This is a genomic window from Lentzea sp. NEAU-D7, from assembly GCF_026242055.1.
In the GTDB taxonomy this organism is placed as follows: Bacteria; Actinomycetota; Actinomycetes; order Mycobacteriales; family Pseudonocardiaceae; genus Lentzea.
Genome location: NZ_JAPJDL010000010.1, coordinates 56,783 through 112,686, shown reverse-complemented (window position 1 = coordinate 112,686; position 55,904 = coordinate 56,783). Strand labels below are relative to the sequence as shown.

Here is a 55,904-nt window from a genome sequence, read left to right as displayed (position 1 = left end):
CGTCAAGGAGGACGAGCGCACCGGGTTCCAGAACCTCATCGCGTGCGTCGAGCTGAACCCCAAGGAAGCCGCCCTGATGGACCAGGGCAACGCGGGGTCGCACCACCAGTCGAAGTCCAGCCGCCTGCAGGTGCGCGCGCAGCTGTCGAACCCCGGCGTGCGCGACGACCTCGCCGGCCGGCAGAGCTTCGAGCTGCCCGGCGAGGAAGCCTCGTGCCTGCAGCGCAAGGTCGTCTTCTCGCGCAAGTCCTACCGCTTCTACGAGGGCGGCCAGGTCACCGACGCCGACCTGGCGCGGTTGCTGGAACGCAAGCCGATCGGTGCCGGCTCCAAGGACCCGAAGTCCGTCCACGTGTCCGAGCTGGGCGAGATCCTGCGCTACTTCGGCGCGCACTTCAGCGACCAGCGGCTGCTGCCGAAGTACGGCTACGCGTCACCGGGTTCGCTCTACGCGACCCAGCTCCACCTGGAACTGCACCACGTCGCGGGGCTGCCGGCCGGGTTGTACTACTACCACCCGCTGCGCCACCAGCTCGTGCTGATCAGGCCGCTCGAGGAGAGCTTCGAGGTGCAGGCGAAGCTGCACTTCATCGGGCACAAGGCCGCGATCGAGGCGGTGTACCTCAACAACATCCAGGAGGTCCTGGAGATCGAGACGGGCCACATGGTCGGGCTCTTCGAGGAGGTCCTGCCCGGCTACGGCCTCGACATCAAGGCGTCCGCGTACACGCCGGAGACCAAGGACCTGCTCGACGTCGCCAGCGAGGACTACTACCTCGGCACGTTCGAGCTGTGCGCCTACACCGGCGTCCGCGAGGACGAGGTCGACATCTACGTCCAGACGCACCCCGGCCGCGTCGCGAACCTGCCCGGTGGTCAGTACCGCTACGCCGGCGGCGAGTTCGAGCGGGTGTCCGACGAACTGGTGCTGCGCAAGCACGTCATCGCGATCAACCAGGCGGTGTACGAGCGCGCGAGCTTCGGCGTCAGCGCGATCGGCCGGTCCACCGAGCTGTGGCGGCGCTACATCGACCTCGGCCGGACCATGCACCGGTTGTCCGCCAACGACGTCGACCTCGGCTTCATGTCCTCGGGCTACAGCTCGAAGTCGAACAACGACCTCCCGTCGGCCAAGCGCATCTGCGACATCCTGAAGGCCGCCGGTGAGCAGGACGGCCCGTCGTACTTCTTCCTGGGCGGCAAGGTCTCCTACGACCAGCGCCGCAGCCCCGGCATGAAGGAGGACGTCGTCCACATGAAGGGCCCGGCCGAGCTGATCCGCGACGACCTGGTCAACTTCCTGCCGGACTACATGATCCCGAACAAGGTCGTGGTCCTCGACGCGCTGCCGGTCACCGCGAACGGCAAGATCGACGTCAGGGCCCTGGAGATGTCGGACAAGACCAACGTCGACGACCAGGACCGGCCGTTCGTCGCGCCGCGCACCACCACCGAGCGCCGCATCAGCGAGATGTGGAAGAAGCTGATGAAGCGCGAGACGGTCTCGACGCACGACGACTTCTTCGAGACCGGCGGCAACTCGCTGATCGCGGTCGGCCTCGTGAACCGCATCAACAAGGACTTCGGCACCAGCCTGCCGCTGCAGGTGCTCTTCGAGTCGCCCACCGTCGAGCAGCTCTCCCGGCGCGTCGACGGCCTGCACGAGGGACCGATCTCGCGGCTGGTCCCGTTGCAGCCCAACGGTGACGGCGCTCCCGTCTTCTGCTGGCCGGGCCTCGGCGGCTACCCGATGAACCTGCGCACGCTCGCAAGTCGTTCGGAGCGCCCGTTCTACGGCGTGCAGGCGAACGGCATCAACGAGGGTGAGACGCCGTACGGCACGATCCGCGAGATGGCCGCCGCCGACATCGAGGCGATCAAGAAGGTCCAGCCGGAGGGCCCGTACACGTTGTGGGGCTACTCCTTCGGCGCGCGGGTCGCGTTCGAGACGGCCTACCAGCTCGAGCAGGCGGGCGAGGAGGTCGAGAACCTGTTCCTGATCGCGCCGGGATCGCCGAAGGTGCGCTCGGAACGGGACAGCGACGAGGCCTCCTACGACAACAGCGCGTTCGTGACGATCCTCTTCTCGGTGTTCGCGGGCAGCATCACCGACGCCCGCCTCGCCCGGTGCCTGGAGGTCGCGCGGGACGAGGACAGCTTCGCGGCGTTCGTCAGCGGCGAGTTCCGCGACCTCGACAGCGAGCTCGTGCGGCGGATCATCAGGATCGTCACCGAGACGTTCTCCTTCAAGTACACCTTCGGCGAGCTGGCCGAGCGCACGATCACCGCGCCGCTCACCATCTTCAAGGCCCAGGGCGACGACTACTCGTTCATCGAGGGCAGCGAGGGCTTCTCGGTCACCGACCCGGTGGTGGTCGAGCTGGAGGCGGACCACTACAGCCTGCTGCGCGAGCCCGACATCGACGAGCTGCTGGCGTCCATGCGGCAGACCACGACCGTGCAGGACGAGGTCGCGCGGGTGCCGGTGCTGCTGTCCGACGAGCAGATGGCCGAGCTGATCGCGGCCGTCACCAAGGCCGTCACCCTCGCCATCGCGGGAGGCCGGTCGTGAGGAGGCTCGGATGCCGCACGTGAACATCAAGCACTTCCCTGCACCGCTCAACGACGAGCAGGCGTCCGAGCTGGTCTCGGCCATCACCGAGGCGGTGACCCGGGCCTTCGGCTGTGCCGAGGGCGTCGTGTCGATCGCCCTGGAACCGGTCGAGCAGCGGGCGTGGCAGGACCAGGTCTACGCGCCGGAGATCGTGGAACGGAACCACCTCCTGCGCAAGACCCCGAGCTACTGAGGTGCCGATGCGCATTCCCCTGGTGTACAGCGAGGAAGTGGCCGAGGCGATCACGGCGGGCCAGCCCGTCGTAGCGCTGGCGTCGGGCGTGCTCAGGTCCGGACGGGACCACGCCGAGACCGCGCGTCTGGTCGAGGACGCGGTGCGCGCGAGCGGGTCGGTCCCCGCCACGATCGGCGTCGACAAGGGCCGGATCCTCGTCGGACTCTCCGAGACCGACATCGAGAGGTTCGCCGCCACACCAGGGATTCCCGTCCTGGACAACCGGGACCTGCCGGTCGTCCTGGCCCGCGGGACGACCGGGACCACGGCGGTCTCGGCGGCGATGGCCGCGGCCGGGCTCGCGAAGCTGAAGTTCCTGTCCAGCGCGGAGATCGGCGGCGTGCACCCCGGTGCCCGGCGGCTGTCCCCCGACCTCGTGCAACTCACCCGTTCCCAGGTCGCGGTGGTCTGCGCGGGAGCCCGCCCCACCCTCGACCTCGGGCTCACGCTGGAGTTCCTGGAAACGCACTGCGTTCCGGTCGTCGCCTACCGGTCGGACGACTTCCCCGCGTTCTACTTCGGGACCTCCGGTCTGCCCAGTCCGCACCGCGTCGACGATCCGCGGGTGATGGCCCGTGCGATCGAGAGCCACTGGGCACTCGGCAACCCCGGCTCGTTCCTCGTGACCACACCGACGAAGCCCGCGGACGCGATCGACGACGACGAGATCGAGTCCGTGAAGGCGACCACGGCGGTGATGGTCAGCACCGCCGAAGTCGCGGGGGAACTCGCCGCCGCCCACGCGAAGGAGTTCCCTTCATGAACCGGTGCGCGATCTTCGACCTCGACGGCACGCTCGTCGACTCCCCGCGCGGCATCGTCACGACGTTCGCCGCGGTGTTCGCCCAGCTCGATCTGCGCACGGCGGACTCCCAGACCATCCGCGCCACGATCGGGCTCCCGCTGCCCGCCGCGTTCGCGAAGGTGCTCGGGACGTCCGAGGACGAGCCGGTCGTCACCGCCTGCGTCGAGCTCTACCAGGCGACGTTCCGCAAGATCGTGCTGCCGATGGCGACGCAGCTGGTGTTCCCCGGCGTGTACGACGGGCTGCAGTCGTTGCGGGACGACGGTTTCCGGCTCGCCGTCGCCACGAGCAAGTACATCGGGAACGCCGAGGCGCTGCTCACCGCGGCCGGTCTGCGCGAGGAGTTCTCCGTCGTCGTCGGCGCGGACCAGGTCTCGAGGCCCAAGCCCGATCCGGAGTCCGGCCTGCTCGTGCTGCGCAGGCTCGGGGTGTCCCCGCGCAACGCGGTCATGGTCGGGGACACCACCCACGACATCAACATGGCGCACGGAGCCGGCATGGCGTCCATCGCCGTGACCTACGGCGTGCACGGCGTCGACCAGCTGCTCAGCGCCGAGCCGACCTGGCTGGTCGACTCGTTCGCCGGGGTCGTGGCCGCCGTGCGGGAGTGCACCTGATCACCACGGGAACAGGGCCTGGCCGCTGGCCGCCTGCCACGTGACGAAGGCCAGCAGTCCGGTGTAGCCGAGCGCGGCGACGGTGATCAGCCGCGCTCGCCTGGTCTCGTCCGTCCTCCGCAGTGCGAAGAACACCAGCAACAGCACCTGGACCGCGTGCAGCCCGACGAAGTGGGGCACCCGGAAGTCGCCGGCCTCGCCGACGCCGTGTCCCTGGTACAGCACGATCTCCCTGCCGTTGGCGTCGACGACCGTGCGCTGGTGGACCTCGGTGGCCAGGAAGTACACCGGCACGACCATGCCGAACGTCGCCATCGCGAGACCGGCGCGCACGGCGCGCTTCAGCCCGCGGTCGCCGTCCCGTTGCAACAGCGCCAGCGCCACGATCGCCAGCTGCACGAGGAACAGCACCGCCACGCCGTTGGTGAAGACCTGCGTGGCGAGCAGGGTGATCGAGTCGGTCGAGGTGTTGAAGTGGCTGAACGTGCCACGGGCCGCCTGCACGGTGATCGCCGCGACCTCGGCGAACGCGGCGATCGCGAACGCCGTCCCCATCCACGAGCCGAACCTGCGCGCTCTCGTGAACGTGCTCAGCAGCCACGAGAGCGTGCCGGAGTAGAGGGCGAACGCGAGGCCGAACTTCAGCGGTTTCAGCCAGACCGGCTCACCGAGCAGTTCGCGGTCGTCGAGCAGGACCCCGAACGCGGCGACCAGCGCGAGTCCGAGCATGAGCGCGGTGTTGACCAGGAGCGGGCGGTGCCAGTTCGTGAACATGACGGCAATGCTCGAAGGCTGACGCACCGTCAAGGTCAAGCCCCACAATGACGGGGTGCTGACGATCAAGCGGCTCGCCGGGTACGTCGGGGTCACGGTGCGAGCGGTGCGCCACTACCACCAGACCGGTCTGCTCCCCGAACCCGAACGCGACGCGTCGGGCTACCGGCGCTACCCCGCGCAGGCCGTGGTCGACCTGATCCGCATCAGGACCCTGACGGCGGCGGGCGTGCCGCTGACCCGCGTGCACGAGCTGATCAGGGCGACGCCCGAGCAGTTCGCCGCGGCCGTCGAGGAGATCGGCCAGGGCCTGACGCGGCAGATCGAGGAGCTGGAGCAGCGCAGGGCCGGTGTCGCCGCGCTCCGGGCGGGCGACCGGATGTTCCTGCCCGCCGAGATCACGGACTACCTGGACCAGCTGCGGGTTCTGGGCGTCAGCGAACGCGGTGTGCGCTTCGAGCGCGACGGCTGGATCGTGCTCGCGGCCGCCTACCCGGACCGGGCGCTGATGTGGATCGCGCAGAAGCGGGAGCAGCTGGCGGATCCGGACTTCCGCCAGTTCTACGTCACCTACGACCAGGCCCACGACTGGGACCCCGCCGATCCGCGCCTCGACGGTCTGGCCGACGTCATGGCGGCACGGCTGCGGCAGGAGGCGGCGCAGACCGTGCACGAGGTGCTGTCCGCCGACGAGAAGTCACTGCTCGGGGCGCACGTGCAGGACTACTCGCCGGCGTGGATCCGCCTGTCCGAACTGGTGCGTCACCGCACGACGTCGTAGACCAGCTTCTGGATGCCGTTCGAGTACGACTCGCTCTCCACGAGCTTCAGCACCTGCTTGGCCTTGTCGGTCTCGCTGAACAGCCGCTTGCCCGCGCCGAGCAGCACCGGGAACACCAGCAGGTGGTAGCGGTCGATCAGGCCCGCGTCGGAGAGGTTGCGGTTGAGCGTCGCGCTGCCGTGGACGGAGATCGGCCCGCCCTCGGTCTCCTTCAGCGCGGCCACGTCGTCCAGCGAGCGCAGGATCGTGATGTCGCCCCAGTTGTCGACCAACTGGTCGTCCTTCAGCGTGCTGGACACGACGAACTTCGGCATCACGTTGTACTTCGGGAAGTAGTCGAGCGTCGGCCACACCGGGGAGAACGCCTCGTAGCTGACCCGGCCCATCATCATCGCCGCGGCCTCGTCCTGCTCCCTGCCCTTGATCTCGTAGGCGGCCTCGTCGAACTCGATGTCCTGGAAGGTCCATCCGGAGCTGCGGTGACCGGGTTCGCCACCCGGTGCCTCGACGACGCCGTCGAGGGAGACGAAAGCGGTGGCGATCAGGGTGCGCATCTGGTTCTCCTCGGTGTTCGCGCTTGCTGTCATCAGTGCGTCGAACGGGAGACGCCGCAATCGACATCTCGCGCCAGGAGATTTTCCGCCACGCCCCGCGGCGGCGCCGGCCACCCCTCCGAGTCCAGCGCCAAGGGCTGGAACCGCATGGCGCCCGAGGGTACTAGCCCCTGAGCCAGTCCCAGCCGAACCTCCGGACCACCAGCACCAGTCCCAGCAGGACCATCACCGCGTACGCCGTGACGCGCAGCGCGTCCGGCATCTCCACGTAGTTCAGCGCGAACCAGCTCCTCGACCCACCGGCCAGGTTGTTGATCAACCCGCCGCCGCCCTGCACCAGCAGGACCAGCGCGATCAGCTCCACCACTACTCCCCCTCAGATCAATACTTACGTATTGGTTTGACTCCCGAAACGATAGCGCGGTCCCGTCTCGTGGTCAAATCAATGCGAACGTCTCGAAAAGAGGAGCCGAGTGAAGCCAGTACGAGGCAGGGGTGCCGCCCATGACGAACGGCGCGGCGCGATCCTGGAAGCGGTGTTCGAGATCATCGACACCGAGGGCGCCCACCAGGTCAGCATCCGCCGCGTCGCCGAACGCGCCGGTGTGTCCGTGGGCCGCGTCCAGCACTACTTCCCCAGCAAGGACGACCTGCTCACGGCGGCGTTCACCGCGATCAACGACCTCGGCACCGCCCGCGTCCAGGCTCGCCTCGCCGAGTCGTCCCCCGCCGAGGCGCTGCTGACGGAACTGATCCCCGGGACCGAGGAGGAACGCCGTCAGTTCCGCGTCGCGCAGGCGTTCGAGACGCACGCCCTGACGAACCCGGACCTGGTCGTGCAACTCCGCCGGGGCTACGACGAGCTGGTCGACCTGCTGACCGTGCTGATCGGTCCGGCGGCGAAGGAGCTGCTCGCGTTGGCGCTGGGACTCGCGCACCTGACCCTGACGGGCAATCTGACGCCGGAGGAGGCCCGCGCGATCGTCCGGTCAGGAATCGAGAAGCACGGCTGAGCCTCCGCTCCTACCGTTGGACCCAACAACGACCGGGAGGACCGAGAAATGGCCAGCAGCAAGGGAATCCGTCAGTTCCACCGCGTGGTGAGCATGGTCTTCATGGCCACCGTCGTGTTCACGGCGGTCGCCCTGACCGTCGACAGCTCCGTCGTGTGGGTGTCGTACGTGCCGCTGCTGCCGCTGTTCGTCCTGATGGGAACGGGCGTCTACATGTGGTTCCTGCCGCAGCTCGCCCGCCGCCGTGCCCGCCGGAGCGCGGTCTAGCCGCTGAGCCGGTCCTCCAGGTGCGTGAGGGTGGCCTCCAGCGCCACCCCGTACACCGCGATCCGGCAGGCCAGCCGCCACAGCGTCGCGTCCGTCGGTGCCACGGCCAGGCTGATCACCAGCTCCCGCACGAGCCGCCGGGTCTGCGCGACCAGCACCCCGACGCTCTCGGTGATCTCCCCGAACGCCGCCGACACCGAGCTCAGCCCCCGGATCGCCTCGATGTTGTGGCCCATCAGCCGCACGTGCTCCTCGGCGCCGGTCCACCGCGGGGTGTCCTGCTCCAGGAGGTCCTCGAGCTCGTCGGCCATGTCCTGCTGTTCGGCCGCGATGTTGTACCAGGTCATCGCGTGCGCGGCGATGACGTCCGGTAGGCCGGTGAGGTCGTCGAGCACGTCCCGCAACGGCCCGATCCGCTCCATCGCCGCCCGCGCCGAGTCCTCGACCGGCTCGACCAGCGAGGGCACGGCGGCCTCGCGCACGAGGTCGGGACCAGGTGCCCGCACGCCGTAGAGGTCGTACAGCCCGGCCACGATCAGGCGCAGGTTCTCCTCGACGTAGGAGACCAGCTCGTCCTGCCGGGCGTGCTTCTCCAGCACGGCGTGGATGATCCACCGGCACAGCCGCCCGTACACGGTCTCGTCGCCGACGACGACCGCGCTGGCCTTGTGCACGGCCGCGAACCGCACCCGCACGGCCTCGATGCGGCCGGCGTGACGGACGATCTGGCCGGTCACGCGCCTCCCTCGGCTCAACGAACGCTCCGCTGCCAACGTTAGTGGTGACAGGGGGTGGGAAGTGGACGATTCCCACCGGGGCGTGATCGGCGCATCGGTCGTCGCCGGATTCCTGCTCGTCCTCTTCTGCGCGCAGGGGGCGTGGCTGGGGGCCAGGTTCGCGCTCGACCTCGGCACGTCCGGCGGCTACGTGATCGGTGAGGGCTTCCACTGCGGCAAGCGCACCGGCTGTTCCAGCCCGCACGGCACCTTCACGAGCGACGACGGCGAGGTGGTCCGGGAGGACGTCCGGCTGGACGGCAGGCTGGAGGCGGCCCCCGGCCGGGGCGGCACCGTGCGCGCGTACGACATCGGCGAGCCCGGGACCGTCTACCGGGCCGAGGAGCGGCACGACCATCCCGGTCTCGTGTCCCTCACCCTGTGGGGTGCGGGGCTGGTCGCGGTCGTGTTCGGGACCGGGTACCTCTGGCGGACCCGGAAACGGGCTTGACCCTGCACCGCGGTGCAGGGTCCAGGGTGATCGGCATGACCCGAGATCACGTGGCCCGCTGGGGCAGAGCCGGTGCGGTGTACGACTTCGTGGCGAGCATCGCGTTCGTCACGCCCTGGACCGGCGCAGTGGCGCTGGACCTGCTCGGCACGACCCACAGCAGTCAGACGCTCCTGTTCTCCACGCTGTTCGGCACGGTCGTGGTGATGTGGTCGATCGTCCGCTGGCTGCGGCCGGAACGGTTGCTGATCGCCGCCGACACCGCCGGGCGCGCTCTGTTCAGCCTCTGGTTCGCCTGGGCGTTGTGGCAGGGGCACACCCCGGCGCTGGCGGGGTTCCTGGTGCTCGAGCTGTTCTGGGGCGCGGCCCAGCTCCGCGCGCTGCTGCGGAGGTAGTTTCCGGTGGTGCGCATATCCGAACTGGCCCGCGCCGCCGGGGTGGGCATCAGCACCGTGCGGTTCTACGAGCGTCGCGGGCTCGTCGTCCCGACGGCCCGGTCCCACGGCGGTTACCGCCACTACGACCAGGAAGCGCTGAAGCGCTTGCGGTTCATCCGCCGTGCGGCTCGGCTCGGCTTCACGCTCACCGAGGTCGAGCAGCTCCTCTCCGCCTCCACCACGCCCGACGTGGGTGAGGTGGTCACCGGCAAGGTCGCCGAGATCGAGCAGCGGATCAACGACCTGGACCGCGTGCGGCTCGCGTTGCTCGACGTCGCCGCGAACGGCGTCCGGGACCAGTGCCCGGTGGTCGCGGCGCTGAGCGACTGAGGGGTGCCGGCTCGTAAGCTGTCGGCTGGCGAACGGGAGGGCGAGCGGTGGCGGACGACACGGTGGCCGGGCTGATGGCCGAACTGGCCGCGCTCGAAGACCCGAAGGCGCGCGCTGTGAACGAGAAGCACGGCGACGACCACGGCGTGAACCTCGGCAAGCTCCGCGCGATCGCGAAGCGCCTCAAGACCCGGCAGGACCTCGCGCTCGAGCTGTGGGCGACGGGCGACACCGCGGCCCGGCTGCTGGCGTTGCTGATCTGCCGGCCCAAGGCGTTCGGACGCGACGAGCTCGACACCGTGCTGCGCGAGGCGAGGCGCCCCAAGGTGCACGACTGGCTCGTGAACTACGTCGTCAAGAAGAGCCCGCACGCCGAGGAACTGCGCGTGCTGTGGTTCTCCGACCCGGACCCGGTGGTCGCGAGCGCGGGCTGGGCGCTCACCGTCGACCGGGTGGCGAAGAAGCCGGAGGACCTGGACCTCGACGGCCTCCTGGACGTCGTCGAGAAGGACATGAAGGACGCCCCGCGACGACTCCAGTGGGCGATGAACCACTGCCTGGCGCAGATCGGGATCGAGCACCCCTCGCTGCGCGCCCGCGCGATCGAGATCGGCGAACGCCTGGAGGTCCTCAAGGACTACCCGACGCCGCCGGGCTGCACGTCGCCGTTCGCGCCGGTGTGGATCGGCGAGATGGTGCGGCGCAAGGGTTAGAGCCAGCCCCGTTCGCGCGCGGTGCCGGCCGCCTCGGACCGGTTGCGCGCGCCCAGTTTCGCCATCGCGGTCGACAGGTAGTTGCGGACCGTCCCCTCGGCCAGGTTGAGCCGGGCCGCGATGTCGGCGTTGCTCGCGCCCGTCGTGACCTCCCGCAGCAGCTCGCGTTCGCGCGGTGTCAGGGGATCGGCGCTGTCCCACGCGGCCATCGCGAGCTCGGCGGCGACGACGCGTTCGCCGGCGTGCACGCGGCGCAGTGCCGAGACGAGGTCCGCGATCGGCGCGTCCTTCAGCACGTACCCGGCGACTCCGGCGTCCATCGCGCGCCTCAGGTATCCGCTGCGGGCGAAGGTCGTGATGATCAGGACGCGGGTGGGGTCGCCGCGCTCGCTCAGCGCCTGTGCGACGTCCAGTCCCGTCCGGCCGGGCATCTCGATGTCGGTCAGCAGCACGTCGGGCCGGTGTTCCGCGACGGCCGCGAGCGCCTCGTCGCCGTCCCCCGCGGTCGCGACGACCGTGACGTCGGGCTGCAGGTCGAGCAGCTGGGCGAACGCGCCGCGCACCATCGCCTGGTCCTCCGCCAGCACGACCCTGATCACGTCGCCACCTTCAACGGCACGGCGATCGTGACGGTGGTGCCCGCCGAGACCGTCCGCGCGACGAGTCCGCCCAGTGCGGCGATCCGCTCCCGCATGCCCGTCAGCCCGTTGCCCTCCGGCGCGTGCCCGCCGACGCCGTCGTCGGCGATCACCAGCCGCAGCTCACCGTCGCGGGTCTCGACGCCGATGTGGCACGTCGTGGCGCGAGCGTGCCGGGCCACGTTGGTGACGGCCTCCCGCAACGCGAGAGCCAGTTCGTGCTCGGTCGAGCCGACGATCACCAGCCCGGGGTCCCTGCGCACGGTCACCTCGACGCCGAGGCTCGACAACGCGGCACGCGCCGCCTCCAGCTCGGTCTCCAGTGACGCGGTGCGCCACCCGGTGACGGCGTCGCGGATCTCGCCCAGCGCCGCGCGGGCCGTCCGTTCGATCTCCGCCGCCTCCTCCCGCGCCCGTGCGGGGTCGGCGGCGACGAGCTGGGCGCGCAGGACGATCGCGGTCAGCGTGTGGCCGAGCAGGTCGTGCAGGTCGCGGGCGATGCGCTCGCGTTCGGCGAGGGTGGCGAGGTGCTCGATCCGCGTGGTGCGGATGCGCAGCTCGGCGGCCTCGCGGTCCCGTTCGGACCACTCGACCTGCAGGACGCCGACCAGCCACAGGAAGATCAGCGACGGCAGCAGCCCCCACAGCCGGTACGGCATCTCGACCACGGACACCACGCCGAACAGGCAGATCAACGCGCTCAGCGCGACGAACCAGCGCATCGCCACCCGGCGCGACTCCGCGAGGCCCGCGAACGCCGCCGCGTAGACGAACAGCACGGCGGCGCCGGTGTTGAAGGGCGTCGTCAGGGAGCCGAGCACCACCGTCGGCACGAGGCACCACCAGCGGACGCGGTCCGGCCGGCGCCACGCCAGCACGTACATCGGGACGAAGACCGCGGTGACGACGGCGACGAGCGCCCAGTCCACCCAGTCCGCGGCGGGGTCGAAGATCGGGGCCCACAGCAGGTTCCCGAGGTAGATCAGGTGCGACCAGCGGGAGATCCCAGCGACGTTTTTCATGACCGCGCATGACGATACGACACGGCCGCGAGCAGCGCAGCCACCAGCGCGAAGCCCAGCAGCACGAGCACGTGCACGACCACGGGCCCCCCGGTCAGCTGGGCCCGCGCGAGCTCCGACAGGTGGTAGGTCGGCAGGAACCGCGCGACGTCGGCGAAGAACGCGGGCATGATCTCCAGCGGCATCCACAGTCCGGAAAGGACGGACGCGGGGATGAGGATCGCGTTGAGCACGGCGGCCGCGGCGCCCGCGCCGACCTGGAAGCCGATCGCGAGGCTCAGCAACGCGAACGGCAGCGAGCCGAGCACCAGCACGACGAGAAGCCGCAGCAGCGCGGGCAACGGCGCCGTCAGCGAACCGGTGACGGCCGCGGTCGCCGTCATCGCGACGAGCACCCCGGCCGCGTAGGGCAGTGCCGCCACCACCTTCGCCGCGAGCGTCACGCCGATCGGCACCGCCGACACCTGCTTCGCCCGCAGCCACCCGCGCTCCCGGTCGGACGCGACGCCGATACCGGGGTTCATCAGCACCACCGAGATCACGCCGAACGCTCCGAACGTGGCGATCATCGTGGTGCCCGCGGACACCCCTCCGGCGCTGAACTTCCCGAACAGCGACACGAAGAGCGCGAAGAACCCCACCGGCATGATGATCGAGAAGAACAGGGCGGCCGGTTCGCGGACGACACCCCTCAGCTCGTCCGCGAGCTCCACGCCGAAGACCTTCCCGGAACTGTGCACGGTCACGCCGCACCCCTCTCGATCAGACCCGCCACTGCCTCTTCCAGCCCGGCACCCTCGACCCGCAGGTCGCTCAGGCCGGAGTCCTCCGCGAGCAGCACCCGCAACAACGCCTCCGGCGCACGCGTGCCGAGACGAACGTGCTCGCCGTCGGCGCGCAGCGACACGACACCCGGCAGCGCTTGGAGGCGCTCCAAGCCGAGGGCCGTCCGGGCGATCACCGTGCGGTCGGGCAGCCGCGCGACCAGCTCCGCCGGTGTGCCCTCGGCGAGCACCCGGCCACGGTCGAGCACGACGACGCGATCGGCGACGGCCGAGGACTCCTCGATGAGGTGCGTGGTGAGCAGGACGGCGGCCCCGCGCTCGCGCCGTTCGGCGAGGATCCGCCAGAACCGCCTGCGGGCGGGCACGTCCAGCCCGGCGGTCGGTTCGTCCAGCACCAGGAGCGCCGGATCGGCGACCAGGGCCATGGCGAGCTGCAGCCGTTGCTTCTGGCCTCCGGAGAGCTTCGCCGCGCGCCGCCCGGCCAGCTCGGTCAGGTCGAGCTCGGCCATCACCGGTCCGGCCGCGGCACGGGGCCTGCCCGCGCGCACCGCGGCTCCGACGACCAGCTCGGACACCTTCAGCGTGGTCGGGAACCCGAGCGACTGGTGCACCACCCCGAGCCGCCGGCGGGTAGACGCGACGCGGGGGTCGCCACCGCACACGCGCACCGAACCGGCCTGGGCGGGCAGCAGCCCGATCACCTGGTTCACCAGCGTCGTCTTGCCCGCGCCGTTCGGCCCGAGCAGTGCCACGCACTCCCCCGCGCCGACGTCGAGATCAACGCCGTCCAGCGCCTGCGTGGCACCGTAGTGGTGCCGCGCCCCTCGTACTCCGAGCACCGTTTCCATGGCGTCGAGCCTGCTCGGAAGCGGCTCTCGTCAGTAGTGAGGCGGCGTCACGACCTCGGGATGACAAAAGTCATTCGGGCCGGACGGCCTGCGCCCTCGGGTACTTGCGGCCGGGCATCGGCGCGGGCGAGCCGGTGAACGACACCGGCGTGCCCGCCAGCAGCAGCGTGAGCCCCGCCGGCAGCTCGTCACGCGAGACGAACCACGACCCGCCGCGCGTGTCCGTGATGAACCCGTGCGCCTGACCGGTCTTCCACGTGGCCACGGTGCCCCTCCGTCGTCCGCGCGGCGCCCCGACCGGCGACGCCACCACCTGCGACGACCGCACGAACGCGCGCCGCAGCGGGTAGTCGGCCTGGTCTCCGGGCGCGAACAGCTCGTCGAAGCCGGGGGTGAAGTGCGTGGCGGCCCTCAGCGGGGCGGCGGTGCGCGGAGTCCAGGCGGGCGGCGCCTGGACCGTCTTGATGTCGACCACCGGCACGATCACGTGCACGCCCCGTGCCGTCAGCCGTTCCGCGAGCGGGGCGAAGTCCGAGTCACCGGTCAGCAGCACGACCCACTGCAGCGGCACGGTCGTCGCCCGGTCCCACGCCTCCAGCGCGAGCAGGACGTCGACACCCTTCTCCTTGCCGTTGTGCAGCGGAAGGTCGTGCCGCGTGATGCCGGCCGCGGCCAGCACCCGGTCGAAGGACTCGGCGGGCGTGTCGATGCGACCGCGCACGTAGTGAGCCTCCGCGACCACGCACTCGTCCAGCGGACGACCCGTCTCGTTGTGGACGTACCAGCGCAACGCGTCGTGCAGGCCGTCGAGGGAGACGCGCGCTCCCCTGGGATGCGCGGTCGCGTAGAAGTCGCTCAGGTAGGCGAACCACGTGCCGTCGTAGAACACTCCGATCCGGACGGTCTCACCCACACGACGAGATTACTACTTCCGGCCGGGGCCGTTTCAGCTCGTCCGCGGGCGCGGGTCACCCACCGGAACTCCGGAAGACCGAGTGCCCCGGCGCCGCCGGTAACTCCAGCAGCTGCCCCGCGACGTCCAGGAACTCACCCCCGCACTGCCACTCGGTCAGATCGGGGTCGACGACGAACGGGTCCGAGGGGTCCGCGTCACCCTCCGCCACGCGATAGGCCAGGGCCTCCGACTCCGAGTACGCCAGCACCGTCTCGTTGGTGCCACGCCACACACGCCTGAACATCACCGCGTTGACGCACGTGAAGTGGTCACGCACGACCGTCCGACGGAACCCGCTGCGCAGCAACAACTTCATGCATTCTTCGACGCTGCTCACAACGCCCGATTGTGGCTGTGAACGGCGGCCGTCCTCACCCTCCGTCACTCGATAGGGTCAAATCTTTGAGGCACGTGCACAACGCGAGGGTCCCTCTTTCGTGCAGACAACCAGCCGAGAAGGACTCGATCGGGCTATCGCCTGCGACCGGCTGATGCGCAAGCCTCTGGCGGTGGTCGACATCCCCGCCCCTGATCCCGCCTCGCCGCTCTACGACCGTGCCGCGACCCAGATCCCGCACATCGCCGAGAAGGTGCTGGAGGCGTTCTTCGCCCGATCCGCGACGTACCGGCAGCTGCCGCACCAGCTGGTCGACCGCGAGATCACCGAGGCGGTGACCCGTCACCTGCAGGTCTTCCTGCGCGCGCTGCGCGAACAGCGCCCGCCCGCGCCCGAGGAGCTGGACATGCAGATCGCCACGGCGGTGCGGCGGGCCCAGCAGGGCGTTCCGCTCGACATCGTGCTCAGCACCTACCACGTCGCGGCGACCGTGGGCTGGGAGGCGATGGCCGCCGTCGCCGAGCCGGACGAGATACCGGACCTGCTGGCGACGGTGCCGGCGCTGCTGCGGTACCTCAGCGTCGCGGTGCCGGCCGTGGCCGGGTCGTACCTCGCCGAGCAGCAGGCCCTGCACGCCGAACGCCGCGAAGCCGGTCGCGCGCTGGTCGCGGCCCTGCTGACCGGCCGGGAGGCCGAGCCGCTCGCCGAACGGATCGGGCTGGAACTGTCCAGTCACCACGTCGTTGTCGCCGTGCGCGTCGAGGCACCGCCGGTGGCCGATGGTGCCGACGCTCGGCTCGCCGTTCACGGGCTCGTGCGGCGGCTACGAGCCGAACTGCCCAAACACGCCCTGTCCGCGTTGGACCACGACGGCGGCACGGTGCTGTTGCCGACGACCGAGGAAGGCCTCGACCAGGAACTGGAGGACGCCGCCGACCTGGTCCGCACCCTGCTCACCGCCGCCGGCACCGGCCTGATCGGCGGGATCGCGGCGGCGGAGAGCCGCGAGGACATCCCCGCGGCGGCCCGGCAGGCCGCCGACATCGCCGAGCTCGCCCAGCGCCTCGGCCGGCAGCCCGGCGCGTACGTCCTCGACGACGTGCTGCTCGAGTACCAGCTGTGCCGTCCCGGCCCCGGCCGCAAGCGCTTGGCACGCGTGATGGACCGGCTCTCCGAGCACCCCGACCTGGTGCACACGCTGCGGACGTTCATCAACAGCGACCACAACCGCCACCGCACGGCGGACGAACTGCACCTGCACCGCAACACTCTCAACTACCGCCTGCGCCGCGTCGCCGAGCTCACCGGGTACAACCCGGCCGACCCCACCGACATCCGGCTGCTCTCGGCGTCGTTGATCGTCCACGACCTGAGGTCCTGAAACGCCGGGAAGGCGAGCGCACGGGTGTGCGCTCGCCTTCTTCAACGGATCAGATCAGTCGCCGTGCGGGTTCTGGACGGAGACGTGGACGTGGTCGTAGTGACCGTTGGTCACGCCGCTGCCGCCGTTGTAGGTGCGCCAGCCCTCGGACGCACGGGCGACGCTCCAGATCTTGCCCTGCCAGATCACGTAGCGGACGTCCAGCTTGGACGCGTGCTTCTGCAGCCAGTAGGCCAGCTTCCAGCCCTGGGCCTTCTGCGCCTCGGTCGGGTAGGTGCCGATCGCGTTCGAGATGGTGCAGTCGAGCGCGTTGCCGGTGTTGTGGTTGCTCGTCGACGACTCGTAGCTGCGGTAGTCGCCCACCCAGCACTGCTTCTCGCCGGTCTTGGAGGCGATCTGGTCGTCGATGAACTGCGTGCGCTTGGTGGCCTGGGGCGCCCGCGCCGTCGCGGACGGGTGCGGGTTGGTCTCCGGCGCGGGATACACGCCCGGCGACGGGTCCGGGTCGCCACCGGCGTCACCGATGCGGTGGGAAGCGTTCTCGTTCTTCAGCTCGGTCTTGAGGTTGCCCTTGGCGCCGGCCGCGAACGTCTGCTTCGCGCCACCGTAGTTGCTGTTGTAGAAGACCGTGACGGCCTTGGTGGAGCGGTTCCAGACCGACGCGGCGTTGTTCTTGACGCACACGCCCTGGCCGTTGCCCGCGCTCTTGAAGTCGTAGCAGCTCGGCTGCGAGTCGCCGTAGTCGGCGACCGAGCCCGCGAAGTCGGACACCGAGCCCTCGTTGTCGCTGTTGTAGTACAGGCAGAACTCGCCCGACTCGCAGGACCCGTTGCGGTCGGTCGCCGCGTTGGCGACACCGGCGCCGAAGGACGCGCCGACGAGCGCCCCCATCAATGCCACGAAAGTGAGTTTCTTCAGCACGTTTGACCCTTTTCACTCCACAGGCTCCCCGGCCTGTGCAGGGGAAGCTTCGTTGGGTCAGAGAATTCCGAGCAGCGCTGACATTCCGCTGACACGCGCAGCCACCGATCTGTCAGGGCGCACCGGAGCTCGTGCGCTACTCGCAGGCCACCCCGTCGTTGTCCCGGTCGAGGGCCGACCGGTAGCCGGGCTGCCCGCGGTAGAGCGGTGCCGCACCGGCGGCTTTCGCGGCAGAGCAGTTGGCGTAGTACGCGGCGGGCGGCTCGGGTGCCGGCTGCGGCACGACCGGCTGCGGTACAACGGGTTGCGGCGCAACGGTTCTCGGCGCGACGGGTGCGGGTTTCACGTCGAGCCCGCCGCACGACGGGCCCCAGAACCCCAGAGATGCCTGCTTGGCGGCCGTCTCCGCGACCTGGACCGCCGCGTCCGCCCCGGCGATCGCGCGAGCGACGCCCTGACCGGCCGCGAGCACCGCGTAGTCCTCACCGCCGGCCAGCAGCAGCTGCGACGCGACGACCTGGACGGGCTTGCCCACCAGCGTCTTCGTCGCGAACTCGACCGCCGACGCGGCCCAGCACTCACCGGGCTGGGCGAGTCCGGACACCACCAGCTTGGCACCGTTGGACAACACCACCGTGCGACCGTCCACGACGGACTCCACGGTCACCGGCGGAGGAGTGGTCGTCGTCGTGGTGGACGTGGTGGTGGTCGTGGTCGTGGTGGAAGAGCCGGCCGCGAGCTTGGTCGGCGCCTGCGCGCCGCACGCGGACAGGACCAGCAGGAAACCGGCAGCGATCGCGGTTTCCTTCGACAGCTGCTTGGAAACGGTCATGGCCGCCACATCGCGGCCGCCGCCACACCTCGTTACACAAGTCCATTCGACTGGGCATAGAGCGCGGCCTGCGTGCGGTCGCGCAACCCGAGCCGCCCGAGAATGCGCGAGATGTGGTTCTTCACCGTGCCCTCCGACAGGTGCAGGCGCTCGGCGATCTCCTTGTTCGTGGCCCCGGCGGCGACCAGCCGCAGCACCTCGACCTCGCGCACGGTGAGCGGTTCGCGCCGGGTGTCCGACCGGTCCAGCACCGCCGCCAGCCGGGCCGCCGCGGCCGGGTCGAACTGGGCCACGCCCGCCGCGGCCAGCCTGACCGCCGCCGCCAGCTCCTGCGACGGCAGGTCCTTGAGCAGGTACCCGGTCGCCCCCGCGCGCAGCGAGCGCACCACGTAGTCCTCGTCGTCGAACGTGGTCAGCATGACGACCTTGCAGCCGGGTGCCCGCCGGCGCAGCACCGCCACCGCCTCGACCCCGTCGAGCCCGGGCATCCGCACGTCCATCAGCACGACGTCCGGCGCCAGCGCCACGGCCCGCTCCACGGCCTCGTGCCCGTCCGCCGCGACGCCGACGACCTCGATGCCGGGCTGCAGTCCCAGCAACGACGCGATGCCCTCCCGGATCAGCCGCTGGTCGTCGACGACCAGCACGCGCGTCACGCGATCCCCGCGACGGGGATCGTGACGGTCAGCCGCGTGCCCGCCGCCGTGCTGGCGAGGTCGACCCGCCCACCGGCCAGCGCGACCCGTTCCCGCATCCCGAGCAACCCGAACCCCTCCGCCGCCGCACCCGTGCCGCGTCCATCATCGGCCACGGTCAACCGCGCCCGCTCGGCGTCGAACTCGACCGCGACGGAGATGTGCGTGGCGCAGGCGTGCCTGCGCGCGTTCGTGATGCCCTCCTGCGCCGCCCGGTACAACGCGTGCAGCGCACCGGTCCCGTGCTCCTCGGGCGAACCGCTGACCGTCAGCGTCACGTCGCCCTGCCCCGCGACCAGCTCGTCCAGTGCGGCCGGCAGGTGGAACGACCGCAGCGACCGCACCGACTCGCGCACCTCGCCCAGCGCCCGCCGCGCCGACCGTTCGGCGTCCAGCACCGCGGCCTTCGCCGTACCGGGTTCGCGCTCGTGGAACGCGGCCGCCTTCTCCAGCAACACGACGATGGCCGTGAGGTGGTGCCCGAGGTCGTCGTGCAGGTCCCTGGCGACCCGAGCCCGTTCCGCGGCGGCCGACAGCTCCGCGACAGTCCGATGCGACTCCTGCAACCGAATCCGCCCGTCGCGCTCCCGCACCGCCACCGCGGCCATCGTGATCGTGAGGACCATCCCCACGACGAACATCACCAGGTCCGACACCTGCTCGACGTGGGCGTACCAGCCCGGCGTGCTCACCACGGCCACAGCGAGACACACCACCGCCAGCACGACCGCCACACCCCGCCCGAACGCGAAGTAGGCCGTGAACGGCAACAGCAACAACAAAAGCCGAGCCAGCCCAGAACCGTCCACATAGGCCAGTCCCACGTACAGCAGGGCCCGCAAGGCCAGCAACACCACCGCAACGCGCTTGGGCGTGCGCACCGGATACCGCCGGAACTCGCCCAGGTCGAAAGCCGCCAGCACCATCAGGCCACCGACCAGCAACGGCACGTCCGTGTCACCGAGCCCGGACACCGAGGCGTACACCCCCGCGACCAGCACGGCGGCACACATCACCGGCGACACCCAGAACGCCGGCCGCGAGGTGAACATGCCGCTCAGGCTAGTGCCGGACGTGCCGACCACACCGTCGTCGAAAGCCACACCAGCACCGCAGCACACGCGACGTGCACCAAAGCGGACAACGGCGTGTCCGGCAGCACCGCGAACACGGCCAGCAGCACGAAGCTGATCCCGTACCCCCAAGCCGGCACCGCCGGGAACACCCTCGCCCGCACCATCGACACCCCGAACAGCACGGACCCGAGCACGAACACCAACGACCCGGCCTTCAGCACCACCTGCGTCAGCGGTGGCACCGCCCCGGGCTCCAGGAAGAAGATCACCAGGTTCAACGCGAACGCCACCCCGGTGAACACCCCGAGCCCCAGCATGTTCGCGGCGAACGCGAACGCCCCGAACCTCCCCGAAGCACGCGCCTGGTGCCCGTGCAACGCCAGCACCGCGGGCGCCCCGAACGCCGTCCCCAGCCCGATCACCGCACTGGTGAACGCCGTCTCCCCGGTGAACGCCTCCACGGCCCCCGGCACACCGATCGACAGGGCGAGGACGACCCCGCACACGGCACCGAACCTCGGCAAGAAGATCTCGTTGTCAGCCACACCCGCGACGCTAGGAACACACCCACCGTGCCCCGAAGTCCCAACCGGCCACACCGGACGCCACAGGTCACGCCGCCGGGGGTGCCGATCGGCACGTGCCTCCTTTGAAGGCTGACGCCGTCAGGTGTTGACGATCGCTCCCGCCGCGTTGGCCTGCACCACCAGGCCGGCGACGCCGGCGACGAGTTTCTTGAGGTCCTTCAGGACGGTCTGCGAACGGTCCGGCCTGCCTTGGGCGGTCGGGTACTTCCGGGCGAACAGGAGATCGACGTCCGGAGCACCCACCACGACGGCGTGGCAGTTCATGCTCGTGGCGATCAGGTCGTCCGGGGTGCCAGGGCCCCAGGTCGCGTCGGACACCGTGACGGTGACACCGATGCCGTACCCGAGCGCCCTCACGTCGACGGCGAGCCCGTTGAGCCCCTCGTAGACCTTCTTGACCATCTCGACGGCCGTCTTCACCCGGTTGTCGAAGGTGTTCTGCTGGCCGTTGGCGTTGCTGGTCAGGGCGGTGATGTTCTCCTGCCCCGCCGACCCGCCGAACATGGCGTTGAGCAGGTGTCCAGCCTTGAACGCGCGGTCGGGGTACTTGGCGCGGATCACGCCGAGCGCCGGCAGCGACGCCGTCGACTGCGCGTTGCTGTTGATGTTCACCACGGCGCCGGGACCGAGTGTCGCGGTGCTGTGCCGCCCACCGCGACCGGTCGGCCGGCCGGCGTTGTCGGTGAACTGGAGGTACGCGGGCCCGGCGAGGTACTTCATCTGCGAGATGAACAAGGGGTTCGGGATGACGACCCGGCTCCGGCCACTGGTGTCGGCCAGGGTGGCGGCGGCCTCCTCGGCCGCCAGCCTCTCGTCCTCCTCCATGTCGTCCTCGACGGACTCGTCGTCATCCGACGATCCGGAGGCGGACTCCGAGTCCGAGTCGTTCAGGCGGCGGCGTTTGGACGACGGTTCGTCCTCCGACTCCGAACTGCTCGACCCGTCCTCCGAACTGTCCAACTGGAACTCGTCGTCGCTGTCGTCAGCAGTGGTGTCCCTCTTGCGCTTGGTGGTCACCGAGTCACCCTCATTTCGCCGTTTCGCGGTGCAAGATCACCGCAACTCGTTCATCGCGGGAGACGAAGTGGTGGTTTCAGCGCATTACGGTGACGGCGAAGCACAATCGAGTCGGCGAATACCGCCTTTTCCGGGTTCTTATGACAGGCCGGACGGCGAGCCGCTGAGGAGCTTCCGGGGTCGCCCGCGAGCAGCGCGCCCCAACGGCATGCGCTTCACGTCGTTCACCGCGGAAGAGGAGACCACCCGGGAACACGGTCACGAAGCTCAGCCCCGGAAAACAAGAAACCCGTCCGGTCAGCTGTTTCGCTTGACCGAACGGGTTCTACTTCAAGTGGACCTGACTACACAGCATGAGAACTCTGTTGTTGCAGCTCAGGGGCCTGAGTTGGCCATCAGAGCCGTTGGCAGCCGCAGGTAGCACTCCGGTGGCCACCCTTCACCTACAGGCTAGGGAAGCGGCGCCTTGCCCCGCCGCTTCCGCCAGTAGCGATACCACCGGACCCGCCAACGGACCTTGGGCTCCTTGATGGGCTCGTAGCCCATGCCAACCTGCTGCTCTCTAATGCTCACGCGCTCTTTTGGTGTCGGCCCGCTGTTCTCCGGATCGTTGTGCACGTGCTCGATAGGTTCAGCGAGGTGACGCCTCCACCACTCCCCGCTCGCATCGCGGAAGATGACCGTGGTGCCTAAGGATGGCTCGCCGGGATGGTCCTCGTTGATCCATATGAAGTTGACGACGTACTCAGACTCGGGGTCAATGACGCCGACATCAATCGAGAAGTCGTCCCACGTGTTCTTACGTCCTCGGTTGACCAGCTGTATGCGAGCTGGTCCGATGAGTTCCTTGCTCCCGTTGTGGATCACGGCAGTAGCCTGAAGGAGTGGTGCCGTCGCCTGCCAAGCGATCCTCTTCCCCTCGTCAGGGTATGGATGCGGGACCATCGCCACGTGGAACAGTCGGTTACCGATCCGCGCACCGTTGGGGAGCACATCAACGAGCGCACCGACTTCGTGATACTCGACGTGCGTGATCTTCGAGTACACCAGCCGCGCTTGTTCCTCGCGCTTGATCTTGATATTGCGGCGGTAGGTGAAAGCCGCAATCAGAAGTGCTGAGATGGTGCCGATCGTGCCGAGCCAGTTCCGCACCAGCTCCCACGCGGCTGCCGTCATACAACGACCATAGTGGACGCAACGGAACAGCTCGGCACGACATTGGGCTGTCGTACCGTCCTAGACGCGCAGTTCGGCGAGTAGCACCTCGGCTGCCATCTTTGCGGGCTGCGAGAACGGCGTCTCGGTACCCCGCTTGGCGGCGATCCTGATCGCGTTCGCGCAGTGCATGAGCTGGGACAACTTCCCTGACCGGGTCTGCAGGTCGTCGGCGAACTCAGCTTCGACGTGTGAGAGGAGATCAGGGTCCGGCAGCGACGCCTGCCACAAGGTAGCCGCGTCGTGACCTCGGGGGGCCTGCCCCCAGTCCTGCCAGTCGATAAGAAGTCCGGAGACCGTCACGTTGCCCCAGTGGAGGTCAGCGTGGGCGGTCCCCCACTCCTCCACCGTGGTGTCCACCCCTTCGAACACCTGACCGATCCGCAGCGTGAGGTGGTCCTGACTCACGCCCACGCGTTCGGTCTTGTGCTCGCTGAGCGCCTCCAGTGAGCTGCGCATCCCCGCCCACCACGTCGTCGGGAGCGCCTTGGCCGCCTCCAGCCCTCCCGCAGACCTCACGGACGGCGAGGCCACGAACTCGACCTCATCAGCACGCCAAACCAGGTCGCGAGCCGGGTCAGCCCACGTTGCGCTCTGGAACCAGCCCGGGATCGGGACGTTCTCGATCGTCGAAGCGGCCTCAAGGCCGACCCACGCAGCGCTCTTAAGTCGCCACGTGAGCCTCTGCTCGATCCGCAACCACGTACCGCGGCTGGTGCGGAACCCCTCGGTCACCCCACCGACGCCGTGCACGACCGAAGACCGGTCCAACGCGAGATCAAACACGCGCTCGACGTGTTCGAGCACATCGTCGTGAGGGTTCGCGCTCATGTCGAAACTGACGATGGGCCGAGGCTGACCCGGCTTAACTCCAGACAACGAACAAGTCCTTCCTGACGGATCGACACAACATCTTCCCGGACGGAGACCTGATCAGCCGGGAGTGGTGATCAGTTCGCGGTACTTGTCGACTGCACCGAGGTCCACTTCCAGTTGAGTCGCGGCACACAACTCGCTGAGGTGCTGTTCGTTCCCGGAACCGACCGCCAGCCTCGTACAGTGCGGCAGCTCGAACGCCAGCCTGAAGGCAGCCTGTACAGGCGTGTGGTGCTGGTCCGGTTCGAGGAAACTGGACAGGTCGGTCGTCGTCCAGGTCGGATCGCTCGTGCTTCCACTGAAAGGACTCATGCCCCAGCGCTGGTCCGCGTCGAGATTGAGCTCCCAGCCCAGGCTCTCGCCGGCGTCGAGTTGCTCGGCGGTCAACGACAACCCCACGCGAACCATCAGCGTGCTCGGCTTCGGACAATCGGAGCCCGCACGCAGCACGTTCGTCAGCGGTGCAGGCTCCCAGGCGGCAACTCCCCATGCACCGCAGAGCCCTGCGTCGACTGCGCGTTCCAACTCCTCGCACGCGTCCGCGAAGTAGTCGTGTGCCTGCGCCGGGTGGAGAGCCTTAAGGCTTTGCTCTGGGTTGTGCAGGAAGACCACGGCAGGTGGGACAGCGAGGTCACGGACAGTCTGCTCGATCGCCTGCCGCAGGTTCCACCGACGAAGCGAGTGGTAGTTGCCGTTGCCGACCGGGAAGTAACCGACCTTCGTGGAGATGGTGAACTCATGGATGAGGTCGCCCGCGGCGACTGCCAACTCACGATGTCCGCCGAACCCCTGGTAGTTGAACGCGGTGTCCAGGTCGGTGATGCCGAGGCTCAGAGCGTGCTCAAGCAGTGCGTGGCGGGGACGAGTCCGGTGAAACCCGAGCGCAAGGCGTCGGTCAGTTCTGCGCACAACCCCTCCTTCATGAAGGTCTCGGCGAGCGGGGCCGCGTCGATGCCGGTGAGTCCACGAACCCGTTCGAGTGAGACGGGATAGCCGGACAGCAGCAGCCTGGCCGCGTCCTCGGCTCGGCGAGCGAGCCGAAGTCGCTTACCGACGGCGAGCACCGTGAGGTCCTGGTCGTTGACCTCGATGTGCGGAGGGAACGGAGTCACGCAGACAACGTCAGTGGCCGGACCGAACAGCCCCCCGGTGTGGACATAACGCGAAGGCGCTTGTTCTCGCTCCCGAGCTGCGAGGTAGGACGGGATGGTGAGGGACTCCGTGTGCCGCAGCAATTCTGCGTACAGGACGTTGTTCTGAACCTCTTGATCGTCCTTCTCGCCGAAGCGGTCGAGGTCGATGCGGAACAACACGTCAGTGCGCATCTTGTCCGCTACCCAGGCCGCCCAGTCCACGCCGGTGCGCTTCACGAAGCCGAACGTGGCGTGCAGGCTGTAGCCCTTGTCGTCCTTGTCGGTTCGGGTCGCCGTGTGCCAGTAGCCACGAGGAATATGCATCACGTCGCCAGGCTGCATGGTGCCTGCCCACTCGATGTCCTCACTCGGCTGGGAATTCGGCGAGGCGTCCCGATACATCGGCGCCTCGCGAGAGGCACCCCGCACCTCCCACGACTTTTCGCCGGCGAGCTGGACCACGACAACGTCGTGATCATCCCAGTGCAGGCCGAACCCTGCGGCGTCGGCGGTAGTGAGGTAGGTGTTCACCTGCACGAGTTCACGGGACCACCATTGCAGAGCGCGACACGCCACTTCCATCGTCGGGTCGAAGGCATCCATCCCGTCGACGACGAGGGTGCATCCTTCCTGCATGAGGTGGGACAGGGTGTCCATGTTCGCCATCGGCAAGCTCTGTCCGCGCCTGCTGATGGTGGGCGTCAGGAACTGGTTCGGACGCAGCTCGTCGCCCTTCTGAAAACAGCGAAACTGGGGCGGCGAAAGGCTGCGACGCATGGCGATGTCCAACAGTCGCTGCGGCGTCAGCATCCGCGCGCACAGCTCGGGATCATCGACCGAACCGCGGGCGAACCCACGCCCCATCGGCGCCGCGCTGTCCCAGCCCAGCGCCTTCTCCATCAACTGAACCAAACGGTGTTCCACAGATCCTCCCCAACTCGTGAGAACCGTTGGGGCACCACAACGATGTGGTGCCCCAACGACTTGAACGAACTTCAGAACCGAGCCAACAATCAGCTCGTGCTGTGCACCGGGTCAGGCCAGGGCAACCCCCGTCTCACCACCGACGCTCTCGGCCGGGTGGTTCAGGCCGTCACCGTTCCAACCATCACCGCCAGCGTCCTCGGACGCGTCGGAGTGAACGGCATCAGCCCGACCACGCACGACCGACAGGCTTTCGACTGCCAGCACAAGCGAACTCACGCTCTCCATTTCCTTACCTCCCCTCGTTGGTGAGTAGTTCCAGGTCACTGTGGAGGCACCGTGCAGGCACCTCGTGGGAAGGAAGATCAGCTCGCGCAGATGCGACGCCGCGGGCGGCTAGAACCGCCTGTGTTCAGCGCCCGCACCTGAGTACGGCGCGAGTTTCGACAAGCCGGAGACGACCTGGTGCAGAGTGCCAACACAGCGGTAGATGACAGGCGACGGCTCGAACGGAGCCGCCCAGTTCCGGCGCGCTGGTACTCGGAGCGCAACCGCGTATGTCTCGGCCCAGACGGCCACGGTGTCTACGTACTGCGGGAACACCCTGAAGTACAGGAGCCCGTCGTCATTGCCCGTCGAGTTGGGCAACGGCACGGGCTGCAACCCCATCCGCTGCATCTGCTCGAACGAGCTTTGAACGTTCACTAGTTTCGGTTCTTCCGCGACTGCAACGCCGCCGCTCATCGCTGCAACGCCGTCTGCGTGCATGACATGACAGTCGCCACGAGAGGCAGCACCATCGACTCCGGGTTGGGAGGGCAGACCCAACGAAGCGTTTCAGAGTTGCAGGTAGGGCTCAGGGGCAACGTGAAGTAAGAACCTTCGCCGTAGTGGGTGACTCCATGAAGCGAAAGGACTCCGAGATTCGTGATGCTCGCCGGTTGCGCCATGCAGAGGAACGCCCACTGCCTGGAAGATCCGACCACCTCCATCACCGCTGCGTTCAAACTCAACAGCTTCAGGGAGTGGTTGACCTCGCCTCCAAGCCCGCTCGGCATCAGCAGGACGTCTGCAAGTTCGCCGCACCGAAGCATGACGTTCGGACCCTCCGCGACAACCGGCCACCCGAAGCCCCTCGTGTAGAGGTCGGTCGCAGGAGACGAAGGGCGAGCTGCCGCCGCGCCAATACCGGGCAGCTCGCCCTCCGCCGAGGTCGCCAGGCGCGCGTGCGGGATACCGCCTGCGACCTCCGTTCGCAGCACCGACCGCGCGCCCGGCGGAGTGGAAGGGGCAACGCGTCTGCCATCGGCCTGCGTAGTCATGGCGCAACTTCCCTTGTCGTTTTCGCTGGACCATCACCGTTCGGGCAGCCCTCTGCGGTGACTCGAAGTTATTGCGCTAGCCCAATCGGGCGGAGTCGCCACGAGAGGTGGCCATTCCCACCAGGTGGCCAGAAGAGGTGGCCAGAATGGATGCGCTCAGCGCCAGGCCACCGGAGGATGTGGAACATGCACGAGCCGACCATCGGACCGCTGCTCCGCGCGTACAGGAAAGACGCCCATGCATCACAGGGGCAACTGGCGGCGTGGCTGTCGGATCGTGCAGGCAGACCAGTCACCCGCAACGAGGTGTCCAGGTGGGAAGGCGAAAGCAGGTTGCCGACGCCCTTCTGGCAGAAGCACCTGGCAGCGGCCTTGGACGCAGACGCAGACGCCCTACGAAGGGCGGTGGATCGCGCCAAGACCAAACGCCGACTCTTGCAGTGCGAAAACCACCAGCCCGAAGGGGGCGATGTGCAACGACGTGCGTTTCTTGGTGCTATGGCTGGACTCGCAGCCTCAGCCTCGTGGCCTGTCCTCCCTCAGCCGAAACCCGGACAGCGGCTCGGCAGCAGCGATATTCAGCGTCTTCTCAACGAGACGGCGCGACTCCGCCGTCTTGACAACTACTTCGGTGGCGCCGATACATACAAGCTCTACGCAACGGTGCTAAAGGAGACGCAGGACCTCGTCCGCAACGCCAGCTTCTCGTCCGAGACGGAGCGCAACTGCAAGGCAGTGATCGCGGAGCGGGCGCAGCTAGCAGGCTGGGCCGCCTTCGACGCCGGCCTGCACGCCGAGGCTACGGAGCACTACGAGATCAGCTTCGAAGCGGCGAAGGAGGCTGGGCACCCTGCCCTGGCCGGAAATGCGTTGGCCTTCCTGGCGTACCAGAAGGTGACGTTCAAGAAGCCGAGCGTGGCAATGGCGGTGGCTTCCTACGAGACCGCTAAGCAGCATGCGACTCCACGAGTGCGAGCCCTGCTGTTGGAACGAATGGCATGGACACATGCCGTGGCCGGGCAGCCTAACGAGGCTGAACGGGCATTGGCCGCGGCTGCGGAGACCGTCCACCTAGCCAGCGACCGGCCCGAGCCTGACTGGGTGTTCTGGGTCAACGAGGACGAAATCAAGATCATGACCGGGCGTTGCTGGACTCAACTCCGTCGACCGCTGCGAGCGGTTCCAATCCTCGAAGACGTCCTCGGCCGCTTCGACGACACGCACGCCCGAGATAAGGCGATCTATCTGACCTCCCTCGCACACGCGTACCTCGATGCTGGCGAGATCGAACAGTCGGCAAGCATCACACAGCAGGCCATCGACCTGGCGGCAGGCGTTGGCTCGGTGCGGCCGATCGAACGCATCACCAAGGTGACCAGTCGGCTTCGGCCACACCGTTCCCTGACGGCTGTATCCGGTGTGCTGGACGCAGCGAAAGCTCTGCCTACAGCTCGCTAACAGACTTGTCGAGCCAGGCCTTGTACCCCTCTGGAGCAGCGGCGATGGGAACCGCCGTTAGCTCCGGATTGTCCCAGGGATGCTCGTGAAGCAGGTGCGCCTCCAACGCGGGGTACCTGTCGGCGGTCGTCCTGAGGGTCACCTGCCACTCTTCGCCCTCGCCCATCTCCCCGTTGTGCCAGAAGAACGATGTGCTCGGCCCGGAAACGAGCGCAGCACCTGCGAGACGAGCTGCCACAGCAGAGCGAGCGAGGCTCGCGGCCGTGTCGCGGTTGTCAGCGGTCGTTGTCACCTGCAAGTAGTCGCTCACATCCACAGCCTAGGACGCCTGCGCAGGCTGGACGGGGCCTTGGACTGCATTGCCCTTGCTCAAGCCCTCCTCGCAGGGACGACACTCCTAGGCCAAGCGACCCGAATACGACTTGGCGTAGCGGCGGCCGAAAGCGACATCTCCCCCAATCAACCACAGCGAAATACATCAAAGCCCGATGAATTCGTGTGAGCGATCCCATACAAAACGCGAGCAACCGAGGCACGTTTACTTGCGCCGACGCAAGCATTTCGCGCGCACCTAAGCAACGCACTTTGCACTATTCGGTCCCGAACCAATTCGATCTTGCTCGCCCGCCGACTACTGTCAGGCCCTGAACCGATGGTGAGCAGGGGTGTTTGACTTGACAACGTCATCGTTCCTGGGCATGTTGGAATGATCGTTGCCGCCCAGGGGGTGGGCGGCGTGAGGAGCTGGGGGGCTCAGTGAGAAAGAGGCGTCGCGGTCGAAGACGCGGCTCACGTGCGGAGGAAGCGATGTTGTCGTTTTGGCTGGCGGAGATAATGTTCGCCGGATACCTGCGGGTGTCCGGCGGATAAGCGACGCTGACCAATCCGCAATCGCTTTATGGCCGCTGGGGGCGGCCTCCGCAATGTCTATGAAGAACAGCACCACCATGTCCGCTGCTGACTCGGTCGCGCTGGACGACCTGGCGCACGACGTCGAGCTGCTGCGGATCGTTGAAGATCAGCTAGGCAGGCTGAACAGCCTGAAGCGGTCCTTGCGCGGGAGGCTGAAGTCCCGGCTTGAGGGCCACGAGTTCGGCACGGTCAACGGCTTGCCGGTGGTCCGCAGTTGGACTGACTCGCGCATCATCGTCGTGATCGACTGGTTGCGGGAGCGGTACCCGGAGCAGGCCGAGGCCTGCGAGGACATCCGCCCTGTGCAGAAGTTCGAGCTGCTGCCTGCCGCGTGAGCGCCCGGACGCAGTCCGGCCGGTCCCGGGGGACCGGTCGGGCTCGCCCTGGGGATGCCCCGGCCGTGCTGGGTGATCTCGCCGCTGAGATCGCCGAGCAACTGATCGGCTTGCCGCTGGACTACGGCACGACCATCGAGCAGATCGCCGCGTTGCTGGCCGCCGAGCCGCGCAACCGCGCGAACGTGTGTGCGGTGACTGCGGTCATCGTGAACGACGCGTTGGCCGATCCGTTCCGTGAGACGACGGCGAACCGTTGGCGTGCGCGGATTCCGGCGTGGGTGGCGCCGCCGATGGTCGGTGTGACCGTGCGGCGGATGCTCTCGCTTGATGTCCTGGTGAGGACCGGCCGTTACGTGCGCTCGACCGACAGCAAGGGCAAGAACGGGGGGAAGTTGATGCCGATCTACGCGCTCAACCTCGCCGCGCCCGCACTGATAGCGGCGCGCGCCGCCGAGCAGTCCGCCGCCTGACCGACCAGTCCTGTGTTGCCGCGCAATGCCGCGCGGCCATCTCGTGCTGTCCGCACACCGTGATTCTTGTTATGGGGGAACGAAACCGTGGCACGCGACCACGCCCGCTTCTACCTGTCCATGTGGGATGACCCGGACTTCATCGCCTTGTCCGCGCTCGCCAAGATCGTCTATGTCCAGCTGTGCATGCAGCGCAAGCTCGCCTACTCGGGCGAGCTCACCGTCTCGGTGAAGCGCTGGAGCAAGGCGCACCCGGACCAGGACACCGACAGCATCCGGGCGGCGCTGTCCGAGCTGGACGCTGCCCGCTTCACCGTCACGGACCACGACACGGACGAGTTGCTGATCCGCTCGTTCATCCGCTCGGACAAGCTGTTCAAGCAGCCCAACGTGTTGCGGGCCGCGCTGCGGTCCGCGTTCGAGATCGAGTCGCCGTTGCTGCGTCGCGCGCTGGCGTCCGAGCTTCGGCGTCTGCCGGTCGAGATCACCGGCCCCTCGCCGGCCGTCGCCGCGGACGAGCTGGAGGCGGGCGCGCGGGAGCTGCCGGCGTCGGTCATGGCCGCGATGGCGGAACGGGGCTCGGCCCGCACCACGCCCGCCACCACCGCGGCCGGGACGGGCGCCACCGGCTCGACGCCCGTGCTCGACACGGCCCCGCCGACCGTGTCCGCACCCTCCGCGAACCCTCCGGCGAACCCTTCCGGGAACCCCTCGCCGAACCCTTCCGAGGACCCTTCGCCGCGAGGTCGGGGAGAAGGGAGTACGGAGATGGAGACTGGAGAACTTCTTCTCTCGTTGGATAAAACTCAAGTGGGTGTCCCCGCGCGCACGCCTGCGAGCACGGACGCGCCCACGCGTACACGCGAGGCCGCCCCGGTCGCCGGGGACTCCGCCGATGCTCCTGCTCTCGCCGGCACGGATCGCGTACTCGAGGCGTCTTCGGTGCGGCAGCTGCGCCGCCAGGAAGCGGAGCGTCTGGTGACCCTGCACAGCCCGCGCCAGCCCCGGCGGGTCCTGGACAAGCTGCGCGGCGAGGTGATCGGGCTGTTGCGGGACGAGGTCGAGCCCGCGGCCATCGCGGAAGGCCTGCGGCTGTGGGCGGGTAAGTGCCTGTCCACGGCGATGCTCCCGGAGCTGGTCGGCGAGGTGATGCGCGCCCGCACCGTCAACGCCTCGCCACAGGTCCGCCAGCGCGAGCGCGTGATGGCGGCGACCTGGGAGGCAATCCGGTCCGACGCGATCGCTGAAGACGACCGGAGCCCGATCGGCCTGGCGGTGCGCGCCGAGCTGCCCGCCCACGCCGACGCCTCGACGCTGGACGCGATCCTGGAACGCGCGCTCAACGAGACCACCGGCCTCGGCGCTTCCCCACTCGATCCGGCCTCGGTCGATCCTGCCGGGCTGGGGGCTGCGGCATGAGCACGCCCAATGCGCAGCAGCTCACCCGCAGCACCATGCGGGCGCTGCTGGCGCACTACCGGATCACCCCCGGCGACACCGCGCCCGAGGACGTGGTGACCGAGTGGCTGCGGGAGCTGCGCGGCCGGACCGTCGGCGAGTGCCACGCCGCGTTGAGCACGCTCCCGCTGGAGCAGGTCCGGCACGTGACGGCGGCCCAGATCGCCCAGTCGATCACGCTCGCGCGGTCTAGGCCGGCCGCCACGGGCACGCCAAGCTCCACCCGGCCACCGAAGCCACGCGACCGGGCCGCCGACCAGGCGGCGGGCGCGCGGGGCATCGGCAAGGTCTACGCGCTGATGGGCTGGACCGGCCACGAGAAACACGTGCTCGCCCGCACCGTGCCGTGCCCGTTCTGCAGGGCGTCGGTCGGTACCCCGTGCAGCCCGCTGACCCGCAACCGCCTGCGCCAGCGCGAGATCCGCGACCGGGAAACCCGGATGCACCCGTCCCGTCTGCGCGCCGCCGAGGCAAAGCGCGCCAACTCGTCTTCGTCCGGCGCTGCCGCGTCCGGCACCGCCACGCAAGGAGCTTCCGCATGACCGCCGCACGCCTGTTCATCGCTGATGAGGTCGCCCACCCCGACGCGCACGACCTCTACCGGGCCATGCCCAGCCGCGACGAGGCCGCGACCGCGCGCCTGGCGTGGGAGGTCGCGGTGGACCAGCTCGTCCGGCCCGGCCTGCACACCGTGCACCGCGCGAACGGCACCACCGAGACCGCCGAGGTGCTGACCCTGCTGCGCCAGGTCGAGGAGGCCGTGTTGCCAGGCTCGGCGGTCACCGGCAAGCCCTCGCAGGGTTCCCGGCCTCCGGCGAGCCTGGGCGCGCTGTCGCTGCTGGCCTCGATCCGCAGGGAGGTCCGGCAGTGCTGCCGCACCCACGACCACCCGCAGTGGACCACGCTGACCGAGCAGGTGCGGGCCTGGGCGGAGCACGCCGAGCACTGGCAGCACGCCGCCCCGGACTACGTGGTCTGGGCCGCCGAGGAGTCCACGCGGTGGGTCGCGCAGGCCCGCCAGCTGCTCGACCCCGAACCGCGGCTTCCGCTGCGCGGGCGGGCATGCCCGGTCTGCCGCGTCGACGTCGTACAGGTCTGGTCCGACGACGAAGGCGACTACGTCCGCCGCCCCGCGCTGCGCATCGACGCCGAGCAGGTGGAAGCCGTGTGCGCCGCGTGCGGGCAGCGGTGGGGCTTGGACGTGTGGGCGCAGCTGAACACGCTGCTGGACCAGCAGCTCACCCACGAAACCCTCGCCGTGACCGGGATCACGCACGGCGACGACGCCGAGTAGTTGACCTTCAGTCGTTTCAGTCGGCATAATGGTCGGCACTGGGACACGTGTGCCCAGAACCCCCAACCCGATGCCCGCCGCACCTCCCCCCGGTGCGGCGGGCATCGTCATTTCCGGGCATCACGTCAGTACGGCGGCACCACTTCGCCCTTCTGCCGCTTCTTCGTCTGATCGCTTCTCACGAAGTGCTGCATGGCGATCGTGCCGACACGCGGCACGTGGATTTCGTAGGTCACTAGCCCGAGCCACAGCGTCGGCGCCATGCGCACCGCGAAAGGCACCTCGGCCACGGCCAGGCCGTCCAGGCTCATCCCGCGTGCCGACGCGGGCCAGATCGAGTCGGACGCGCCGAGCAGCGAGCGCCGCACCTCGCCCAGGTCGACCCAGGTTGGCTGCGGCTCGTCGTAGACGTGCAACAGCTTCTTCCTCGACCGCTCCACGTGCTCGAACATGCGTTCGATCGTGCGCCACCGGCCTACCTGGACGCAACTCACGCGACCACCAGACCTTTCAGTCCCGAAGACGTTGGCGCTCGTCCTCGCCGCCGTCTTCGTCCGCGGGCGGTGGCGCACCGCTGCACGTCGTGATCGTTCCCCGTCACGACGAGCGCGACGCCGCCGCCCGCCTCCCCTCACGCCTCGCCCCGCGGACCCATGCCGGCCGCCTCGCGAGGGTCACTCGTCGCCGAGCTGCCCGCCCACGCCGGCCACGGCGCACCCATCCCGCCACGCGCGACCCAATGGGAACCCGGTTCTCAGCACGTGGTCCGCGAAAGAATTTCTTTGGAGCACGACCACCCATTTCCGCTGGCCAGAAATGTGCGCGACGTACTCACAAAAACAGTTTCTTGAATACGTTCCATTCGCTTGCCCGATTCCATGAATTGGGAGATCATGGTTTTGCAAGTGAGTCAGCCCCGGTGCTAGCACACCGGACCTGACCAGGAATGAAGGGAAACCCCAGAGGTTATGAACAGCAGGAAGACTATGGCCGTCCGGATATCTGCCAACCCGGATGAGAGGCTGTTTGGGGCAGGGTGCTTTGAGAGTGCCGATGTTGAGAACCTGCCGGATCTGTGCCAGATGATGTTGAACAACATCATGGCCATGTCTGCCGACAAGTTCAGCATCCGGTACTACCGCAACAACCACGTTTCGCTGGTTGTGGGCAACGCCTACCCGCTTGAGAAGGGCTGGGAGTTCTACACCCCCGGTACCGATGCCCCTGATCAGGATGGGTCGCTTGGCGGAATCTACGAGTCCGCCATCAATCAGTACAACTGGTTCTGCCCGTGGGACATGGAGAACCTTTCACTCCGCCGATTCACCCTGTGCGGAATCCGGTTCCTGGGCTTTCCTGACTCCAAGGACATGACCGGGGTGGGCAAGGTGGTCAGCCTGACCACCGACTGTGACTGCCAGCACCGGGCCGTCCGGACCGCCCGCTAACAAGGGCAGAGGACCGGGGGGGGGGGAGCACTCACCCCCGGTCCGTGTCCGAGAAGGCCCACCATGTCCAACAAGGACGACACCGGCCGGGAATACGGGGCGTACTACGCCCGCACCCGGCTGATGAGTTTGACCGAGCTGACCGAATGCATGTACCGCGTACTCACGCGGTCGGCCGATTCGGTCACCGTACCGACCGGAACGGAATTCGCGCTCTGGCACAACGGCGAACAGAACATCGTGGTCAAGGTCATGAACCTGACCGACGAGTTCCTGTTCATCGCACCGGGTTTGTACACCTACGCGGCGCAAGAGTTGCACGACTCGGTTGAGGAGTTCTTCGAGAAGTTCAACTGGACCCATCCGGACGACGGGTTGGACCGGCGGTTCTTCTGCACCGTGCACCTCTTGAGTGAGGCACAGCAACGCGAGCGCGACCACGAACCGGGGCTGTTCTTGTCCGCAGCCAAGTCCTGACCGCCGCTTTGTCACCGAGGACGCCAGGCCGGAAAGAAAGGCCCTGGCGGCTGCTAGCACAGCCCCAGGGTGTGGTCTGGCGTCCTCGCGGAGCGGAAACCGAAACGGAAACTCCGAGAGGACGTCTGACGTGGGTGAGAGTACTCCACCGCTGGATGCGTTGTCTGCCGCCGAGGCGGGCGAACGCTATCTGTACGCGGTCAACCTGAGCGATCAGCAACTCACCGCGCTGCACCAGACCTTGAGCCTGGACACGCACGTGATGAACGTGCTGTGCCTGCTGTACCTGGATCTGGGAACCGCGATGGTGCGGGAGCGCACCGATCCGATGGCCGTCTACCAGTGCCGCGAGTACGGATGGGTGAGCGGGGACACCCGGCTCAAGCTCACCGCCGAGGGCGTGGCGGCGTGGTGGCAGTGGAAGAACGCCGTCACCTCACACCGGAGCGACCCGCGCTTTCAGCAGTTGTGGCGGGACGTGACCGGATGGTGAACAAGCACACCGCGCCCGATGCCAGCCCGGCCGTGCACCCGGACGCACAGGGCGTTCCGTCGATGCGGGGCACCGACGAGCGCCCGGCGCTCGTGCAGGACGAGCAGCCCGCCGAACCCGACCCGATCACCCGCGACTCCAAGGCTTTCCTGAAGCTGGCCGAGGACAAGCAAGTGCTCCGCGTCCTGTGGATGTTGGCCGTGGGCTTCACCTGGCCGTGGCTGCTGGAGGACGCCACGACACCGGCCGCACGGAACCGGGCGATCCGGCGCGGGCTGGTGGCCCCGCCCGTGGGTGCGCGGGGAGCCGAGCTGGTCCCGTACCACCTCACCGACTCCGGCCGCGCCGAACTTCTCGCATGGGTCCAGGCCATCACCCCGCACCGCGAGGTGCGCGAGGTGGCCGCGCTGTGGGCCGAGGTGACCGCGAGGTAAGCCCGCCCGGCGGCGGCCGTCCTGGTCGCCGCCGGGCTTTCACCGATCACATTGTGTTGACGTACAAGGGGAAAGTCGTTGACGAACAAGATTGTGTACATCCGGATGAGCAGGGAGCCCGGGCCGACGTGCGCGTGCGGCCTGTTCCACAGCCTCGAAGCACAGCAGATGTGGGCGGAGCGCGCGGCCGAGCTCACCGGGTACGGCGCAGGCGTGCGGGGATCGATGGCCCAGCGCGCGACGATGCTGCGCGCACAGGTGGAACGCGACCGCCGGGCCGTGAACGTGTTGGGGCTCATCGCAAGCCTCGACGGTGACGCCGCGCTCGTGAGGCTGGCCACCACCGCCGAGGAGGTGATGGACCTGCTCACCCGCGACATGCTGGCCTACTGCCGCGAACACAACCGATTCTCCGTGACGATGATCGGCCACGCCGTCGGCTGGACGTGGTCCCTCACGGAATTCGAACTGGCGCGCATCGAACGAAACCTCAGGATGCGCGCTATCGTCCGCCAGGCGCTGACGCGGATTCAGGACCAGCGTGCGCGCGACGACAATTGATCACGAGGGCTCGACGGTGCGCGGGTTGTCCGGCAGGATCGCACGCGTTCCTCTGTGAGCTGGTGAGACAACACGCATGAGGACACGGAAAGGCCTGCGAACCCAGTTCGCAGGCCTTTTCTTTTCCCGCGATCCGTCGCCGAAGATCGTAAATCAATGCGTTAACCCATTCGTCGTCACTTTGTCCGGAAACTCTCCGAATTGCTTGCGAGGCCCGGAAATGCCGCTATGTTTGTGGTGTCTCCCGCTCACACCGAACAGCACCACTGAATGAGTGCTGTCCGAGCAATCAGAGGAAATCCGAACAATGACCACACCGGTTGACCCTGCCCAGAAGACTCCGGCCGCCAAGCCTGCCACCAAGGCCGCTGCCAAGCCCGTAGCCGCCAAGCCTGCCGCTAAGGCCACCAAGGCCCCGGCAAAGACTCCGGCCGCCAAGGCCCTGGCTCAGGCTCCGGCCAAGCCAGCAGCCGCCAAGGCCCCGGCTGACAAGTCCAGCAGCACCAAGGCCGCACCCGCCAAGGCTCCGGCCGCCAAGGCTCCGGCCGCCAAGGCTGCACCCGCCAAGGGCACTCCCGCCAAGGCCGAGGCCAAGGCCAAGCCGGTTGCAGTGGTGGAGCCGATCAAGCCGGGCAAGGATGCGTGGGCGCGGCTCGCCACTGCGGTCAATGGCTCCCGCTCGGTGAACGAGCTGCTGAAGAAAGCCCAGTTGTCCGACTGGAACGTGAAGGTGCAACCGGCGGTGACGCTGGCCGAGACGGACAACTGCACCGAATGTGAAGCCCCGGCAGGCGAGAAGCACAAGAAGAATTGTTTGATGCTGGCGGACGTCCCCAACGACACGGGCCTCGTGGACCCGGAGCACACGGCCGTGCCGCTGGAGATGGACAACACGTGGGGGCTGGTCCGCCCGCACCCCGACGCCCCGCACGGCCGGAAGTTCATCAGCTCCACCACTTCGAACAAGGTGCCGGTTCCGATGGAGGTCCGGGGCGAGATGCTGGCCTCGATCATGAAGGACACCAAGGCCAAGACCGGACCGGCCGGACCGCTGTGGAACGACAAGGCCGCGTTCGCCAGCATCCGGGTTCCCGAACCGCTCATGGTGGGTGGCAAAGACCCGGTTGAGTTCCGGGTGGTGGTGATCAGCTCCCTGGTGACCGCCCGCAGTTCCAAGCTCATCATCAGCCCGGTCCGGGTGGCCACGCAGACCGTCCACCCGGTCGAGTTCCTGAAGTACCCCAACCACATCAACCTGACTGCCGCCGATGACGCGGACAAGCGGATCACCGAGACCAGTGATGGGCTGGACCTGCTCAACACCTACACGCAGTGGTTCACCGAGACTGCTGAGGCTCTGTTCGCGCGGACGCTGAACAAGGACGAGTTCAGCAAGTTCTGCAACACCTTGTTCCCGTACCCCGGTGACACCGCCACGCATGCCAAGCGCACCCGTCACCAGATGTGCATCAACCTGATGAGAATCCTGTTTGACGGCAAGGTGGACATCACCAAGGACATCGCGGGCACCGCCTGGGGAGCCTTGACCGCCGCACTCACCGTGTTCCAGCAGTTCGACCCCGAGACCGGTGACACCGACACCGACCGTGCAATGACCACGTTGTTCGCGGACAAGAACAACCCGAGCAAGACCGCCTGGCAGCTCGCCCGCCGGTTCGTGAGCTAGCCGCCCGGTCCCAACCGAACACCCGACAGCCCCGGCATCCCCGATGCCGGGGCTGTCTCATGTCCGGGGGTGGCCGTGCCGTCCCGTGCCGCCCGACCGTGCACCCGTCCGGGGTGCCCGAACACCACCCGGACCGGTGGCCACTGCCAGCCCTGCCGTTCCCGTGGCCGCCGTGCCCACGGGACCAGCGCGCAGCGTGGCTACACCGCTGGCCACCGGTCCCGGTTCCGTCCGGCCGTGCTGGCCCGTGACCGGGTGTGCCGCTGTGACCGCCTGGACTGCACCGCCCACACCGGCCGTCCCTGCTCCGCTCCGGCCACCGTGGCCGATCACTGGCCGCTGACCCGCAGGGAGCTGGTAGCCGCTGGCATGGACCCTGACCACCCTGCCCGTGGCCGTGGCCTGTGTGGCCCGTGCCATGCCAAGGCCACCGCCGAGGACCCGAGGACCCGAGGAGGGTGGAACAGCCCGTGAGCCACGCCGCCGACGCCCCCCGCTCGGGCCGCACGCCACCCCCAGGGGAGGGACCCTTCCGCCGCGCAACAGGGCACAAGCCACTGAGGCCCATCCGGGCCTGGTCAGGTTTTGCCGACGGCCGAACCCACGTCCGCGGAACCAACCCGTGACCGCCGACGCCGGCCGCGACCCAGACGAGTTGCTCGACGAGATCGAGCAGGCCGCCGACCAGGTGGCCGCGTGGACCGCGCGCTGGGAAACCCTTGTGCGCCAAGCCGTCGCGCGTGGCATTGCGCAACGCCGGATCGCACCTCACGCGAACGTCGCGCAGTCCACGGTGTCCCGGCTGGCCGCCCGCGCGCACTCCCCCGCCGACCGCTGTTCGTGATGCGCCACGCATCACGCGATGCACCACGCATCAACGACCTGGAGGTGACCCGCTGCCCATCGAGATCGACGGCATCACGAGCTCGGAGCAGATCCGCGCCGAGCTCGCGGCCGAGGGAAAACCGGTTCTGCTCGGCTTCAGCCGGGGTAAGGACAGCATTGCCGCGTGGCTGGCGATGCGCGAAGCCGGGATCACGGTCGTCCCCTATCACCTGTACCTGGTGCCGGATCTGCGGTTCATCGAGGACAGCAGGAAGTTCTACGAGGACTTCTTCCAAACGCCGATCCTGAACCTGCCGCACCCGACGCTGTACCGGTGGCTCAACAGCCTGTTGTTCCAGCCACCGGAGCGGGCGGCGGTGATCGAGGCCGCGCAGCTGCCCGAACCCACGTATGAGGAAGTCGCGGACATCATCCGGGAAGACCTGGGCCACGCGGGCGCCTGGAACGCCGACGGTGTGCGCGCCGCGGACTCGCCGAACCGGCGCATGGCGATGGTCACCCACGGCCCGAAGCGCGACAGCGTCCGCAAAGTCAGCATCGTGTGGGACTGGCGCATCGCCGATGTCCGCGACGCGCTCAAGCGCCACAACTGCCCGCTCCCGCCCGAATACGAGTGGTTCGGCCGCAGCTTCGACGGCCTGGACTTCCGGTTCCTCGACCCGATCCGCCAGCACGCACCCGACGACTACGAACGGATCTTGCAGTGGTTCCCGCTCGCCGACCTGGAGGTGTTCCGCCGTAACCTCGCCGCCTGACCCCAATGCCGATCTCCTGGCACAGCTCAAATCCACCGCCGTACTCGGCGGCCCTTCCTCCAACGCCGACCTCCTCGCGCAGCTCAACGCCGAACCGCTGCCCGATCCCCTGCAGGACGTCGAGTACGCCGGCGACCTGGCCGCCGACGCCGGCGCCGAGCTCGACGCACTCGCGATCGGGTTCCGCGAACGCACCAAGCGCGAAGACGAACGGTTCCGCCTCGCCACCGACTCCGAGTACTGGTTCGCCCTGTGCTTCAAGTCCCGCGAGGACAAGGACGCGTTCCTGGCCGCCGCGCGGCTGATGCACATCGGAGACAAGTACCTCGACGGCCGAGCCGCCGCCTCCGTGCTCGGCGTCGACATGCCCAACACCGACACCGGAGAGGAGTGATTTCCATGCGTCGTCGTCTCGGCCGCATGGTCGCGGGCGCGTTCCGTCGCATCACGCGCCGCGCGTCCAGCCCGTCCCGAAGCCGTAGCTCGGGTTCCTGACCTGTGCGCTCTCACCTGGCTACTTGCGATAGTGACGCACTATCGTAAGTATGGGCGTGTGTACACGAGGTACACGCTGGTCAGAGCGGTAACGCCTTCTGGCCACCCGGACCGGGTGGCGCACACAAAAGTGCACGCCACCCGACCGACTACCTGAACAGGTCACTCATCCCGTTGATCAACGTGATGACCTGAATCAGGAGGTTGAGGACGACGGCGGCCCTTTCGGAGTTGCCCCTCCGGCTGGGTCGTCGTTCCTCATCACGCTCCGGACCGTGATCCGACGCGCGGCCCTCATCTGACACTTGACACCTCCGCCGACCTTCCCGTGCGGACCTTCTCCGCACACGGGTGGGTGTCGGCCTTCCCAACCCGGCCGGAGCCGAGAAGTTCGAAGGCTGCCAAGCGCTCTGCTCTGCCCCGTCGCGACTGGCTGTCGCGAACCGGACCAACCTTAGCCAGTGCATTTCGCATGATGAGAAACGCGCCTGACCGGGGGGTAACACCTAGCCGTACACGGGTGTGGATGGCTCCTGTCTTGCACAACTGGTGTTTTCGCAGCCTAAAGCCACTTCGGGAGACCTGAACAGTCCTTCTCGGCGGAGCTGATCGGCCCTACCGAACACCGCTTACCGCTCACCGCCGCATCCCTACCGCTCGGCGTAGTAGCACCCAGCCCCTACCGCTGACGTGCGGAAACCGCAGACTCTTGCCATCCCGGACAGCACATTGGCACGGCGGCCCGCCTGCAAACAGACTTGATGTGCATCTGCGACTCACCGCGCCTCGCGGACACCGGTTAGACCAGGAACGACATGTCGTTGCTGACGCCCGCCTGCAAAGCACCCCGGAGGCGCGTGTGGGCAAACGGGGACCGGCTGGGAAGCCAACCAAACTGCGGATCTTGCACGGCGACCGGGCCGACCGGATCAACTCCGACGAGCCCGAGCCGCCCGAGGACGAGATCCGTTGCCCTGACTGGGCTTCCGACGACGCGCGCTCGATCTGGCAACGCCTCGCGCCCGGTCTGGAAGAGCGCGGGGTGTTGACCGCGTGGGACGTGGACGCGTTCCTGGTGCTGTGTGAGGCGCTGGCCCGCTACCGCTCCGCCACGGCGTTGGTGAACGGCTCGGCGCTGTTGGTGCAGGGCGGATCGGGCCTGATGAAGAACCCGGCGTTGCAGGTGCAGGCCGAGGCCGAGCGCACGTTCCTTCAGTTCGCCGCCCGGTTCGGGTTGACGCCGTCAGATCGGCAGTCCATCAAGGTCGAGGTGGGCCGCGATGGCAACAAGGGCGGCGCGGAACGCCTCCTCTCGTAAGAACCCCAGCACTACCACGAAGGCGCCCCCGCGGCTCCCCGTGTGCGGCCGCGAGTTCGACGGGTCCCGCTGCCGCAAGCGCGGCACCCACTTCTGCACTCCGCGCGCCGATCACGCCCAGGCGTTCGCCGAGGAAATCTGCGTCCACACGAAAGACCGGTGGGCGCGCAAGCCGTTCATCCTCGCGCCGTGGCAGCGGGACGACATCGTCCGGCCGTTGTTCGGAGAGGTCCGTTGGGACACCGAATCCGGGTCCTACGTGCGCCGCTACCGCATCGCGTGGATCGAGATCGCCCGCAAGAACGGCAAGAGTGAGCTGTTGGCGTTCATCGCGTTGTACATGCTGGTCGGCGACGGCGTGGAGTCCGCGGAGATCTACGGCTGCGCGCGCGACACCGAGCAGGCCCGGCTGGTGTTCAACGTTGCGGCCCGCATGGTGGCACTTTCCCCGGTGCTGTCTCGCCGGCTGCGGGTGGTCGAGCACTCGGCGCGCATCGTGGACGAGCGCACGAACTCGGTCTACGTGGTCGTGCCCTCGGACGCACTGGGCAACCTCGGTTCCAACCCCTCGGCCGTGATCTTCGACGAGGTGTTGACCCAGCCGAACGGCGACTTCTGGCACGCGATGCGCACAGGCATGGGCACGCGGCTTGAGCCGCTGCTGATCGCGGCGACCACCGCGGGCAACGACCCGACCAGCTTCGCCAAGGCCGAGCACGACGAGTGCGTGAAGATCGCCGAGAACCCCGACCGTGCCCCGCACCGCTTCGTGTACTTGCGCAACCTGGACCCTGACGCGGACCCGTGGGACGAATCTAACTGGCACTTGGCCAATCCCGCGTTGGGTGACTTCCTGTCACTCGAGGCGCTGCGGGAAGAGGCGATCGAGGCCCGCAATGATCCGGCCAAAGAGAACGTCTTCCGCCAGTTCCGGTTGAACCAATGGGTGTCGCAGTCGTCGCGGTGGATGCCGATGCACGTCTATCTCCTGTGCACCGGCACCGACTCGACGCCACCGGCCCGGCTGCGGCAGCTGCACGCCGGCCGCCCCGCGTGGGGTGGCCTCGACCTCGCGTCCAAGATGGACCTCACCGCGTGGTGCCTGATCGTCCCGACCGGGATCGACGGCCACGCCTCCGCATTGTGGCGGTTCTGGCTGCCAGAGACAGCGGTCGCGCACCTGGACAAGCACACCGAGGGCAAGGTCTCCCAGTGGGTTGACCAGGGCTGGATCACGGCCACGGACGGCGAGGTCATCGACTACGACGTCATCGAGAACGACATCACCGCGGACACCGGCCTGGTGCGCGTCGCCGACATCTCCTACGACGAGTGGTCAGGCGAACCCGTCCGCCAGCGCCTCGAACGCCGCACCGGCGTCCCCATGTACCCAGTCGCCCAGACCTACAAGGGCATGACCCACGGCATGACCGAACTGATGGCCCTGACCAAGTCACGCGGCTGGTCGCACCACGGGAACCCCGTCGCCGAGTTCTGTTTTGACTCTGTGGAGGTTCGCCACCCACCTGGCGAACCCGACCTCATCCGGCCGGACAAGCCCGAACGTGGCAAGACAGGTAAGCGCATCGACGCTGTACCAACAGCTGCAATGGCGGTAGGCGGCTGGAAGCTGCGCGGCTCAAAGATCAAGAAGTCGTCCCGGATGGTGGTCCTCGGATAATCGCGTTCTTGCGGTGGCTGCCGGAGCTAGAGTTGCTACGTGACCGGCAAGATCGTCTTTCCTGAGCCATCGGTTGACCGCGACGGACCTCTTGGCTGGGCCGAGCCTGGCGTGAACTTCTACCTGGAGTCCACCCGCCCCCAGGCTGTCGCCGCGCGCGCGTGGATCAATGCCGCATACCAACGGTTCCCCGACGACGAAAAGGGGACATTCGCGGGCCGCTTGCGCAGTGCCGACGAGACACAGCACTACACGGCCATGGACGAGTTGTTCGTGCACGATCAGCTAATAAGAGTTGGTCGCGTCGTTCACGAGGAAGACGGAAAAGGGCCGGATTTCCGGATCTACCGGGAGGGCACCTACGTCGGCGCGGTCGAGGTTTGCTCCCTGTTCGAGAACAGGGAATGGTTCCAGGCGCGGCAGCGACACGCGAGGATTGCCGACGAGCTACAAAAACATATTCCACTCGAACAGTGGTATATCACCTTCGACCTGGTCCGCCTCCACCAGCAGCCGTCACTCAAACGAATCGCCACATGGGTAAAGCAGCAGATGGCCGCGCTTCCTTCCGTTTTGGAAGATCCGCGAATGACAACGTCGCCGGTCACCTACAAGACTGATGATGTCGAGCTTCGCTTCCGGTTCATACGCCGGGTCTCAAATTCGGCACCGAAGCCAACCGACCGTGTCGTGATGAACGGCCAGATCAGCGGCGGGATGGTGGACTCGTACCTGAGATTGCGGTCTGCGCTGGAGAAGAAGGTGCAGAAGCGCTACGAAACGCGCGGCAAGCCGCTCGCGATCTTCGTTGGAACCAAAGATTGGGCGTGCAGTCTCGACCAGTTCGAGGACGCCCTGGTTGGAAACGAGCAGATCCTTATCTCCTCTGGCGAGGTCGGACGCGCCAACAACGGCTTCTTCGGACGCAACAAAGAGCGACCTTCTGGCAAGCATCAGGACATATCCTGCGTCTTCGCTGCACGTAACTGGCTGCCGTGGGAGCCCGAGAAATTCACGACTCTGAGGTTTGACAACCCGTTTGCAACTCATGATTTCCCCAACGACCTGTTGCCTGCGGACCACACGTTGGGTCTCGTCCGCAATGAGCAGGCCCGCTGGCTGGAATGGATGCCTTCGCGTCCCACAAGCTATTGACCGAATCTCTGGCGCTCATCTCGCAACGATGATGGCCCGCGCAGCAACCTAGGCCGCGCGACTGGTGGTGGTCGCTCTGATCAGCACCAAGTTCGAGCTGTCCCCCGAGCAGTGGGTAGCCCGCCTCGCGCGGCTGCACAACAGGCAGTTGCCGGAACTGGAGTTGCTAGACGCCTACTACGAGGGCGAACAGCCGCTGTCGTACATGCACCCGGAGTTGTTGCGGCGCATGGACTCCCGGCTCCGCTCGGTAGTGATCAACTGGCCGCAGCTCGTCGTAGACAGCCTGGACGAGAGGCTGGACGTCACGGGTTTTCGACTCGGCGGCGAGGCTGCCGCTGATCGCGAGCTGTGGCACATCTGGCAGGCCAACCGGCTGGACCTGCATTCCGAACAGGCGCACGTGGACGCGCTCGCGCTCGGCCGCTCCTACGCGATTGTGGGCAGCAACGAGAAATCACCGTCCACCCCGCTGGTGACGGTGGAGTCCCCGTTGGAGGTCCACGTCGACCTGGACCCGCGGACTCGCGAAGTCCGCGCGGCGCTGAAACGGCAGTACGAGGAGGACGGCGACGGCTACGCCGAGGCCTACGCCACGCTGTACCTGCCCAACGAAACCGTCTGGTACAGCAGCGACAACGGCGGCGGCACCTGGTCGGAGATTGACCGCGACGAACACGGCATGGGCACGGTGCCCGTGGTGCCGATCATCAACCGGCCCCGCATCCGCCGACGCCGCACCGCCCCGCCGAGGCTCGGACGCTCGGAGCTGATCAGTGTTCTCCCGCTGTCCGACGCGGCGTGCAAGATCGCCACGGACATGATGATCTCCGCGGAGTATCACGCGATGCCGCGCCGGTACGCGCTCGGCTTCGACAAAGACGATTTCGTTGACGCGCAAGGGCGTCAACTCACGCCGTGGGAGTCCGTGGCCGGTGTGCTGTGGGCGTCCCCGAAGTCGCCCAAGGAAGACGGCGTTTCGGTCGGCCAGTTCCCCGAAGCGAACCTGTCGAACTTCCACGACACGCTCAACACCCTGGCCCGCGTAGTCTCCAGCCTGTCCGGCCTGCCCCCGCACTACCTCGGCTACGCCACCGAGAACCCCGCGTCAGCGGACGGTATCCGCTCGTCGGAGTCGCGGCACATCAAGCGCGCGGAACGCCGACAGCGCACGTTCGGCGACAGCTGGGAACAGATCATGCGCATCGTGCTGATGGTGCGCGACGGCCGGATTCCGCCCGAAGCCCTGCGGATGGAATCGCAGTGGGCGGACGCCGCCACGCCTACCTTCGCCGCACAGGCCGACGCAGCCGTGAAGCTGTACTCGGCAGACCGGCTGTTGCCGCGCCGCTTCGCCCGCCGTTCGCTGGGCTACTCCGACACCGACATCCGGGATATGGAAGCCGAGGACGCCGAGGCGTACTCGCGCGTCGCGGGTGGCGACCAGGCCGCTGAATTCGGCCCGAAGCCAATCCCCGAGCCACGTCGGCCGGAGCCCGCGGCCCCGTCGCTGCCGTCGCCGCGTCGGCCGGTCGGGCAGCTCGGCGGACAGGTCCTCCCGCCGCCCGCCGTGCAATTCATCGAACCGACTCCAGCACGCTGACCACCAGGCGGTGATGCCCAGTGACCGCGCCCAAGACCGAGGTGGACACCAGGTTCTACACCGCACAGCAACGCATCGTCCGCACCGCCGCCAACGAAGCGCAGACCGCCTGGCGGCGGCTCGACAGTCCCGCCGCAGACTCGGCCGCCGCCACTGCCCTCCGCCTGCAGGTCGTCGCGACCATCGAAGAGGCCCAGGCGGAGGCCGCCGCGCTGGCGCCGTTGTACATCGCCGCCACGCTCGCAGCGCTCGGCGCGGTGTCCAACCCGGTCGGCGCGCTCGTATCGGCGATGTTCGCAGGGCTGGCTACCAACGGCATGCCGCTGTCGGCGCTGGTGGACTTCGCGTTGCGCCGCTACCGGCTGGCTCTGCTCGCCGGCGTGCCCCCGTCCGAGGCGCATGCGCTCGGCCTGGCCAAGCTGCTGACCTACGTCACCACCGAGGCCGCCGACGCCGGCCGCCTCGCCCGCCACACCGCCGCAATCCTCGAACCCGAACTCGCCGGATACGAACGCGTCGTGACGCTGCCCGCGTGCGGGCGCTGCATCCTGCTGGCCGGACGGCTCTACAGCTTCTCCACCGGCTTCGAACGCCATCCCACCTGCGACTGCGACATGAAACCCGTCACCCACGACCAGTGGCACAACGACCGGCCCAGCAACACTCCACGCGGCCTGTTCGAGTCCATGACCCCGGCCCAGCAGAACAAGGCCTTCGGGCCTGGTGACGCCGAAGCGATCCGGGCCGGAGCGGACATCTCCCGCACGGTCAACGCCCGCCGCAAGAACGCCGTCTACGTCGCGGGCGGCCACGAATACACCCTCGACGCCACCACCGTGCGCGGCCACGGCCGCCAGCTCGGCGAGCTGGGCAAGCAAGGCGGCCGATACAGCCGCTCCCGCGTCCCGCGCCCGACCGCCGCGCAACTGGTCAACACCGCCCGCGACCGGGACGAGCTGATCCGCCAACTCGGCCGGTTCGGATACGTGCGCTGACCTGCGCCTCTGCGTCTGTTCCCTCGCCCCGGAAAGGGGGTTTTCCTGCCCTTGTCCCAGCCCACCACCCCGACCACCAGCACCACCGACACCCCGCCCGCGAACCCCGTGCAGGCCCCGGCCAGCCCACCCGCACCCCCGGCCGCGCCGCCCGTCACCGACCCGGCCACCGACGCGGCGGATACGCCGGACTTCAAGGCCTTGTACGAGCAGGCACAGGCCAAGCTCACCAAGGCCGAGACCACGGCACGGGAGAACCGCGACAAGGCCAAGCGCCTGGACGAGATCGAGGCCGCGCAGCAGACCGAGACCGAACGCGCCACCGCCCGCGCCACGGCGGTGGAACAGCAGCTCGCCACCATGCGGCGTCTCGCGCTGGACGCGGAGATCCGCGCCGCCGCAACCGGCTGGGCCGACCCGTCCGACGCACCGCGCTACCTCGACGACCGCGACCGCTACCTCACCGAGGACGGCGCGATCGACACCGCCGCCATCACAGCCGACCTCGCCGCGGTCCTCACGCAGCGCCCGCACCTCGCCCGCGTCGACGGCCCGCGCCGCCCCGCGCCGGACCCCTCGCAGGGCCAGCGCAACGGGCCGTCCGGTGTCGCAGAGCAGATCCGCGACGCCGAAGCCCGCGGCGACTGGACCACGGCCATCAGCTTGAAGAACCAGCGGCTGGCCGAGCAGGCGCGCGAGCAGCGCTGACCGCTGCTTCCCTTGACACGTAAGGAGATTCATTGCCTGGTATCGCCGCTATCGCGAACACCTACAACAGCCCGAATTTCGTCGGCGAGCTCTTCTCGTTGACCCCGACCGACACCCCGTTTCTGTCCAGCATCGGCGGCCTGACCGGCGGTAAGCGGGCGAACGGGATCGTGCACACCTGGTCTGTGTACGACCTGCGCGCACCGGACGCCAACCGGCAGCGCCTCGAAGGCGCGGATGCACCGTCCGCAGAGACCCGCGTCCGGGGCCAGGACCGCAACGTCCTTGAGATCCACCAGGAGACCGTGGGCGTCTCCTACACCCGGCAGGCATCCCAGCAGATGTTCGCCGGCACGGGCTCGGCGAACCCGAACGCCGCGAGCATCGGCGGCACGAACGCGGTTCTCAACGAGATGGACTGGCAGACCCGCCAGGCGTTGACGCAGATCGCCCGTGACGTCGAACTCGGGTTCATCGTCGGGAAGTTCCAGGAACCGTCTGACAACTCCACGGTGCGCAAGACGCGCGGCATCCTGGAAGCCACACGCACCAACGTCATCACGAACGCCCAGCCCAAGCCGCTGACCGAGGGCATGATCCTCGACCTGTTGCAGAAGGTCTGGGAGAACGGCGGCATCCAGGTCTCCGAGACCGCCACCCTGATGTGCGCGGCGTGGCAGAAGCGTCAGCTCACCAACGAGTTCGTCACAAAGAAGAACTACCAGGAGCAGTCACGCAACGTCGGCGGCGTCTCCGTCTCCACCATCGAGACGGACTTCGGACGGCTCAACATCATGTTGAACCGGTACATGCCCGCCGACACCGTGCAGGTCGTCAGCCTCGACCAGTGCGCACCGGTGCTGCTTGAGACGCCGTCGAAGGGCTTCTTGTTCTCCGAGCCGTTGGCGCGCACCGGTTCCACGGACAAGGCGCAGATCTACGGCGAAATCTCGCTGGAGTACGGGCCGGAGATCGCGCACGGCAAGGTCACCGGCCTGACCACCACGGCCCCGGCTGGAGGTGGCGCGTGAGGTTCACGTCCAGCGTCTACAAGGAACTCGTTGTGCACGACCTCGGCGTCACCTTCGTTGATGGTGAGGCCGAGGTCAGCGACAAGGCAACGGCTGACGCGCTGCGCGGTCTCCCGACTGAGCTCGGCGTCCGAGCGGTTGGCGGTCGGCCGCCCGCGTCGAACGCCAAGCCCGACTAGCGTCGGATCTGCTACTCCCGCTCAGGCACCGTCCGAACGCGCTGGCTCCGGGTACAGCTCGCTCACGAGTTTGTAGGAGGCGCCGATGATCTGATCAGCCATCCCGAACGTCCAGACAGGCTGTTTTCCTTCGTGCGTGAGCTTGTTACGCAGCCGCCTTCCTGTATGGACGATGTCGGCCACATCGGCACTGATCAGTCCTTGGGCGCGAGCGGCGTTGATCAGCGTCTGGAAGTTTCCGCCTTGTTCGAGTCGTTCCTTGAGCGCTACCTCAACCGCGTAGATCGATTGCGCAGACGCAACGGGAACCTGCTCGTAGAAGTAGAACCCCAACGGGAACATCCCGCGCGCGGTGCGTAGCAAGGTAGCTGGACCTTCGGGCGTGACCGACGTGATGACCCACGAGTCAGCGACTTCCTTGAGGCGCCTGTAAGTCAACGGACGAGGCTGGCCGTCCTGGTCGAATCCTCCACCGAAGTTGACCATTCTCGGGTCTGGGTCGGGCGCGGCGAACTCGCCGAGGTCGGCACCGGGCGGCGTCCACAAGCTCATCTCTGCACACTCTCTCAACTCGACGGAGTCGAACCGGTCAGGATATGCCGCGCGCTGCGGTGCCGCGACTGACTTGCCGTCGTGGACACGCGGGCGGGTGATGTCGTGTCGTCACCGATGCCCCTTGCCACCGCCGACGACGTCCAGGCGAGGACGGATCAACAGTTCACGCCGGCCGAGCGCGCCCGCGTCACGGTCCTGTGCACGGACGCCTCGGCGATGGCGCGCAGCCTCGTCCCCTCGATGACCGTCCCGCCGCCCGCTACGGCGGTCGGCGTGGTGAGCGCCGCCGTTCTGCGTGCGCTTGCCACCCCGCCGGAAGGTCTCAAAGACGAAGCGATCGGCGGCCACTCCCGCACCCTCGCGGGCGACGGAGGCGGCGGCCTCTACTTCACCGACACCGAACTCGACCTCTTACGCCCTGCCCCCAACGGCGGGGCGTTCTCCATTTGGACGTAGCCCATTGCAGCTTCCGCACATCGTGACTCTCGTTGACCCGCTGGAGGTTGAAGACCAGTACGGCAACCCCAGCCCCGCGGCCGACTACGGCCCCGGCGCACCCCGCCGTGACGTTCGCGGCTACATGCAACCGCACACCTCGACCGAACCCGCCGAGACCGGCCGCCAGCCGAAGATCACGCGCTGGCGGTTGTTCACGTACTTGCCAGTCGGCGCGCGGGAACAGGTCGAGTGGCGCGGCCGGACGTTCCGCGTCGACGGCGACCCGGAGATGTGGGAACCCGCGTTCGGCCGGACCCGGTTCTGGGTGCGGCTGACCGAAGTGGAGGGCTGACCATGAAGGCCTTCAGTGGCTTCCGCGTCGACCGCGACAGTATGGGCGAGTTCCTGCGCACCTCGCCGGAACTCGCCGCGCACGTGAAGGAACTCGCCGAACAGGTGGCAACCAACGCTCGTTCCCAGGGCCACCGGGTCACCTCCGGCGAGCTGCCGCCCGTCGAGGTCCTGGACGACCCCGCCCCGGATCGTGTCGCGTTCACGGTGGCGGTGCAGCACCCGGCGGGGATGGGCATGGAGGCCAAGCACGGCGTGTTGACGCGCGCGGCCGGAGCACTCGGCCTGAACGTGCACGGCATCGACACCCACCCCGACACATGACCGGCCCTGCCCCGATCCCCGTCCCGGTCGACGTGGTGGAACTCGTGCTCGGGCTGCTGCGTCCGCTGCTGGCCGCCCGCCCCGAACCCGTGCTGTCCGGGATCAAGGTAGGCACCGAGACCGGCCACGGCCAGCACGGCGGCCCGCCGTCGCTGCCGTGGCTGCGCCTGACCGAGGAAGGCCACACCTGGCGGTGGCCCGCCATGCAACGCGTGGTGCTGCGGCTGACGTGCTGGCACCGCACCGAGCACGACGCCAAGGCCGCGGCCAGCCTGGCGCTCGCACTGCTGTGCAGTCTGCGCGGCACGCGCGGTCTGCTCGACGCGGAGCCCATCGTGGGGCCGATCGCCGCCCCCGACCCGCACACCCGCAAGCCCCTGGCAACCGCCACGGTAGCCGTCCGCGTCCGCACCCCTGCCCGACCCTGACCCCTTGTTCCGCTACGGAGGCTCCCGCCCCCGTACTCGAGGCGCTTCACCTCGCGGGGCCTCCCTCCCGATTCCGGAGGCAACCCGCTTGGCTCTTCGCCCCACACTCGTCCGTGTCCCCGGCACCGGGGAACTGTCCCTCGCCCCACCGGGCACACCCGAACCGCCCGACTCGACCACCGCGCTCCCGGCCGCCTGGACCGGCCTTGGTCTCTCGACCGAGGACGGGGTGACGATCAAGCGCGCGGTGGAGAAGTCCGGCACTACGCATTGGCAGCAGATCACCCCGGCCCGCTACATCTACACCTCGCAGGAACTCACCGTCGCGTCGGTGTTCCAGGAGTCCAAGGGCGCGGTGCTCAGCGTCTACTTCGGCGGCATGGTCTTCACCGAGACGGCCACCGGCTCGAAGAAGTACAGGGCCGAGATCAGCGCCGTCCCCAAGGGCGATGAGCGCGCGTTGTGCGTGGACTGGACAGACCAGATCAGCGCCACCGAGATCTACCACCACCGGCTCTACGTCCCCCGCGTCGAGGTCTCCGAGACCGCAGACGCCCAGTGGACCCGCACCCAAGAGGCCCGTTGGGGCCTCACCTTCGCGGCGCTGTCCCCGGCTTCCGGCACGACTCTCGCTGTCTGGCTCACCGATGACCCCGCCGTCCTGCTGGCCACGCCCGGCGGCGGCTCCCTCGTCGCATCCGGCAAGTCCGACTGAAACCCCTAGGAGACAACGACTGTGAGTCAGCGCCAGCGCCGTGAGGCGACCGGCACCACCCACCCCACCGGGAAGCCGGGTTCGGCCGTGATGTGGCGGGGCAAGCGGTTCGGACTGCCCGCCCCGCAGGACTACCCGCTCGACGCGATCGAGGCCGAGGAACAGGGCCAGACCCTCACCGCCCTGCGGCTCATCCTCGGTGAGGACCAGTACGCGACTTTCCGTGAGCTGGCCAAGACCACCGGCGACGCGGACGACTTCTCCAAGGCGATCATGCGGGAGCTGGGGAAGGGAAACCGCTAGTCGTCGGCCGCCTGCTGGCCGACGACACCACCGCCGAAGCCCTCGAAACCGACCTCCTCCAGTACGGGGTCGACCTGCTCGACCTCTACCGAGGCCGCCTGTCCTACCGCCGCGTGTGCGCGCTCGTCGCCAACCTCCCCGAGGACGCGGCCGTGTGGCGAACAGCAGGGGCCGACGCCGGCTGGACGCGCGCGGATCTCGCGCTGGCCACGCTGGAACGCCGGGTCACGCTGCTGTGGGCCACGGTCGCCACCGCGCTCGGGCACAAGGTCACCGACGCCGACGTGACTGGCCCGTTCGACCCGCCCGACACCTCCGCCCCGGCCACGGGAGGAGGTGAGACCGCCGAGTCCGAGACGAAGTCCCTGCGCGAGATCGCGCTGTGGATGCGTGGCGGGTGATCGCCCCTGACCTTCGTCGGACACGCCTACCTCAAGGTCCTGCCCAGCCTCGTGGGCCTCGGCTCCGCTGTGAAGCGGGCCATCAACGAGGAAGAGCGCGGCAACCCGCACATCAGCCTCGGCGCGCAGATCCAAACCGCGCTGGCCCGCGCGCAGCTCCAGCAGCTCGCCGCCCAGGGCGACCAGACCGCCATGCGACTGCTCGCCCAGCTCGACACCCTCCCGGCCGAGCGGGAAGCCAACGCGCTACGGGAACGCCAGAACCGCAAGGCGATCACGTTCCGGGCCGTGCTGGACAAGTCGTTCACCACCACACTGGCGGGGCTCGGCCAGCTCGACCGCGCGATCACCGGCACCACGACCGAGATCACCCGCAACACCGCCGCCGTCGGCGCCGCCGCACTGAAGTACGGGGCCTATGCCGGTGCCCTGGCGCAGGCCATCAGCCTGACCGGCGGTCTCGGCGCGGCGGCGGCCACGGCCTCGGGTTCGCTGCTGGTGCTCCCGGCCGTGGGCATCGCCGCGGCCGTCGCGGTCAACACGCTCAAGCTCGGCGTGGAAGGCCTCTCCGACGCGCTCAAGGCCGAGAGCGCAGCGGACTACGCCAAGGCGGTCAAGGACTTCCCGCCCGCGATGCGGGAGACCACCGACGCGGTGCGGGCGTTGCGGCCGCAACTCGACGGCCTGCAGCTCGACGTCCAAAGCCGATTGTTCGACGGCCTCGGCAAGGAAGTCGACCAGCTCGGCGGGACCTACCTGCCGGTGCTGCGCGGCGGCCTGGCCGAGGTCGCCGGAGGCTTCAACCTCGCCGCCCGCAACGCCGCCGCGTTCGCCCGCGACGGCCGCACCGTCGACGACGTCCGGCTGATCCTCGACCAGACCGGCCAATCCGTCCGCGCACTGTCCGGCAGTGCCGCGCCGCTGCTCCAGATCATCCGGGATCTGGCGGCGGTCGGCTCGGAGTTCCTGCCCGGCTTTGCGTCCGGATTCGCTGATGGCGCAACGAGTCTGGCCGAGTTCGTCAGCCGTGCCCGTGAAACCGGGCAGCTGCGCGAGTGGATGAGCGCCGGACTGTCGGCGGTCGGCGACTTCCTGACCACCGTGGCGAACCTGGGCCGGATCGTGTTCACGGTCCTGTCCGCCGCGAACACCCACGGCGCAAGCCTGTTCGGCACGCTGTCAGCGCTGACCGGTTCCATGCTGGCATTCCTCCGCTCGGCGGAGGGAACCGTTGCGTTGCAACAGTTCTTTGGCGGTCTCAACGCCGCAGCCTCCGGTTTGCTCACGCTGCTGGAGGCCGTAGGCCGCGCGTTCGCCGCCGACACGATCCCCGCTGTCGGGCAGCTCGGTTCATCGCTCGGGCAGGCCTTCACGACGCTGGCCGCTGGAGCGAAACCGGCCGCCGAGATCCTGGCCGTGCTCGCACCGCTGGCGGGGATCGCTGCTCAGGCGCTCGCCTCGGTGCTCGTGCCGGCATTGGGCGCCGTCTCGGCGATCGCCGCCGAGCTCGCGCCCGTCGTCGGCGAGCTCGTGCAAGAGCTCGTCGGCGGCGCGTTGGCCGACGGCATCCGCGAACTGACACCCGACCTGCTCAAACTGGCGCGCGCGGCGAAACCGCTGGTCGCCGCCATCGGCCGCCTGCTCGTCTCGGCGCTTCAGGCGGCCGTGCCCGCCGCGTCGGCACTGCTCAAGGCCCTGACCCCGATCGCGACCGAGCTAGGTGGCGCGCTCGTTCAGGCCATCGAGGCCGCGCTACCGCTGGTCACGATCCTGGCCGAGATCTGGTCGGACGTCCTGCTGGCAGCCTGGGAGCAAGCCCGGCCGGTTCTCCCGGTTTTGGTCGAGTCGATCCGGCAGCTCGTGACCGCGCTGGACCTGTCGGCCGCCACGCCGTCGTTGATCGAGACCGGCACCCTGTTGGGCAAGATCCTGGCCGACGCGCTGCGCAACCTCGTTCCGCTGATTCCGCCGCTGGTCGCGGCGTGGGTGCAGTTCTGGAGCGAGGGCCTGCTGCCGATGACGCCGCTGCTGCTGCGGATCGTGTCCGAGCTGCTGCCCGAGCTGCTTCCGCTGCTCGCCGAGCTCGTGCCCGTGATCGTGCAGGCGCTCGGGATCATGACCTTGTGGAACGGTGGCCTGCTCAAACTCGCCGCCGTCTTCACCGAGTACGTGATCCCCGTCCTGAAGCTGTTCATCAACGACGGCGTGAAACCGGTTTTCCAGAACGCGCTGGAGATCATCTCCAGCGCATTGGCGCTGATCAAGGGCGTGATCACCACCGGGCTTGCGCTGGTCTCCGGTGACTGGTCCCGCGCGTGGCGCGGCGTGCAGGACATCGCGTCGGCCGCCTGGCGGCTGCTGACCTCCGGCGCGGAGCTGGGCGTGCGGTCGCTGCTGGGCTTCTTCGGCGGCCTGCCCGGTCAGATCCTGGCCAGCTTCGGCAACGTCGGCTCCCTGCTGCTCGAAGCGGGCAAGAACCTGATTCGCGGCTTCCTGCGCGGCATCGAGTCCATGATCGGCTACGTCCGTTCGAAGCTGGCCGAGCTGACCAACCTGCTGCCCTCGTGGAAGGGACCGCCCGAGCGGGACGCGAAGCTGTTGCGCGCCAACGGTGTGCTCATCATGCGCTCGCTCGTGGACGGGTTCGAGGCCGAGGAACCGGCCGTGCGCCGCTACCTCACCGACCTGACCAACCGCATCCCCGCCGCCACGCTCTCCGTCGAGACCGGCCCCGTTGCCGCGCAACGACTCGCGGGCACGGCGGCTGTCACGGCCGGCCGCGACCGCGGACCAGACTCGGACCTCGCCGCGCTGGTCGACGCGATCGAGCGCCTGGCCGCACGGCCGCTCGTGGTCCAGGTCGGCGCAACCGAGATCGCCCGCGCCACGGCCGAAGGTCAGCACGCGTTGTCGCGGAGGTGATCTGGTGGGTTCGCTGTGGATCGGGCCGCCCGGACTCATGCGTGAAGTCCGCCAGGCGGCAACCGAGTTCGACCGCTCCGTTCAGATCGGAGTGGAGGAGTTCGCGGCGCTGTCGGGCGGGGTCACCACGACCCGCCTGGCCACGCCGCCCCGGCGGCTGTCGCTGTCCTGGTCGGCCCTTGCCGACAGTGAATCGCAGTGGCTGGAAGCGTTGGCGCGCAACGTGTACGGACCTGGGCCGCTCGTGGTGATCGACCCCGCCTCACGCAACCTCCTGGAGGGCGGCCAGTCGCAGGGCTACGGCCCACGCTCCGCTATCGGCAACAGCGGGTGGGGCACGCTCATCGAACGCGCCGACCACGTCCTGACGCTCACCGATCCCCGCGACAACGACCAGCTGGTTTACGACCACTCGCACTGGATCGGCTACCCCGTCACCGCTGGTCTTCCCGTCCACATGGCAGCGAGCCTGCCCGACGCGCAGTGCCAAATGACGTTCTATACGGCAACCGAGGGGTTCGTCAGCTCGCACGGACCCGCGCCGACCTTGTCCGTCGTGCCCCCTGCTGGTGCCGCGTTCGTCGCGCTGCGGGTGATCCTGCGCGCCTGGAGCGGAACCAAGCCGCTCGGCCCCGTCATCATGCGCATGGGCGAGCCGCTCGCCCCCGGCGAACTCGGCGCGCTCGGCGACGGCTGCCCGCCGATGTCCGTCACCGGCTACAGCGACAAAGCCCGGCCGC

Annotated in this window: 67 protein-coding genes (2 of these 67 running past the window's edge); 43 read left to right on the top strand and 24 right to left on the bottom strand. The window is 68.3% G+C overall.

What is annotated here, in order from left to right:
- The 4 genes in view from ORI60_RS21465 to ORI60_RS21450 are tightly spaced (at most 10 nt apart) and all read left to right on the top strand, a layout consistent with a single transcriptional unit that may run on beyond the window.
- On the top strand, window positions 1-2,572 hold the 3' portion of the coding sequence (locus ORI60_RS21465) for an amino acid adenylation domain-containing protein (protein WP_266039554.1). 1,292 nt of this gene lie to the left of the window's left edge; the window shows 2,572 of its 3,864 coding nt (coding positions 1,293-3,864); the start codon falls outside the window, past its left edge; the stop codon is at window positions 2,570-2,572.
- 10 nt (window positions 2,573-2,582) lie between these two features.
- Window positions 2,583-2,807, top strand: a complete 225-nt coding sequence (locus ORI60_RS21460) for a tautomerase family protein (protein WP_266039553.1) — start codon at window positions 2,583-2,585, stop codon at window positions 2,805-2,807.
- 7 nt (window positions 2,808-2,814) lie between these two features.
- Window positions 2,815-3,612, top strand: coding sequence for a pseudouridine-5'-phosphate glycosidase (locus ORI60_RS21455; protein WP_266039552.1), 798 nt, complete (start codon window positions 2,815-2,817; stop codon window positions 3,610-3,612).
- Window positions 3,609-4,271 carry an HAD family hydrolase gene (locus ORI60_RS21450; protein ID WP_266039551.1) on the top strand — a complete coding sequence of 221 codons (663 nt, stop codon included), beginning with the start codon at window positions 3,609-3,611 and terminating at the stop codon, window positions 4,269-4,271. Before ORI60_RS21455 ends, ORI60_RS21450 begins: the two co-directional genes overlap by 4 nt.
- Here ORI60_RS21450 and ORI60_RS21445 read toward each other — a convergent pair whose 3' ends face one another.
- Window positions 4,272-5,045, bottom strand: coding sequence for a hypothetical protein (locus ORI60_RS21445; protein ID WP_266039550.1), 774 nt, complete (start codon window positions 5,043-5,045; stop codon window positions 4,272-4,274).
- A gap of 55 nt (window positions 5,046-5,100) precedes the next feature.
- Between ORI60_RS21445 and ORI60_RS21440 the strand changes: the two genes are divergently transcribed.
- The gene (locus ORI60_RS21440; RefSeq protein WP_266039548.1) at window positions 5,101-5,826 is read left to right on the top strand and encodes a MerR family transcriptional regulator; all 726 of its coding nucleotides are present in this window, start codon (window positions 5,101-5,103) and stop codon (window positions 5,824-5,826) included.
- Here the strand turns inward: ORI60_RS21440 and ORI60_RS21435 are convergent.
- On the bottom strand, window positions 5,808-6,380 hold the full coding sequence (locus tag ORI60_RS21435) for a dihydrofolate reductase family protein (protein WP_266039546.1): 573 nt from the start codon (window positions 6,378-6,380) through the stop codon (window positions 5,808-5,810). The genes ORI60_RS21440 and ORI60_RS21435 overlap by 19 nt on opposite strands.
- A gap of 163 nt (window positions 6,381-6,543) precedes the next feature.
- A complete protein-coding gene (locus ORI60_RS21430; protein ID WP_266039545.1) occupies window positions 6,544-6,744 on the bottom strand; it encodes a hypothetical protein in 201 nt (66 codons plus the stop codon).
- A gap of 109 nt (window positions 6,745-6,853) precedes the next feature.
- On the opposite strand from ORI60_RS21430, the gene ORI60_RS21425 reads away from it, so the two are divergent.
- On the top strand, window positions 6,854-7,393 hold the full coding sequence (locus ORI60_RS21425; RefSeq protein ID WP_266039544.1) for a TetR/AcrR family transcriptional regulator: 540 nt from the start codon (window positions 6,854-6,856) through the stop codon (window positions 7,391-7,393).
- Between the two features lie 48 nt (window positions 7,394-7,441).
- Window positions 7,442-7,660 carry a hypothetical protein gene (locus ORI60_RS21420; protein WP_266039543.1) on the top strand — a complete coding sequence of 73 codons (219 nt, stop codon included), beginning with the start codon at window positions 7,442-7,444 and terminating at the stop codon, window positions 7,658-7,660.
- Here the strand turns inward: ORI60_RS21420 and ORI60_RS21415 are convergent.
- Complete coding sequence (locus ORI60_RS21415) at window positions 7,657-8,397, bottom strand: hypothetical protein (RefSeq protein WP_266039542.1); 741 nt, start codon at window positions 8,395-8,397, stop codon at window positions 7,657-7,659. The two genes, ORI60_RS21420 and ORI60_RS21415, sit on opposite strands and share 4 nt — an antisense overlap.
- 61 nt (window positions 8,398-8,458) lie before the next feature.
- Between ORI60_RS21415 and ORI60_RS21410 the strand changes: the two genes are divergently transcribed.
- From ORI60_RS21410 to ORI60_RS21395, 4 genes are all read left to right on the top strand, one after another.
- Window positions 8,459-8,887 (top strand): hypothetical protein, encoded by a 429-nt coding sequence (locus ORI60_RS21410; RefSeq protein WP_266039541.1) that lies wholly within the window; start codon window positions 8,459-8,461, stop codon window positions 8,885-8,887.
- Between the two features lie 35 nt (window positions 8,888-8,922).
- Complete coding sequence (locus ORI60_RS21405; RefSeq protein WP_266039540.1) at window positions 8,923-9,282, top strand: hypothetical protein; 360 nt, start codon at window positions 8,923-8,925, stop codon at window positions 9,280-9,282.
- Between the two features lie 9 nt (window positions 9,283-9,291).
- Window positions 9,292-9,654, top strand: a complete 363-nt coding sequence (locus tag ORI60_RS21400) for a MerR family transcriptional regulator (protein ID WP_266039539.1) — start codon at window positions 9,292-9,294, stop codon at window positions 9,652-9,654.
- 74 nt (window positions 9,655-9,728) lie between these two features.
- Complete coding sequence (locus ORI60_RS21395; RefSeq protein WP_266039788.1) at window positions 9,729-10,367, top strand: DNA alkylation repair protein; 639 nt, start codon at window positions 9,729-9,731, stop codon at window positions 10,365-10,367.
- Here ORI60_RS21395 and ORI60_RS21390 read toward each other — a convergent pair.
- The 6 genes from ORI60_RS21390 to ORI60_RS21365 all read right to left on the bottom strand — a co-directional run bounded on the left by ORI60_RS21390 (window position 10,364) and on the right by ORI60_RS21365 (window position 14,931).
- Window positions 10,364-10,966: a response regulator transcription factor gene (locus tag ORI60_RS21390; RefSeq protein ID WP_266039538.1), complete on the bottom strand. Its 603-nt coding sequence runs from the start codon at window positions 10,964-10,966 to the stop codon at window positions 10,364-10,366. The genes ORI60_RS21395 and ORI60_RS21390 overlap by 4 nt on opposite strands.
- Window positions 10,963-12,027: a sensor histidine kinase gene (locus ORI60_RS21385; protein ID WP_266039537.1), complete on the bottom strand. Its 1,065-nt coding sequence runs from the start codon at window positions 12,025-12,027 to the stop codon at window positions 10,963-10,965. Before ORI60_RS21385 ends, ORI60_RS21390 begins: the two co-directional genes overlap by 4 nt.
- The gene (locus tag ORI60_RS21380) at window positions 12,024-12,773 is read right to left on the bottom strand and encodes an ABC transporter permease (protein WP_266039536.1); all 750 of its coding nucleotides are present in this window, start codon (window positions 12,771-12,773) and stop codon (window positions 12,024-12,026) included. The genes ORI60_RS21385 and ORI60_RS21380 overlap by 4 nt, the downstream gene beginning before the upstream one ends.
- Window positions 12,770-13,660 (bottom strand): ABC transporter ATP-binding protein, encoded by an 891-nt coding sequence (locus ORI60_RS21375; protein WP_266039535.1) that lies wholly within the window; start codon window positions 13,658-13,660, stop codon window positions 12,770-12,772. Before ORI60_RS21375 ends, ORI60_RS21380 begins: the two co-directional genes overlap by 4 nt.
- Before the next feature lie 70 nt (window positions 13,661-13,730).
- A complete protein-coding gene (locus ORI60_RS21370; protein ID WP_266039534.1) occupies window positions 13,731-14,573 on the bottom strand; it encodes an NYN domain-containing protein in 843 nt (280 codons plus the stop codon).
- Window positions 14,574-14,628: 55 nt separating this feature from the next.
- Window positions 14,629-14,931, bottom strand: coding sequence for a hypothetical protein (locus ORI60_RS21365; RefSeq protein WP_266039533.1), 303 nt, complete (start codon window positions 14,929-14,931; stop codon window positions 14,629-14,631).
- A gap of 175 nt (window positions 14,932-15,106) precedes the next feature.
- On the opposite strand from ORI60_RS21365, the gene ORI60_RS21360 reads away from it, so the two are divergent.
- Complete coding sequence (locus ORI60_RS21360; RefSeq protein ID WP_266039532.1) at window positions 15,107-16,333, top strand: PucR family transcriptional regulator; 1,227 nt, start codon at window positions 15,107-15,109, stop codon at window positions 16,331-16,333.
- A gap of 54 nt (window positions 16,334-16,387) precedes the next feature.
- On the opposite strand, the gene ORI60_RS21355 is transcribed toward ORI60_RS21360, so the two are convergent.
- From ORI60_RS21355 to ORI60_RS21305, 11 genes are all read right to left on the bottom strand, one after another.
- Window positions 16,388-17,224, bottom strand: coding sequence for a peptidase inhibitor family I36 protein (locus tag ORI60_RS21355; RefSeq protein WP_266039531.1), 837 nt, complete (start codon window positions 17,222-17,224; stop codon window positions 16,388-16,390).
- A 166-nt stretch (window positions 17,225-17,390) separates the two neighbouring features.
- Entirely contained in the window at window positions 17,391-18,086 is a 696-nt protein-coding gene (locus ORI60_RS21350; RefSeq protein WP_266039530.1) for an excalibur calcium-binding domain-containing protein, read from the bottom strand.
- Window positions 18,087-18,118: 32 nt separating this feature from the next.
- On the bottom strand, window positions 18,119-18,742 hold the full coding sequence (locus ORI60_RS21345; RefSeq protein WP_266039529.1) for a response regulator: 624 nt from the start codon (window positions 18,740-18,742) through the stop codon (window positions 18,119-18,121).
- Window positions 18,739-19,833 carry a sensor histidine kinase gene (locus tag ORI60_RS21340; protein ID WP_266039528.1) on the bottom strand — a complete coding sequence of 365 codons (1,095 nt, stop codon included), beginning with the start codon at window positions 19,831-19,833 and terminating at the stop codon, window positions 18,739-18,741. Before ORI60_RS21340 ends, ORI60_RS21345 begins: the two co-directional genes overlap by 4 nt.
- Window positions 19,834-19,838: 5 nt before the next feature.
- A complete protein-coding gene (locus ORI60_RS21335) occupies window positions 19,839-20,402 on the bottom strand; it encodes a hypothetical protein (protein WP_266039526.1) in 564 nt (187 codons plus the stop codon).
- A gap of 120 nt (window positions 20,403-20,522) precedes the next feature.
- Window positions 20,523-21,461 carry a hypothetical protein gene (locus tag ORI60_RS21330; RefSeq protein ID WP_266039525.1) on the bottom strand — a complete coding sequence of 313 codons (939 nt, stop codon included), beginning with the start codon at window positions 21,459-21,461 and terminating at the stop codon, window positions 20,523-20,525.
- Between the two features lie 450 nt (window positions 21,462-21,911).
- Window positions 21,912-22,637: a hypothetical protein gene (locus ORI60_RS21325; RefSeq protein WP_266039523.1), complete on the bottom strand. Its 726-nt coding sequence runs from the start codon at window positions 22,635-22,637 to the stop codon at window positions 21,912-21,914.
- A 60-nt stretch (window positions 22,638-22,697) separates the two neighbouring features.
- Window positions 22,698-23,375, bottom strand: a complete 678-nt coding sequence (locus ORI60_RS21320) for a hypothetical protein (protein WP_266039521.1) — start codon at window positions 23,373-23,375, stop codon at window positions 22,698-22,700.
- A 234-nt stretch (window positions 23,376-23,609) separates the two neighbouring features.
- Window positions 23,610-24,461: an aldo/keto reductase gene (locus ORI60_RS21315; protein WP_266039519.1), complete on the bottom strand. Its 852-nt coding sequence runs from the start codon at window positions 24,459-24,461 to the stop codon at window positions 23,610-23,612.
- The gene (locus tag ORI60_RS21310) at window positions 24,383-25,609 is read right to left on the bottom strand and encodes a JmjC domain-containing protein (protein WP_266039518.1); all 1,227 of its coding nucleotides are present in this window, start codon (window positions 25,607-25,609) and stop codon (window positions 24,383-24,385) included. Before ORI60_RS21310 ends, ORI60_RS21315 begins: the two co-directional genes overlap by 79 nt.
- Window positions 25,610-26,005: 396 nt before the next feature.
- Entirely contained in the window at window positions 26,006-26,377 is a 372-nt protein-coding gene (locus ORI60_RS21305; protein WP_266039516.1) for a hypothetical protein, read from the bottom strand.
- A 740-nt stretch (window positions 26,378-27,117) separates the two neighbouring features.
- On the opposite strand from ORI60_RS21305, the gene ORI60_RS21300 reads away from it, so the two are divergent.
- Window positions 27,118-28,389, top strand: coding sequence for a helix-turn-helix domain-containing protein (locus ORI60_RS21300; protein ID WP_266039515.1), 1,272 nt, complete (start codon window positions 27,118-27,120; stop codon window positions 28,387-28,389).
- On the opposite strand, the gene cutA is transcribed toward ORI60_RS21300, so the two are convergent.
- The gene (gene cutA, locus ORI60_RS21295) at window positions 28,376-28,699 is read right to left on the bottom strand and encodes a divalent-cation tolerance protein CutA (protein WP_266039514.1); all 324 of its coding nucleotides are present in this window, start codon (window positions 28,697-28,699) and stop codon (window positions 28,376-28,378) included. The genes ORI60_RS21300 and cutA overlap by 14 nt on opposite strands.
- Before the next feature lie 637 nt (window positions 28,700-29,336).
- Between cutA and ORI60_RS21290 the strand changes: the two genes are divergently transcribed.
- The 5 genes from ORI60_RS21290 (at window position 29,337) to ORI60_RS21270 (ending at window position 32,861) form a co-directional block, all read left to right on the top strand.
- Window positions 29,337-29,636, top strand: a complete 300-nt coding sequence (locus ORI60_RS21290; RefSeq protein WP_266039513.1) for a hypothetical protein — start codon at window positions 29,337-29,339, stop codon at window positions 29,634-29,636.
- 65 nt (window positions 29,637-29,701) lie between these two features.
- Complete coding sequence (locus ORI60_RS21285) at window positions 29,702-30,109, top strand: hypothetical protein (RefSeq protein WP_266039512.1); 408 nt, start codon at window positions 29,702-29,704, stop codon at window positions 30,107-30,109.
- An 87-nt stretch (window positions 30,110-30,196) separates the two neighbouring features.
- Entirely contained in the window at window positions 30,197-31,528 is a 1,332-nt protein-coding gene (locus ORI60_RS21280; RefSeq protein ID WP_266039510.1) for a hypothetical protein, read from the top strand.
- Window positions 31,525-32,109 (top strand): hypothetical protein, encoded by a 585-nt coding sequence (locus ORI60_RS21275; RefSeq protein WP_266039509.1) that lies wholly within the window; start codon window positions 31,525-31,527, stop codon window positions 32,107-32,109. The genes ORI60_RS21280 and ORI60_RS21275 overlap by 4 nt, the downstream gene beginning before the upstream one ends.
- Window positions 32,106-32,861, top strand: coding sequence for a hypothetical protein (locus tag ORI60_RS21270; RefSeq protein ID WP_266039507.1), 756 nt, complete (start codon window positions 32,106-32,108; stop codon window positions 32,859-32,861). The genes ORI60_RS21275 and ORI60_RS21270 overlap by 4 nt, the downstream gene beginning before the upstream one ends.
- Before the next feature lie 125 nt (window positions 32,862-32,986).
- On the opposite strand, the gene ORI60_RS21265 is transcribed toward ORI60_RS21270, so the two are convergent.
- Window positions 32,987-33,313, bottom strand: coding sequence for a hypothetical protein (locus tag ORI60_RS21265; protein WP_266039506.1), 327 nt, complete (start codon window positions 33,311-33,313; stop codon window positions 32,987-32,989).
- 516 nt (window positions 33,314-33,829) lie between these two features.
- On the opposite strand from ORI60_RS21265, the gene ORI60_RS21260 reads away from it, so the two are divergent.
- The 16 genes from ORI60_RS21260 (at window position 33,830) to ORI60_RS21185 (ending at window position 48,727) form a co-directional block, all read left to right on the top strand.
- The gene (locus tag ORI60_RS21260) at window positions 33,830-34,309 is read left to right on the top strand and encodes a hypothetical protein (RefSeq protein WP_266039504.1); all 480 of its coding nucleotides are present in this window, start codon (window positions 33,830-33,832) and stop codon (window positions 34,307-34,309) included.
- A 63-nt stretch (window positions 34,310-34,372) separates the two neighbouring features.
- On the top strand, window positions 34,373-34,786 hold the full coding sequence (locus tag ORI60_RS21255) for a hypothetical protein (RefSeq protein WP_266039502.1): 414 nt from the start codon (window positions 34,373-34,375) through the stop codon (window positions 34,784-34,786).
- Window positions 34,787-34,916: 130 nt separating this feature from the next.
- Window positions 34,917-35,279, top strand: coding sequence for a hypothetical protein (locus tag ORI60_RS21250; RefSeq protein ID WP_266039501.1), 363 nt, complete (start codon window positions 34,917-34,919; stop codon window positions 35,277-35,279).
- Window positions 35,273-35,713 carry a hypothetical protein gene (locus ORI60_RS21245; RefSeq protein ID WP_266039500.1) on the top strand — a complete coding sequence of 147 codons (441 nt, stop codon included), beginning with the start codon at window positions 35,273-35,275 and terminating at the stop codon, window positions 35,711-35,713. Before ORI60_RS21250 ends, ORI60_RS21245 begins: the two co-directional genes overlap by 7 nt.
- A gap of 78 nt (window positions 35,714-35,791) precedes the next feature.
- On the top strand, window positions 35,792-36,274 hold the full coding sequence (locus ORI60_RS21240; protein ID WP_266039498.1) for a hypothetical protein: 483 nt from the start codon (window positions 35,792-35,794) through the stop codon (window positions 36,272-36,274).
- Between the two features lie 274 nt (window positions 36,275-36,548).
- Entirely contained in the window at window positions 36,549-37,961 is a 1,413-nt protein-coding gene (locus tag ORI60_RS21235; RefSeq protein ID WP_266039496.1) for a DUF932 domain-containing protein, read from the top strand.
- A gap of 622 nt (window positions 37,962-38,583) precedes the next feature.
- A complete protein-coding gene (locus ORI60_RS21230) occupies window positions 38,584-38,805 on the top strand; it encodes a hypothetical protein (RefSeq protein WP_266039494.1) in 222 nt (73 codons plus the stop codon).
- 175 nt (window positions 38,806-38,980) lie between these two features.
- Complete coding sequence (locus tag ORI60_RS21225) at window positions 38,981-39,562, top strand: hypothetical protein (RefSeq protein ID WP_266039493.1); 582 nt, start codon at window positions 38,981-38,983, stop codon at window positions 39,560-39,562.
- Window positions 39,563-40,916: 1,354 nt separating this feature from the next.
- Complete coding sequence (locus tag ORI60_RS21220) at window positions 40,917-41,375, top strand: phage terminase small subunit P27 family (protein WP_266039491.1); 459 nt, start codon at window positions 40,917-40,919, stop codon at window positions 41,373-41,375.
- Entirely contained in the window at window positions 41,338-43,056 is a 1,719-nt protein-coding gene (locus ORI60_RS21215; RefSeq protein WP_266039490.1) for a terminase large subunit, read from the top strand. Before ORI60_RS21220 ends, ORI60_RS21215 begins: the two co-directional genes overlap by 38 nt.
- A gap of 39 nt (window positions 43,057-43,095) precedes the next feature.
- Entirely contained in the window at window positions 43,096-44,211 is a 1,116-nt protein-coding gene (locus ORI60_RS21210; RefSeq protein ID WP_266039489.1) for a hypothetical protein, read from the top strand.
- Window positions 44,212-44,275: 64 nt separating this feature from the next.
- Window positions 44,276-45,814, top strand: coding sequence for a phage portal protein (locus ORI60_RS21205; RefSeq protein ID WP_266039488.1), 1,539 nt, complete (start codon window positions 44,276-44,278; stop codon window positions 45,812-45,814).
- A 20-nt stretch (window positions 45,815-45,834) separates the two neighbouring features.
- Entirely contained in the window at window positions 45,835-46,809 is a 975-nt protein-coding gene (locus tag ORI60_RS21200) for a hypothetical protein (RefSeq protein ID WP_266039487.1), read from the top strand.
- Between the two features lie 51 nt (window positions 46,810-46,860).
- Window positions 46,861-47,517, top strand: a complete 657-nt coding sequence (locus ORI60_RS21195; protein ID WP_266039485.1) for a hypothetical protein — start codon at window positions 46,861-46,863, stop codon at window positions 47,515-47,517.
- A 32-nt stretch (window positions 47,518-47,549) separates the two neighbouring features.
- The gene (locus ORI60_RS21190; RefSeq protein WP_266039483.1) at window positions 47,550-48,548 is read left to right on the top strand and encodes an SU10 major capsid protein; all 999 of its coding nucleotides are present in this window, start codon (window positions 47,550-47,552) and stop codon (window positions 48,546-48,548) included.
- The gene (locus tag ORI60_RS21185; protein WP_266039482.1) at window positions 48,545-48,727 is read left to right on the top strand and encodes a hypothetical protein; all 183 of its coding nucleotides are present in this window, start codon (window positions 48,545-48,547) and stop codon (window positions 48,725-48,727) included. The genes ORI60_RS21190 and ORI60_RS21185 overlap by 4 nt, the downstream gene beginning before the upstream one ends.
- Window positions 48,728-48,748: 21 nt before the next feature.
- On the opposite strand, the gene ORI60_RS21180 is transcribed toward ORI60_RS21185, so the two are convergent.
- Window positions 48,749-49,279: a hypothetical protein gene (locus tag ORI60_RS21180; protein ID WP_266039481.1), complete on the bottom strand. Its 531-nt coding sequence runs from the start codon at window positions 49,277-49,279 to the stop codon at window positions 48,749-48,751.
- Between the two features lie 81 nt (window positions 49,280-49,360).
- Between ORI60_RS21180 and ORI60_RS21175 the strand changes: the two genes are divergently transcribed.
- The 9 genes from ORI60_RS21175 to ORI60_RS21135 all read left to right on the top strand — a co-directional run.
- A complete protein-coding gene (locus ORI60_RS21175; protein ID WP_266039479.1) occupies window positions 49,361-49,738 on the top strand; it encodes a hypothetical protein in 378 nt (125 codons plus the stop codon).
- Window positions 49,739-49,760: 22 nt separating this feature from the next.
- Entirely contained in the window at window positions 49,761-50,072 is a 312-nt protein-coding gene (locus tag ORI60_RS21170; protein WP_266039476.1) for a hypothetical protein, read from the top strand.
- Between the two features lie 2 nt (window positions 50,073-50,074).
- Entirely contained in the window at window positions 50,075-50,395 is a 321-nt protein-coding gene (locus ORI60_RS21165; protein ID WP_266039474.1) for a hypothetical protein, read from the top strand.
- Entirely contained in the window at window positions 50,392-50,823 is a 432-nt protein-coding gene (locus ORI60_RS21160; protein ID WP_266039472.1) for a hypothetical protein, read from the top strand. The genes ORI60_RS21165 and ORI60_RS21160 overlap by 4 nt, the downstream gene beginning before the upstream one ends.
- An 88-nt stretch (window positions 50,824-50,911) precedes the next feature.
- Entirely contained in the window at window positions 50,912-51,538 is a 627-nt protein-coding gene (locus ORI60_RS21155) for a hypothetical protein (RefSeq protein ID WP_266039470.1), read from the top strand.
- 21 nt (window positions 51,539-51,559) lie between these two features.
- Window positions 51,560-51,841: a hypothetical protein gene (locus tag ORI60_RS21150; RefSeq protein ID WP_266039468.1), complete on the top strand. Its 282-nt coding sequence runs from the start codon at window positions 51,560-51,562 to the stop codon at window positions 51,839-51,841.
- Window positions 51,842-51,954: 113 nt separating this feature from the next.
- Entirely contained in the window at window positions 51,955-52,242 is a 288-nt protein-coding gene (locus ORI60_RS21145; protein WP_266039467.1) for a hypothetical protein, read from the top strand.
- A gap of 51 nt (window positions 52,243-52,293) precedes the next feature.
- Window positions 52,294-55,164 carry a phage tail protein gene (locus ORI60_RS21140; protein WP_266039466.1) on the top strand — a complete coding sequence of 957 codons (2,871 nt, stop codon included), beginning with the start codon at window positions 52,294-52,296 and terminating at the stop codon, window positions 55,162-55,164.
- A 4-nt stretch (window positions 55,165-55,168) separates the two neighbouring features.
- Window positions 55,169-55,904, top strand: the 5' portion of a protein-coding gene (locus ORI60_RS21135) for a hypothetical protein (RefSeq protein WP_266039464.1). Its footprint extends 53 nt past the window's final position; 736 of the gene's 789 nt are visible here — the first part of the coding sequence; it begins with the start codon at window positions 55,169-55,171; the stop codon falls past the right edge of the window.

Bases quoted from the DNA above. Each gene is read 5' to 3' on its own strand.
- ORI60_RS21360 (WP_266039532.1), top strand. From the start codon at position 15,107: ATGCGCAAGCCTCTGGCGGTGGTCGACATCCCCGCCCCTGATCCCGCC.
- ORI60_RS21165 (WP_266039474.1), top strand. From the start codon at position 50,075: ATGAAGGCCTTCAGTGGCTTCCGCGTCGACCGCGACAGTATGGGCGAG.
- ORI60_RS21435 (WP_266039546.1), bottom strand. From the start codon at position 6,380: ATGCGCACCCTGATCGCCACCGCTTTCGTCTCCCTCGACGGCGTCGTC.
- ORI60_RS21445 (WP_266039550.1), bottom strand. From the start codon at position 5,045: ATGTTCACGAACTGGCACCGCCCGCTCCTGGTCAACACCGCGCTCATG.
- ORI60_RS21290 (WP_266039513.1), top strand. From the start codon at position 29,337: ATGTCCGCTGCTGACTCGGTCGCGCTGGACGACCTGGCGCACGACGTC.
- ORI60_RS21160 (WP_266039472.1), top strand. From the start codon at position 50,392: ATGACCGGCCCTGCCCCGATCCCCGTCCCGGTCGACGTGGTGGAACTC.
- ORI60_RS21450 (WP_266039551.1), top strand. From the start codon at position 3,609: ATGAACCGGTGCGCGATCTTCGACCTCGACGGCACGCTCGTCGACTCC.
- ORI60_RS21385 (WP_266039537.1), bottom strand. From the start codon at position 12,027: ATGAAAAACGTCGCTGGGATCTCCCGCTGGTCGCACCTGATCTACCTC.
- ORI60_RS21305 (WP_266039516.1), bottom strand. From the start codon at position 26,377: ATGCACGCAGACGGCGTTGCAGCGATGAGCGGCGGCGTTGCAGTCGCG.
- ORI60_RS21325 (WP_266039523.1), bottom strand. From the start codon at position 22,637: ATGACGGCAGCCGCGTGGGAGCTGGTGCGGAACTGGCTCGGCACGATC.
- ORI60_RS21455 (WP_266039552.1), top strand. From the start codon at position 2,815: ATGCGCATTCCCCTGGTGTACAGCGAGGAAGTGGCCGAGGCGATCACG.
- ORI60_RS21260 (WP_266039504.1), top strand. From the start codon at position 33,830: ATGAACAGCAGGAAGACTATGGCCGTCCGGATATCTGCCAACCCGGAT.
- ORI60_RS21420 (WP_266039543.1), top strand. From the start codon at position 7,442: ATGGCCAGCAGCAAGGGAATCCGTCAGTTCCACCGCGTGGTGAGCATG.
- ORI60_RS21395 (WP_266039788.1), top strand. From the start codon at position 9,729: ATGGCCGAACTGGCCGCGCTCGAAGACCCGAAGGCGCGCGCTGTGAAC.
- ORI60_RS21265 (WP_266039506.1), bottom strand. From the start codon at position 33,313: ATGTTCGAGCACGTGGAGCGGTCGAGGAAGAAGCTGTTGCACGTCTAC.
- ORI60_RS21225 (WP_266039493.1), top strand. From the start codon at position 38,981: ATGCGCGAAGCCGGGATCACGGTCGTCCCCTATCACCTGTACCTGGTG.
- ORI60_RS21300 (WP_266039515.1), top strand. From the start codon at position 27,118: ATGCACGAGCCGACCATCGGACCGCTGCTCCGCGCGTACAGGAAAGAC.
- ORI60_RS21365 (WP_266039533.1), bottom strand. From the start codon at position 14,931: ATGAAGTTGTTGCTGCGCAGCGGGTTCCGTCGGACGGTCGTGCGTGAC.
- ORI60_RS21255 (WP_266039502.1), top strand. From the start codon at position 34,373: ATGTCCAACAAGGACGACACCGGCCGGGAATACGGGGCGTACTACGCC.
- ORI60_RS21245 (WP_266039500.1), top strand. From the start codon at position 35,273: ATGGTGAACAAGCACACCGCGCCCGATGCCAGCCCGGCCGTGCACCCG.
- ORI60_RS21270 (WP_266039507.1), top strand. From the start codon at position 32,106: ATGACCGCCGCACGCCTGTTCATCGCTGATGAGGTCGCCCACCCCGAC.
- ORI60_RS21180 (WP_266039481.1), bottom strand. From the start codon at position 49,279: ATGAGCTTGTGGACGCCGCCCGGTGCCGACCTCGGCGAGTTCGCCGCG.
- ORI60_RS21460 (WP_266039553.1), top strand. From the start codon at position 2,583: ATGCCGCACGTGAACATCAAGCACTTCCCTGCACCGCTCAACGACGAG.
- ORI60_RS21275 (WP_266039509.1), top strand. From the start codon at position 31,525: ATGAGCACGCCCAATGCGCAGCAGCTCACCCGCAGCACCATGCGGGCG.
- ORI60_RS21405 (WP_266039540.1), top strand. From the start codon at position 8,923: ATGACCCGAGATCACGTGGCCCGCTGGGGCAGAGCCGGTGCGGTGTAC.
- ORI60_RS21355 (WP_266039531.1), bottom strand. From the start codon at position 17,224: ATGGGGGCGCTCGTCGGCGCGTCCTTCGGCGCCGGTGTCGCCAACGCG.
- ORI60_RS21340 (WP_266039528.1), bottom strand. From the start codon at position 19,833: ATGTTCACCTCGCGGCCGGCGTTCTGGGTGTCGCCGGTGATGTGTGCC.
- ORI60_RS21215 (WP_266039490.1), top strand. From the start codon at position 41,338: ATGGCAACAAGGGCGGCGCGGAACGCCTCCTCTCGTAAGAACCCCAGC.
- ORI60_RS21375 (WP_266039535.1), bottom strand. From the start codon at position 13,660: ATGGAAACGGTGCTCGGAGTACGAGGGGCGCGGCACCACTACGGTGCC.
- ORI60_RS21350 (WP_266039530.1), bottom strand. From the start codon at position 18,086: ATGACCGTTTCCAAGCAGCTGTCGAAGGAAACCGCGATCGCTGCCGGT.